The sequence below is a fragment of the Streptomyces sp. NPDC104381 genome (genome assembly GCF_055583745.1).
The window spans coordinates 282,431-339,598 of the sequence record NZ_JBVJNK010000008.1 but is presented as its reverse complement, the minus strand read 5'-3'; the positions used below and the strand labels follow the sequence as shown (position 1 = coordinate 339,598).

55 protein-coding genes and 1 pseudogene (2 of these 56 only partly in view) are annotated in these 57,168 nt (G+C 71.3%); 39 read left to right on the top strand and 17 right to left on the bottom strand.

Annotated elements, in window-relative coordinates; translation table 11 throughout:
- Both ACZ607_RS28255 and ACZ607_RS28250 read left to right on the top strand, forming a co-directional pair.
- Window positions 1–596, top strand: the 3' portion of a protein-coding gene (locus ACZ607_RS28255; protein WP_469739046.1) for an HAD family hydrolase. Its footprint begins 103 nt before the window's first position; the window shows 596 of its 699 coding nt (coding positions 104–699); its start codon lies beyond the left edge, outside the window; its stop codon occupies window positions 594–596.
- Between the two features lie 317 nt (window positions 597–913).
- Window positions 914–2,506, top strand: a complete 1,593-nt coding sequence (locus ACZ607_RS28250; RefSeq protein ID WP_469739044.1) for an ABC transporter substrate-binding protein — start codon at window positions 914–916, stop codon at window positions 2,504–2,506.
- 70 nt (window positions 2,507–2,576) lie between these two features.
- On the opposite strand, the gene ACZ607_RS28245 is transcribed toward ACZ607_RS28250, so the two are convergent.
- Window positions 2,577–3,248, bottom strand: a complete 672-nt coding sequence (locus ACZ607_RS28245) for a response regulator (RefSeq protein WP_469739042.1) — start codon at window positions 3,246–3,248, stop codon at window positions 2,577–2,579.
- A gap of 9 nt (window positions 3,249–3,257) precedes the next feature.
- Window positions 3,258–4,103 carry a RecB family exonuclease gene (locus tag ACZ607_RS28240; protein WP_382986656.1) on the bottom strand — a complete coding sequence of 282 codons (846 nt, stop codon included), beginning with the start codon at window positions 4,101–4,103 and terminating at the stop codon, window positions 3,258–3,260.
- A 170-nt stretch (window positions 4,104–4,273) separates the two neighbouring features.
- Between ACZ607_RS28240 and ACZ607_RS28235 the strand changes: the two genes are divergently transcribed.
- The 3 genes from ACZ607_RS28235 to ACZ607_RS28225 all read left to right on the top strand — a co-directional run bounded on the left by ACZ607_RS28235 (window position 4,274) and on the right by ACZ607_RS28225 (window position 7,265).
- Window positions 4,274–5,524, top strand: coding sequence for a site-2 protease family protein (locus ACZ607_RS28235; RefSeq protein ID WP_469739380.1), 1,251 nt, complete (start codon window positions 4,274–4,276; stop codon window positions 5,522–5,524).
- A 42-nt stretch (window positions 5,525–5,566) separates the two neighbouring features.
- Window positions 5,567–6,475: a tRNA (adenine-N1)-methyltransferase gene (locus ACZ607_RS28230; RefSeq protein ID WP_469739040.1), complete on the top strand. Its 909-nt coding sequence runs from the start codon at window positions 5,567–5,569 to the stop codon at window positions 6,473–6,475.
- Between the two features lie 199 nt (window positions 6,476–6,674).
- Window positions 6,675–7,265 (top strand): hypothetical protein, encoded by a 591-nt coding sequence (locus ACZ607_RS28225; protein WP_469739038.1) that lies wholly within the window; start codon window positions 6,675–6,677, stop codon window positions 7,263–7,265.
- 28 nt (window positions 7,266–7,293) lie between these two features.
- On the opposite strand, the gene ACZ607_RS28220 is transcribed toward ACZ607_RS28225, so the two are convergent.
- Window positions 7,294–7,605 carry a ferredoxin gene (locus tag ACZ607_RS28220; RefSeq protein ID WP_469739036.1) on the bottom strand — a complete coding sequence of 104 codons (312 nt, stop codon included), beginning with the start codon at window positions 7,603–7,605 and terminating at the stop codon, window positions 7,294–7,296.
- Window positions 7,606–7,846: 241 nt separating this feature from the next.
- Here ACZ607_RS28220 and arc point away from each other — a divergent pair, with 241 nt between their 5' ends.
- The 6 genes and pseudogenes from arc (at window position 7,847) to prcA (ending at window position 13,693) form a co-directional block, all read left to right on the top strand.
- Window positions 7,847–9,613 (top strand): proteasome ATPase, encoded by a 1,767-nt coding sequence (arc, locus tag ACZ607_RS28215; protein WP_469739034.1) that lies wholly within the window; start codon window positions 7,847–7,849, stop codon window positions 9,611–9,613.
- 228 nt (window positions 9,614–9,841) lie between these two features.
- Window positions 9,842–11,353 (top strand): depupylase/deamidase Dop, encoded by a 1,512-nt coding sequence (gene dop / locus ACZ607_RS28210; RefSeq protein WP_360369458.1) that lies wholly within the window; start codon window positions 9,842–9,844, stop codon window positions 11,351–11,353.
- Window positions 11,354–11,473: 120 nt separating this feature from the next.
- Window positions 11,474–11,692, top strand: coding sequence for a ubiquitin-like protein Pup (locus ACZ607_RS28205; protein ID WP_124279613.1), 219 nt, complete (start codon window positions 11,474–11,476; stop codon window positions 11,690–11,692).
- Window positions 11,693–11,808: 116 nt separating this feature from the next.
- Window positions 11,809–11,986 (top strand): annotated as a pseudogene (locus ACZ607_RS28200) (endonuclease domain-containing protein); the annotation flags it as partial.
- A complete protein-coding gene (gene prcB, locus ACZ607_RS28195) occupies window positions 11,938–12,783 on the top strand; it encodes a proteasome subunit beta (protein ID WP_469739031.1) in 846 nt (281 codons plus the stop codon). The pseudogene ACZ607_RS28200 and the gene prcB, both read left to right, overlap by 49 nt.
- A 55-nt stretch (window positions 12,784–12,838) precedes the next feature.
- A complete protein-coding gene (gene prcA, locus ACZ607_RS28190) occupies window positions 12,839–13,693 on the top strand; it encodes a proteasome subunit alpha (RefSeq protein WP_469739029.1) in 855 nt (284 codons plus the stop codon).
- An 87-nt stretch (window positions 13,694–13,780) separates the two neighbouring features.
- On the opposite strand, the gene ACZ607_RS28185 is transcribed toward prcA, so the two are convergent.
- Window positions 13,781–14,809: a LacI family DNA-binding transcriptional regulator gene (locus ACZ607_RS28185; RefSeq protein ID WP_469739027.1), complete on the bottom strand. Its 1,029-nt coding sequence runs from the start codon at window positions 14,807–14,809 to the stop codon at window positions 13,781–13,783.
- 143 nt (window positions 14,810–14,952) lie between these two features.
- Between ACZ607_RS28185 and ACZ607_RS28180 the strand changes: the two genes are divergently transcribed.
- From ACZ607_RS28180 to ACZ607_RS28125, 12 genes are all read left to right on the top strand, one after another.
- Window positions 14,953–16,212 (top strand): MFS transporter, encoded by a 1,260-nt coding sequence (locus ACZ607_RS28180; protein ID WP_469739025.1) that lies wholly within the window; start codon window positions 14,953–14,955, stop codon window positions 16,210–16,212.
- Window positions 16,213–16,465: 253 nt separating this feature from the next.
- On the top strand, window positions 16,466–17,827 hold the full coding sequence (gene pafA, locus ACZ607_RS28175) for a Pup--protein ligase (protein ID WP_469739023.1): 1,362 nt from the start codon (window positions 16,466–16,468) through the stop codon (window positions 17,825–17,827).
- Window positions 17,828–17,948: 121 nt separating this feature from the next.
- Window positions 17,949–18,881, top strand: a complete 933-nt coding sequence (locus ACZ607_RS28170) for an FKBP-type peptidyl-prolyl cis-trans isomerase (RefSeq protein WP_469739021.1) — start codon at window positions 17,949–17,951, stop codon at window positions 18,879–18,881.
- Between the two features lie 43 nt (window positions 18,882–18,924).
- The gene (locus tag ACZ607_RS28165; protein ID WP_124279619.1) at window positions 18,925–19,299 is read left to right on the top strand and encodes an FKBP-type peptidyl-prolyl cis-trans isomerase; all 375 of its coding nucleotides are present in this window, start codon (window positions 18,925–18,927) and stop codon (window positions 19,297–19,299) included.
- A 115-nt stretch (window positions 19,300–19,414) separates the two neighbouring features.
- A complete protein-coding gene (locus tag ACZ607_RS28160) occupies window positions 19,415–20,368 on the top strand; it encodes a helix-turn-helix transcriptional regulator (RefSeq protein WP_469739019.1) in 954 nt (317 codons plus the stop codon).
- Between the two features lie 15 nt (window positions 20,369–20,383).
- Entirely contained in the window at window positions 20,384–21,340 is a 957-nt protein-coding gene (locus ACZ607_RS28155) for a helix-turn-helix transcriptional regulator (RefSeq protein WP_469739017.1), read from the top strand.
- A 37-nt stretch (window positions 21,341–21,377) separates the two neighbouring features.
- Window positions 21,378–21,653: a hypothetical protein gene (locus ACZ607_RS28150; RefSeq protein WP_469739015.1), complete on the top strand. Its 276-nt coding sequence runs from the start codon at window positions 21,378–21,380 to the stop codon at window positions 21,651–21,653.
- A gap of 23 nt (window positions 21,654–21,676) precedes the next feature.
- Window positions 21,677–21,892 carry a hypothetical protein gene (locus ACZ607_RS28145; protein ID WP_469739013.1) on the top strand — a complete coding sequence of 72 codons (216 nt, stop codon included), beginning with the start codon at window positions 21,677–21,679 and terminating at the stop codon, window positions 21,890–21,892.
- 196 nt (window positions 21,893–22,088) lie between these two features.
- A complete protein-coding gene (gene tatA, locus ACZ607_RS28140; protein WP_099178047.1) occupies window positions 22,089–22,382 on the top strand; it encodes a Sec-independent protein translocase subunit TatA in 294 nt (97 codons plus the stop codon).
- 49 nt (window positions 22,383–22,431) lie between these two features.
- Complete coding sequence (gene tatC / locus ACZ607_RS28135; protein ID WP_469739011.1) at window positions 22,432–23,394, top strand: twin-arginine translocase subunit TatC; 963 nt, start codon at window positions 22,432–22,434, stop codon at window positions 23,392–23,394.
- An 18-nt stretch (window positions 23,395–23,412) separates the two neighbouring features.
- Entirely contained in the window at window positions 23,413–24,303 is an 891-nt protein-coding gene (locus ACZ607_RS28130; protein ID WP_469739009.1) for a diacylglycerol kinase, read from the top strand.
- A gap of 49 nt (window positions 24,304–24,352) precedes the next feature.
- Entirely contained in the window at window positions 24,353–27,181 is a 2,829-nt protein-coding gene (locus ACZ607_RS28125; protein WP_469739007.1) for a DEAD/DEAH box helicase, read from the top strand.
- A 133-nt stretch (window positions 27,182–27,314) separates the two neighbouring features.
- Here ACZ607_RS28125 and ACZ607_RS28120 read toward each other — a convergent pair whose 3' ends face one another.
- The 3 genes from ACZ607_RS28120 to ACZ607_RS28110 form a co-directional block, all read right to left on the bottom strand.
- Entirely contained in the window at window positions 27,315–27,809 is a 495-nt protein-coding gene (locus ACZ607_RS28120) for an SPW repeat protein (protein WP_469739378.1), read from the bottom strand.
- A 251-nt stretch (window positions 27,810–28,060) separates the two neighbouring features.
- Complete coding sequence (locus ACZ607_RS28115; protein ID WP_469739005.1) at window positions 28,061–28,705, bottom strand: fasciclin domain-containing protein; 645 nt, start codon at window positions 28,703–28,705, stop codon at window positions 28,061–28,063.
- 81 nt (window positions 28,706–28,786) lie between these two features.
- Window positions 28,787–30,322 carry a molybdopterin-dependent oxidoreductase gene (locus tag ACZ607_RS28110; RefSeq protein WP_469739375.1) on the bottom strand — a complete coding sequence of 512 codons (1,536 nt, stop codon included), beginning with the start codon at window positions 30,320–30,322 and terminating at the stop codon, window positions 28,787–28,789.
- 251 nt (window positions 30,323–30,573) lie between these two features.
- Between ACZ607_RS28110 and ACZ607_RS28105 the strand changes: the two genes are divergently transcribed.
- From ACZ607_RS28105 to ACZ607_RS28080, 6 genes are all read left to right on the top strand, one after another.
- Window positions 30,574–31,845, top strand: a complete 1,272-nt coding sequence (locus ACZ607_RS28105; RefSeq protein WP_469739003.1) for an NAD(P)/FAD-dependent oxidoreductase — start codon at window positions 30,574–30,576, stop codon at window positions 31,843–31,845.
- Complete coding sequence (locus tag ACZ607_RS28100; protein ID WP_469739373.1) at window positions 31,839–32,564, top strand: DUF1365 domain-containing protein; 726 nt, start codon at window positions 31,839–31,841, stop codon at window positions 32,562–32,564. Before ACZ607_RS28105 ends, ACZ607_RS28100 begins: the two co-directional genes overlap by 7 nt.
- Before the next feature lie 59 nt (window positions 32,565–32,623).
- Window positions 32,624–33,886, top strand: coding sequence for a class I SAM-dependent methyltransferase (locus tag ACZ607_RS28095; protein WP_469739371.1), 1,263 nt, complete (start codon window positions 32,624–32,626; stop codon window positions 33,884–33,886).
- Complete coding sequence (locus ACZ607_RS28090; RefSeq protein ID WP_469739001.1) at window positions 33,883–35,256, top strand: class I SAM-dependent methyltransferase; 1,374 nt, start codon at window positions 33,883–33,885, stop codon at window positions 35,254–35,256. Before ACZ607_RS28095 ends, ACZ607_RS28090 begins: the two co-directional genes overlap by 4 nt.
- A complete protein-coding gene (locus ACZ607_RS28085; RefSeq protein WP_469738999.1) occupies window positions 35,253–36,056 on the top strand; it encodes a DUF1295 domain-containing protein in 804 nt (267 codons plus the stop codon). Before ACZ607_RS28090 ends, ACZ607_RS28085 begins: the two co-directional genes overlap by 4 nt.
- Window positions 36,057–36,160: 104 nt before the next feature.
- The gene (locus tag ACZ607_RS28080; protein ID WP_469738997.1) at window positions 36,161–36,670 is read left to right on the top strand and encodes a GNAT family N-acetyltransferase; all 510 of its coding nucleotides are present in this window, start codon (window positions 36,161–36,163) and stop codon (window positions 36,668–36,670) included.
- 64 nt (window positions 36,671–36,734) lie between these two features.
- On the opposite strand, the gene ACZ607_RS28075 is transcribed toward ACZ607_RS28080, so the two are convergent.
- From ACZ607_RS28075 to ACZ607_RS28060, 4 genes are all read right to left on the bottom strand, one after another.
- The gene (locus ACZ607_RS28075) at window positions 36,735–37,490 is read right to left on the bottom strand and encodes an anti-sigma factor (RefSeq protein WP_469738995.1); all 756 of its coding nucleotides are present in this window, start codon (window positions 37,488–37,490) and stop codon (window positions 36,735–36,737) included.
- Window positions 37,487–38,071 carry a sigma-70 family RNA polymerase sigma factor gene (locus ACZ607_RS28070; RefSeq protein ID WP_469738993.1) on the bottom strand — a complete coding sequence of 195 codons (585 nt, stop codon included), beginning with the start codon at window positions 38,069–38,071 and terminating at the stop codon, window positions 37,487–37,489. The genes ACZ607_RS28075 and ACZ607_RS28070 overlap by 4 nt, the downstream gene beginning before the upstream one ends.
- 78 nt (window positions 38,072–38,149) lie before the next feature.
- A complete protein-coding gene (locus ACZ607_RS28065; protein WP_469738991.1) occupies window positions 38,150–38,620 on the bottom strand; it encodes an ABA4-like family protein in 471 nt (156 codons plus the stop codon).
- Window positions 38,617–39,579: a hypothetical protein gene (locus tag ACZ607_RS28060; RefSeq protein WP_469738989.1), complete on the bottom strand. Its 963-nt coding sequence runs from the start codon at window positions 39,577–39,579 to the stop codon at window positions 38,617–38,619. The genes ACZ607_RS28065 and ACZ607_RS28060 overlap by 4 nt, the downstream gene beginning before the upstream one ends.
- A gap of 106 nt (window positions 39,580–39,685) precedes the next feature.
- Between ACZ607_RS28060 and ACZ607_RS28055 the strand changes: the two genes are divergently transcribed.
- Entirely contained in the window at window positions 39,686–40,381 is a 696-nt protein-coding gene (locus ACZ607_RS28055) for a MerR family transcriptional regulator (protein ID WP_469738987.1), read from the top strand.
- 154 nt (window positions 40,382–40,535) lie between these two features.
- On the opposite strand, the gene ACZ607_RS28050 is transcribed toward ACZ607_RS28055, so the two are convergent.
- Window positions 40,536–41,378, bottom strand: a complete 843-nt coding sequence (locus ACZ607_RS28050) for a siderophore-interacting protein (RefSeq protein ID WP_469738985.1) — start codon at window positions 41,376–41,378, stop codon at window positions 40,536–40,538.
- A 64-nt stretch (window positions 41,379–41,442) separates the two neighbouring features.
- Entirely contained in the window at window positions 41,443–42,351 is a 909-nt protein-coding gene (locus ACZ607_RS28045; RefSeq protein ID WP_469739368.1) for a 5'-3' exonuclease, read from the bottom strand.
- A gap of 273 nt (window positions 42,352–42,624) precedes the next feature.
- On the opposite strand from ACZ607_RS28045, the gene ACZ607_RS28040 reads away from it, so the two are divergent.
- The 4 genes from ACZ607_RS28040 (at window position 42,625) to ACZ607_RS28025 (ending at window position 47,811) form a co-directional block, all read left to right on the top strand.
- The gene (locus tag ACZ607_RS28040; protein ID WP_469738983.1) at window positions 42,625–43,728 is read left to right on the top strand and encodes a quaternary amine ABC transporter ATP-binding protein; all 1,104 of its coding nucleotides are present in this window, start codon (window positions 42,625–42,627) and stop codon (window positions 43,726–43,728) included.
- Window positions 43,721–46,351 (top strand): ABC transporter permease/substrate binding protein, encoded by a 2,631-nt coding sequence (locus ACZ607_RS28035; RefSeq protein WP_469738981.1) that lies wholly within the window; start codon window positions 43,721–43,723, stop codon window positions 46,349–46,351. Before ACZ607_RS28040 ends, ACZ607_RS28035 begins: the two co-directional genes overlap by 8 nt.
- 198 nt (window positions 46,352–46,549) lie before the next feature.
- Entirely contained in the window at window positions 46,550–47,095 is a 546-nt protein-coding gene (locus ACZ607_RS28030; RefSeq protein WP_124279640.1) for a helix-turn-helix domain-containing protein, read from the top strand.
- A gap of 11 nt (window positions 47,096–47,106) precedes the next feature.
- Window positions 47,107–47,811, top strand: a complete 705-nt coding sequence (locus ACZ607_RS28025) for a helical backbone metal receptor (RefSeq protein WP_469738979.1) — start codon at window positions 47,107–47,109, stop codon at window positions 47,809–47,811.
- Here ACZ607_RS28025 and ACZ607_RS28020 read toward each other — a convergent pair.
- The gene (locus ACZ607_RS28020) at window positions 47,750–48,904 is read right to left on the bottom strand and encodes a TDT family transporter (protein ID WP_469738977.1); all 1,155 of its coding nucleotides are present in this window, start codon (window positions 48,902–48,904) and stop codon (window positions 47,750–47,752) included. The two genes, ACZ607_RS28025 and ACZ607_RS28020, sit on opposite strands and share 62 nt — an antisense overlap.
- Window positions 48,905–48,974: 70 nt before the next feature.
- Between ACZ607_RS28020 and ACZ607_RS28015 the strand changes: the two genes are divergently transcribed.
- Window positions 48,975–49,901 (top strand): LysR family transcriptional regulator, encoded by a 927-nt coding sequence (locus ACZ607_RS28015; protein WP_469738975.1) that lies wholly within the window; start codon window positions 48,975–48,977, stop codon window positions 49,899–49,901.
- 155 nt (window positions 49,902–50,056) lie between these two features.
- Here the strand turns inward: ACZ607_RS28015 and ACZ607_RS28010 are convergent, their stop codons facing one another.
- Both ACZ607_RS28010 and ACZ607_RS28005 read right to left on the bottom strand, forming a co-directional pair.
- Window positions 50,057–50,770, bottom strand: a complete 714-nt coding sequence (locus ACZ607_RS28010; RefSeq protein WP_469738973.1) for a gamma-glutamyl-gamma-aminobutyrate hydrolase family protein — start codon at window positions 50,768–50,770, stop codon at window positions 50,057–50,059.
- Between the two features lie 112 nt (window positions 50,771–50,882).
- Entirely contained in the window at window positions 50,883–51,623 is a 741-nt protein-coding gene (locus ACZ607_RS28005; RefSeq protein ID WP_469738971.1) for a FadR/GntR family transcriptional regulator, read from the bottom strand.
- Window positions 51,624–51,708: 85 nt separating this feature from the next.
- On the opposite strand from ACZ607_RS28005, the gene ACZ607_RS28000 reads away from it, so the two are divergent.
- From ACZ607_RS28000 to ACZ607_RS27990, 3 genes are read left to right on the top strand one after another with little or no spacing between them, the layout of a single operon-like run.
- Window positions 51,709–53,070, top strand: a complete 1,362-nt coding sequence (locus tag ACZ607_RS28000; protein WP_469738969.1) for a glutamine synthetase family protein — start codon at window positions 51,709–51,711, stop codon at window positions 53,068–53,070.
- 8 nt (window positions 53,071–53,078) lie between these two features.
- Window positions 53,079–54,443, top strand: a complete 1,365-nt coding sequence (locus ACZ607_RS27995) for an aldehyde dehydrogenase family protein (RefSeq protein WP_469738967.1) — start codon at window positions 53,079–53,081, stop codon at window positions 54,441–54,443.
- Window positions 54,444–54,449: 6 nt separating this feature from the next.
- Window positions 54,450–55,241: a 3-oxoacyl-ACP reductase gene (locus tag ACZ607_RS27990; RefSeq protein WP_469738965.1), complete on the top strand. Its 792-nt coding sequence runs from the start codon at window positions 54,450–54,452 to the stop codon at window positions 55,239–55,241.
- A gap of 83 nt (window positions 55,242–55,324) precedes the next feature.
- Here ACZ607_RS27990 and ACZ607_RS27985 read toward each other — a convergent pair whose 3' ends face one another.
- Window positions 55,325–56,527, bottom strand: a complete 1,203-nt coding sequence (locus tag ACZ607_RS27985; protein ID WP_469738963.1) for an amino acid deaminase/aldolase — start codon at window positions 56,525–56,527, stop codon at window positions 55,325–55,327.
- A 605-nt stretch (window positions 56,528–57,132) separates the two neighbouring features.
- On the opposite strand from ACZ607_RS27985, the gene ACZ607_RS27980 reads away from it, so the two are divergent.
- Window positions 57,133–57,168, top strand: partial view of a hypothetical protein gene (locus ACZ607_RS27980; protein ID WP_469739366.1) — the 5' end (the start) only. The gene runs 828 nt beyond the window's last position; 36 of the gene's 864 nt are visible here — the first part of the coding sequence; the start codon lies at window positions 57,133–57,135; its stop codon lies beyond the right edge, outside the window.

Sequence of the window (57,168 nt, the reverse complement as noted above, 5' to 3'; positions counted from 1 at the left end):
TCTGGTGGGACGTGGAGGTCGAGGTCTTCGCCGATCTCGGTCACCGGCTGGAGACGGACTGGCGCGAGGTGGTCGTCGGCGGCCCGATGACCCGCAGCGCCGGCTATCTCATCGAGGTCACCGGCGCCGACATCGCGCTGGAGGAGCTCACCGTGCTGCTCAACGACCGCTTCGAGAAGCGCATCGGACGAGGTGTGCCGCTGATGCCCGGCGCCGCCCGGCTCCTCGCCGAGCTGTCCGCGCACGAGGTGCCCACCGCGCTGGTCTCCGCCTCGCACCGGCGCATCATCGACCGCGTCCTGGACTCGGTGGGCCGTCACCACTTCGCCCTCACGGTCGCGGGGGACGAGGTGACCCGTACGAAGCCCCACCCCGAGCCCTACCTCGCTGCGGCGGCCGGCTTCGGGGCGGACCCCTGGCGCTGCGCCGTCATCGAGGACACCGCCACGGGTGTCGCGGCGGCCGAGGCGGCGGGCTGCCGGGTCGTGGCCGTGCCGTCCGTGGCGCCGATCGCCCCCGCGCCGGGCAGGGCGGTCGTCTCCTCCCTGGAGCAGGTGGACCTCGCCTTCCTGCGCGGCCTGGTCGTCGATGAGTGACAGCTGATGCACCGAGGGTGTTCCGGCGGCACCCCGTGAATCAGGTCCATGTCAATACGGTCGCCCGGCCGGAGGCGTGACGTTCGTCACTCGACGTGACGATCGGGGGTTCCCGGGGCGGGTCCCCGTGTCCGTTTCGGGACCCCCTTACGTCCGTATTCCTGAAGCCGTGTACGAAACATTCCCGAGCGTGACGTGGACAACCCGTCATCGCCGATCACCCAGTGCATACGCGGCTGTTCGGCACCGGTCAAGCCCTTCTGCGACGCCTACTAATCTCGGTTTTCTCACATGCCGGAATGAGGGAGAACGTCCAGATGAACCGCAAGACGCTGGTGCTGCCGGCCGTGGTCGGCCTGCTCGCACCCGTGCTGGCCGCGTGCGGCGGGTCGGACGACGGGGGCGATGCCATCGTTGTCGGGACCACGGACCAGTTCATCGCCTCGAAGGACAACCCGGCCCCCCTCGACCCCGCCATCGGCTACGAGGCGGGCGTCTGGAACGTGCTGCGCCAGACCGTGCAGACCCTGACCCACATCCCGCGCGGTGGTGGCGCACCGGTGCCCGAGGCCGCCCAGAGCTGCTCCTTCACCGACACGGAGAACGAGAGCTACCGCTGCACGCTGCGCGACGGGCTCACCTTCGCCGACGGCACCCCCGTCACCCCGGAGGACGTGAAGTACTCCATCCAGCGGGTCCTCGACATCAAGGACGAGAGCGGCCCGGTCGGCCTCCTCGCCAACATCGACACGATCGAGACCAAGGGCGAGAACCAGGTGGTCTTCCACCTGAGCACCTCGGACGCGACGTTCCCCTACAAGCTGGCCACGCCCTCCGCCGGCATCGTCCAGAAGGACAAGTACCCGGCGAACAGCGCCCGCGAGGGCTTCCAGGTCGACGGCTCCGGCCCGTACACCATGAAGCCCGAGGTCAAGAACAACCAGATCGTCAAGGTGGTCTTCACCAGGAACCCGAAGTACAAGGGCGACCTGAAGATCAGCAACGAGAAGGTCGAGCTGGACCTCTTCCCCGACGCGGCGGCCATGGGCAAGGCGCTCGACGCCAAGAAGATCGACATGATGACCCGCACCATGTCGCCCGAGCAGGCCCAGAAGATGATCGCCGAGCCGGTGGACGGCTTCAAGCTCACCGAGATGCCCGGCCTCGCCATCAGCTACCTCGCCTTCAACACCGACGACCCGACGGTGAAGAACAAGGCCGTACGCCAGGCGATGGCACAGATCGTCGACCGCGGTGCCGTCGCCAGCAAGGTGTACGGCAGCACGGCCGAGCCGCTCTACTCGCTGATCCCGTCCGGCATCACCAGCCACACCAACTCCTTCTTCAACAAGTACGGGGAGCCCAGCGCCTCCGAGGCCGCGAAGATCCTGGAGAAGGCGGGCATCAGCACCCCGGTGAAGTTCACGCTGAACTACACGACCGACCACTACGGCCCCGCCACCAAGGCCGAGTTCGAGCTCCTGGCGAAGCAGCTCAACGACTCGAAGCTCTTCGACGTGGACATCAAGGGCACTCCGTGGGACAAGTACCGCCCGGCCCAGAAGAAGGGCGAGTACGCGGTCTACGGCATGGGCTGGTTCCCGGACTTCCCCGACGCGGACAACTACACGGCGCCGTTCCTCGACAAGAACAACTTCCTCAACTCGCCGTACGAGTCGACCGTCGCGCAGTCCACGCTCATCCCGCAGTCCCGCCGTGAGGCCGACCGCAGCGCCGCGACGCCGACCTTCGAGAAGCTCCAGGACATCGTTGCCAACGACGTCCCCGTGATCCCCGTCTGGCAGGGCAAGCAGTACGTCGCCTCGGTCGACGAGCTGACCGGTGTGGAATGGGCCGTCAACTCCTCCGCCGACCTCCAGCTCTGGGAGCTCGCACGCGGCGACGCCTGACACGGCAGCACGCGAAGGGGGTGCGGACCCGGCCACCGGCCGGGTCCGCACCCCCTTCGCACGCCCGGGCCTACTGGGCGCCGGGACGCACCAGCCCGCTCTCGTACGCGTAGACGGCGGCCTGCACCCGGTCGCGCAGGCCCAGCTTCGTCAGCACATGACCCACATGCGTCTTGACCGTCGTCTCGCTCACGAACAGGTCGGCCGCGATCTCCGCGTTGGACAGCCCGCGCGCCACCAGCTTCAGCACCTCGACCTCACGCTCGGTGAGGGTGTGCAGGGCGTCCGGAACGGGGTCCTCGCCCGACGGCAGATGGTCGGCGTACTTGTCGAGCAGCCGGCGCGTGATGCTCGGCGCCAGCATCGCCTCGCCCGCGGCCACCACCCGGATGGCCTGCACCAGCTCATGGGCCGGCGCGTCCTTCAGCAGGAAGCCGCTGGCACCGGCGCGCAGCGCCTCCACCACGTACTCGTCGAGATCGAACGTCGTCAGCACCAGGACCTTCGCCGGGCCGTCCCGCCCGGGACCCGTGATCTGACGGGTCGCCTCGACCCCGTCCATCCGCGGCATCCGGATGTCCATCAGCACGACATCGGGCTGGAGCGCCCGCACCTGCTCGATGGCCTGCAAGCCGTCACCGGCCTCACCGACCACCGCCAGGTCGCCCTCCGCCTCCAGGATCATCCGGAAACCGGTGCGCAGCAGTGGTTGATCATCGACGAGCAGGACGCGGATGGCCACGTAATCTCCTTAAGGGCCTTCGAGGGCCACGGGCTGACCGGCCTCGGACCGGGCCGGCTCCATTCTGCCCTGCACAGCCTCCACCGATTCGGGCGGGCGCACGGACAGCGGATAGACCGGGGGAGTCCCACCGAATTCCGGGCAGACCGCCCGGTGGTCGCACCAGCCGCAGAGCTTCGTCGGCCTCGGCCGCCACTCACCCGTCTCGGTGGCCAGCCGGATCGCCTCCCAGAGCGCCAGCAGCTTGCGCTCCACCCGCTCCAGATCGGCCGGAACCGGGTCGTACGTCAGGACGTCACCACTGCCCAGGTAGACCAGCTGGAGCCGGCGGGGCACCACGTTCTTCAGGCGCCACACCACCAGGGCGTAGAACTTCATCTGGAAGAGCGCGCCCTCCGCGTACTCCGGCCGCGGCGCCTTGCCCGTCTTGTAGTCCACGATGCGCACGTCACCCGTCGGGGCCACATCGACGCGGTCGATCACGCCGCGCAACCTCAGCCCCGACTCCAGCTCCGTCTCGACGAACAGCTCCCGCTCGGCCGGCTCCAGGCGCGTCGGGTCCTCCAGCGAGAACCACCGCTCCACGAGCCGCTCCGCCTCGCCCAGCCACCCCGCGAGCCGCTCCCCGCCGGGGTCCCCCTCGAAGAGCTCCGTCAGCTCCGGCTTCGACTCCAGCAGCCGGTCCCACTGCCCCGGGATCAGCGCCTTGGCCCTCGGCGCCGTACGGTCCACCGCCGGGGCGTCGAACAGGCGCTCAAGCACCGCATGCACCAGCGTGCCCCGGGTAGCAGCCTCACTGGGCTTCTCGGGGAGCTTGTCGATGACCCGGAAGCGGTACAGCAGGGGGCACTGCATGAAATCGTTCGCGCGCGACGGCGACAGGGACGAGGGTGGCTGAGGCGGGCGCGGTACGGACGTCATGTCGCAGACCCTACGGCCCGCCACCGACATCCAGCGGCATACCATCGACGACAGAGCTCGCAACCAGCATGATCGTGGCAGAAGCCACCGACCGGAGGGACCCCGTGGACGAGAGCGGCGACAGCGGGCGCCCGCAGCCCGGAGCAGGGGGCACCGGCCCCGGCACCGGACCGGACAAGGGAAAACCGCGACGCCCGGCGGAGCCCGGCGGCGGCCTCCTCATGGGGCGCCCCTTCGGCGTACCCGTGTACGTGGCGCCCAGCTGGTTCGTCGTCGCCGCCCTGATCACCTGGGTCTTCGGAGGACAGCTCGACCGCGTCCTGCCCGACCTCGGCGGCCTCCGCTACCTGGTCGCCCTCTTCTTCGCGATCGCCTTCTACGCCTCCGTGCTCGTCCACGAGCTCGCCCACACCATCGCCGCCCTGCGCTACAAGCTGCCGGTGCGCCGCATCCAGCTCCAGTTCTTCGGCGGGGTGTCCGAGATCGAGAAGGAGTCCGAGACCCCCGGCCGCGAGTTCGTCCTCGCCTTCGTGGGACCGCTGCTCTCCCTCGTCCTCGGCGGCCTCTTCTACATCCCGCTCCAGTTCGTCGAGGCGGGCACCGTCCCGGGCGTGCTCCTCGCCGGACTGATGATCTCCAACCTCATCGTCGCCGCCTTCAACCTGCTGCCCGGCCTGCCCCTGGACGGAGGGCGCATGCTCCGCGCCGTCGTCTGGAAGATCACCGGCAAGCCGATGAGCGGCACCGTCGCCGCCGCGTGGGTCGGCCGGGGCCTGGCGGTCACCGTGCTCATCGGTCTGCCGCTCCTCACCCACACCGGCGCACTCGGCAACGACACCAGCGCGATCAGCGGTGTGGAGACCGTCACCGACGCACTGCTCGCCGCGATCCTCTGCGCCATCATCTGGACCGGCGCCGGCAACAGCCTGCGCATGGCCCGCCTGCGCGAACACCTCCCCGACCTGCGGGCCCGCACCCTCACCCGGCGGGCCGTGCCCGTGGAGTCCGCCACCCCCCTCTCCGAGGCGCTCCGCCGGGCCAACGAAGCGGGCGCCCGCGCCCTGGTCGTCGTCGACGGACAGGGCAGCCCCAAGGGCGTCGTCCGGGAGGCGGCCATCGTCGGCGTCCCCGAACACCGCCGGCCCTGGGTCGCCGTCAGCGGCCTCGCCCAGGACATCACCGACGGGATGAAGGTCCCCGCCGAACTCGCCGGCGAAGCCCTGCTGGACCGGCTGAAGGCCACCCCGGCCACCGAGTACCTGGTGGTCGAGGAGACCGGCGAGATCTACGGCGTCCTCTCCACCGCCGACGTCGAGCGCGCCTTCGTCAAGGCCATGGCCCGCCCCTCCGCCTGACGCCCCGGAAAGCGGCCCCCGAAATACCGGTAGGCTGGCCACATGTCCGAACCGACCGGTGCCGCCCGCCGTCGCGGCCCATTCAAAGTCGGGGACCAGGTCCAGCTCACCGACCCCAAGGGACGCCACCACACCTTCACGCTCGAAGCCGGAAAGAACTTCCACACCCACAAGGGTTCTTTCCCGCACGACGAGCTGATCGGTGCTCCCGAGGGCAGTGTTGTCCGTACCACGGGAAACGTCGCCTACCTCGCGCTGCGCCCCCTGCTCCCCGACTACGTCCTGTCCATGCCCCGCGGTGCCGCCGTGGTCTACCCGAAGGACGCGGGCCAGATCCTCGCCTTCGGCGACATCTTCCCCGGCGCCCGCGTCGTCGAAGCCGGCGTCGGCTCGGGTGCGCTCAGCACCTTCCTGCTGCGCGCCATCGGCGAGCAGGGCATGCTGCACTCCTACGAGCGCCGCGAGGACTTCGCCGAGATCGCCCAGCAGAACGTCGAGCGCTACTTCGGCTCGCCGCACCCCGCCTGGACGCTGACCGTCGGAGACCTCCAGGACAACCTCTCGGACACCGACGTCGACCGCGTGGTCCTCGACATGCTCGCCCCCTGGGAGTGCCTGGAGGCCGTGTCCAAGGCCCTGGTGCCCGGCGGCATCCTCTGCGCCTACGTCGCGACCACGACCCAGCTCTCGCGGACCGTCGAATCCATCCGCGAGATCGGCTGCTTCGCGGAACCGCAGCCCTGGGAGTCGATGATCCGCAACTGGCACGTCGAGGGCCTGGCCGTCCGCCCCGACCACCGGATGATCGGCCACACCGGCTTCCTCGTCACCGCCCGCCGCCTCGCGGACGGCGTCGAGCCGCCGCTGCGCCGCCGCCGCCCCTCCAAGGGCGCCTACGGCGAGGACTACGACGGACCCGGCGGCCGGAGCGGCTCCGCCACCCGCGACTGACCCGATACGACGCACAGGCGCCGCCGCCGAGTTCCCGGACCGACCCGGGAGCCCGGCGGCGGCGCCTTTTCACAGGCCGTGACGACCCCGCCGTTCCCCTCCGGTGTGAGGTGTGGCACGATGCTGGCCACCCCCACCCGCCGACCACACCTCGGCACCGCCTACCCAGGCCCCCCAGGAACCACAGGAGACATACCGCGTGCAGACCTCCGCGCTCCCGGACCTCGCGCACACCGACGCCAAGCCGGTGCACTGGCTCGCCACGGCGACCGCGATGGCCGCGGTCGTCGCCCTCGCCGGCCTGCTCCAGCCCGACGCGGCCACCGCGACGGCCTCCGCGTCCGAGCACGGCGTCACCACGCAGCACGGGAGCGCCGCCGCGAAGGCGCCCGACGCGAACGGCGTCGCCTTCCCCCTCGACTGCGGCCCCGCGGGACACACCGTCGCCGACAGCGCCCCGGGAGACCTCGACGGCGACGGCGGCCCCGAGACGGTGGCCGTCGTGCACTGCGCCGCCGGATCGGGCACCCCGCCCAGCGGCATCTACGTCGTGACACAGCCGAGCGGGGCCGCACCCCGGGTCGTGGCGACCCTGGTGGACCCCGCTCAGAAACTCAACGTCACCGACTTCACCGTCCGTGACGGCCGGGTGTCGGCGACCCTGCTCGGCTACTCCTCGACCGACGTACCGCGCTGCTGCCCGGACGAGCTGGAGAACGCCTCCTGGCAGTGGAAGGGCAACGCGTTCATCAAGTCCACCGGCGCCGGCAGCACCGCACGGGGCGTCTGAGCCGTACGCCGCGCCGCCGTCCCCGCGGTCACTCCGCGTCGGGTCCGTAGACTTCCACGTTGTCCGAGACGCGTCGTACATGAATACAGTCGCCCGGGCATTCCTTGGCCGAGTCCACGACGTCCTGGAGGAGCGGCAGCGGCACCGGTGTGGTGGCGCCCTTGTCCTGGAGGAGCTCGTCCTCGTCGCTCTTGACGTACGCCAGACCGTCGATGTCCAGCTCGAACACCTCCGGTGCGTACTGCACGCAGATGCCGTCGCCCGTACAGAGATCCTGGTCGATCCAGACCTCGAGATCCTGCGTGTCGCCGTCGCCCGGAGCGTCCTGCTGCACGGTCATGTGTCCTGCCGTTCCCTGCGTATCTGCACCAATTGAAGCCAGCCCTGACGGGTGTTGAACGCTTCGACGATACAACCGGCTGCTTTCCGGTGCCGAAGGGTGGGTATTCCCTTGGCGTGAGGGAGAGCGCAAGGGTGAAGATCGGACAGACTCCCGGGTCTTTGTGATCTAGGGGTTTCAATCATCACCCACCCAGGTAGGGTCAGGAAGCGTCCAGCTCCCCTTGGAGGAGGTGAGGACCGTGGCAGCCCACGACGACGACATCAACCGCGGCATCCGGCCCGGGCGGGGGTCAGAAGACCCAGCCGGCCAGGTCGCCTATCTCGAGCAGGAAATCGCCGTCCTGCGACGTAAGCTCGCCGACTCTCCGCGTCATACGAGGATTCTCGAAGAGCGGATCGTCGAGTTGCAGACCAACCTGGCGGGCGTGTCCGCGCAGAACGAGCGGCTCGCCAACACGCTCCGGGAGGCCCGCGACCAGATCGTGGCCCTCAAGGAGGAGGTCGACCGGCTCGCGCAGCCGCCGGCCGGTTTCGGTGTCTTCCTGCAGGCGAACGAGGACGACACCTGCGACATCTTCACCGGGGGCCGCAAGCTCCGGGTGAACGTCAGCCCCAGCGTCGAGCTCGAAGGCCTCCGTCGAGGCCAGGAAGTGATGCTCAACGAGGCGCTCAACGTGGTCGAGGCCATGGAATTCGAGCGGGCCGGGGACATCGTCACCCTCAAGGAGATCCTCGAGGACGGCGAGCGCGCCCTGGTCATCGGGCACACCGACGAGGAACGGGTGGTGAGGCTCGCCGAGCCCCTCCTGGACATCACCATCCGCCCCGGCGACGCCCTCCTGCTCGAACCCAGGTCCGGCTACGTCTACGAAGTGGTCCCCAAGAGCGAGGTCGAGGAACTCGTCCTCGAAGAGGTCCCGGACATCGACTACGAGAAGATCGGCGGCCTGGGCGACCAGATCGAACTGATCCGCGACGCGGTCGAGCTCCCGTACCTCCACCCGGACCTCTTCAAGGAGCACGAACTCCGTCCGCCGAAGGGCATCCTGCTCTACGGCCCGCCCGGCTGCGGCAAGACGCTCATCGCCAAGGCCGTGGCCAACTCACTGGCCAAGAAGGTCGCCGAGGTCACCGGTCAGCCCGCGGGGAAGAGCTACTTCCTCAATATCAAGGGCCCCGAGCTCCTCAACAAGTACGTCGGTGAGACCGAGCGGCACATCCGCCTCGTCTTCCAGCGTGCCCGGGAGAAGGCGAGCGAGGGCACCCCCGTCATCGTCTTCTTCGACGAGATGGAATCCCTCTTCCGCACCCGTGGTTCCGGTGTCAGCTCGGACGTGGAGAACACCATCGTCCCCCAGCTGCTCGCCGAGATCGACGGTGTGGAGGGCCTGGAGAACGTCATCGTCATCGGTGCCTCCAACCGTGAGGACATGATCGACCCCGCGATCCTGCGGCCCGGCCGTCTCGATGTGAAGATCAAGATCGAGCGTCCGGACGCGGAGGCCGCGAAGGACATCTTCGCGAAGTACCTCACGCCCTCGCTGCCGCTGCACTCGGACGACCTGTCCGAGCACACCGGCTCGAAGGAGGCGGCCGCCCACGCGATGATCCAGTCCGTCGTGGAGCGGATGTACACGGAATCCGAGGAGAACCGCTTCCTCGAGGTCACCTACGCGAACGGCGACAAGGAAGTCCTGTACTTCAAGGACTTCAACTCCGGAGCGATGATTCAGAACATCGTGGACCGGGCAAAGAAAATGGCCATCAAGGCATTCCTCGAGCAGGGCCAGAAGGGCCTGCGCGTCTCCCATCTCCTCCAGGCATGCGTGGACGAGTTCAAGGAGAACGAGGACCTGCCCAACACCACCAACCCGGACGACTGGGCCAGGATTTCCGGAAAGAAGGGCGAGCGGATCGTGTTCATCCGCACACTCGTCACCGGAAAGCAGGGCGCAGACACCGGTCGCTCCATCGACACGGTGGCAAATACCGGACAGTACCTGTAAAACGCAGACCGGCTGCGGATGCCCGGCAGGGTATCCGCAGCCGGGCCGTTTTCCCGGCAGCTCCGGCCACACCCGAACAATGACGCAATTGATCTCCCCACCGGCGCAGAGGCGCTCTAGGCTCTGCCGTACCGCCGAGTCGCGCAGTGCGGGGACGGGCACCGCGGACCAGCAGCGGTACTTGAGCGCCGCTCCCGGAGGGGAGCGACGCCGGGCAAGGAGGGCCGCATGACCGTACGGCGAGTGATGGGCATCGAGACGGAGTACGGGATCTCCGTTCCCGGTCAACCCAACGCCAATGCCATGCTCACCTCGTCCCAGATCGTCAACGCCTACGCGGCGGCGATGCACCGGGCGCGGCGCGCCCGCTGGGACTTCGAGGAGGAGAACCCGCTGCGCGACGCGCGAGGCTTCGACCTCGCCCGTGAGACCGCTGACTCCAGCCAGCTCACCGACGAGGACATCGGCCTGGCCAATGTCATCCTCACCAACGGCGCGCGGCTGTACGTCGACCACGCGCACCCCGAGTACAGCTCACCCGAGATCACCAATCCGCTGGACGCGGTGCTCTGGGACAAGGCCGGCGAGCGGGTGATGGCCGAAGCGGCCGAACGGGCCGCCGCGATCCCCGGGGCCCAGCCGATCCACCTGTACAAGAACAACACCGACAACAAGGGCGCGTCCTACGGCACGCACGAGAACTACCTGATGAAGCGGGAGACCCCCTTCTCGGACATCGTGCGCCATCTGACCCCGTTCTTCGTCTCCCGCCAGGTCGTCACCGGCGCCGGCCGCGTCGGCATCGGCCAGGACGGCCACGAGCACGGATTCCAGATCAGTCAGCGTGCCGACTACTTCGAGGTCGAGGTCGGCCTGGAGACCACCCTCAAGCGCCCCATCATCAACACCCGCGACGAACCGCACTCCGACGCCGAGAAGTACCGCAGGCTGCACGTGATCATCGGCGACGCGAACCTCTCCGAGATCTCGACCTATCTGAAGCTCGGCACCACCTCCCTGGTCCTGGCCATGATCGAGGACGGCTTCATCAACGTCGACCTGGCGGTCGACCAGCCGGTCCGCACACTGCACCAGGTCTCGCACGACCCCACACTCAAGCAGCTGGTCACCCTCCGTAGCGGCCGGACACTCACCGCTGTGCAGCTCCAGATGGAGTACTTCGAGCTGGGCCGCAAGTACGTCGAGGAGCGGTACGGGGCGGACGCGGACGAGCAGACCAAGGATGTCCTGGCCCGCTGGGAGGACACCCTGAACCGCCTGGAGAACGATCCGATGAGCCTGTCGGGCGAGCTGGACTGGATCGCCAAGCGGGAGCTCATGGAGGGCTACCGGCGCCGTGACGGCCTGGACTGGGACGCCCCGCGCCTGCACCTGGTGGACCTCCAGTACGCCGACGTACGGGCCGACAAGGGCCTGTACAACCGGCTGGCGGCCCGCGGGAAGATCAAGCGCCTGCTCGACGAGAGCGACGTCGAGCGGGCCCGTACGAAGCCGCCCGAGGACACCAGGGCCTATTTCCGGGGCCGCTGCCTGGAGCAGTACGCGGACGACGTCGCCGCGGCCTCCTGGGACTCGGTCATCTTCGATCTGCCCGACCGTGACTCGCTGCAACGGGTCCCCACGATGGAACCGCTGCGGGGTACACGCGCCCACGTCAAGGAGCTCCTGGACCGCTGCCGCACCGCGGATGAGCTGGTCCGGACGCTGACGGGGGGCTGAAAGGCGTCCCGGCTGGGAATCAATCAGATGACCTCCGGACGTTGAGGAAAGTACCGGGCCAATGTCGGACCCCGTAGGTAGGGTCTGATCAAGTGCTTCGAACCGAGCGGGGTGAGCTAGATGGCGACCAAGGACACCGGCGGCGGACAGCAGAAGGCGACACGTTCCACCGAGGAGACCGAGGAGCAGACTCAGGACGCGCAGGCGTCCGAGGACCTCAAGGAGCGGCAGGAAAAGCTGGGCGAGGACGTCGACGACGTCCTGGACGAGATCGACGACGTACTCGAGTCCAATGCCGAGGACTTCGTTCGATCGTTCGTTCAAAAGGGTGGCGAGTAGCACCCGGAGAACCAATCCGGACAGTCCGCCTACGCGCTCGTGCCACGACCGGCGCCTTCCGTGGGATGCCCTCACCCGTACAGGGCATCCCACGGAAGCGCATCTGCACCCGGGATCATGTTGATCACCGTCACGGGGCGGGTAGTGTCCGTGGCGTACTGCTTCAACTGCAATTCGGCCATCGGCAAGTTGGGGGATGATCCTGACTCCTTGCGCAGGGCCATCGCATACCTGGAGGGAAACGCGTGGAAGCCAACACTCGTAGCACCGGGCGTCTACCAGCTGCCTTCCTGACGCCGGGTTCGTCCTCGTTCATGGACTTCCTGTCCGACCACTCACCCGAGATCCTTCCCGGCAACCGCAGCCTGCCGCCGTTGCAGGGCGCCGTCGAGGCGCCGCACGGCACCACGATCGTCGCGGCCTCGTTCCCCGGTGGAGTGGTCCTCGCCGGTGACCGGCGGGCGACCATGGGGAACATGATCGCGCAGCGCGACATCGAGAAGGTGTTCCCGGCCGACGAGTACTCCGCGGTGGGGATCGCCGGCACGGCGGGTCTCGCCGTGGAGATGGTGAAGCTGTTCCAGCTGGAGCTGGAGCACTTCGAGAAGGTCGAGGGTGCCACGCTCTCGCTGGAGGGCAAGGCCAACCGGCTCTCCACCATGATCCGCAGCAATCTGGCGATGGCCATGCAGGGCCTGGCGGTCGTCCCGCTGTTCGCCGGGTACGACGTCGACCGCGAGAAGGGCCGGATCTTCTCGTACGACGTGACCGGCGGGCGCTCGGAGGAGCGCGGCTACGCGGCCACCGGCTCCGGCTCCGTCTTCGCACGCGGGTCGATGAAGAAGCTGTACCGCGACGACCTGACGGAGGAGCAGACACTCACCCTGGTCGTGCAGGCGCTGTACGACGCGGCCGACGACGACTCGGCGACCGGTGGCCCGGACGTGGCCCGCCGGATCTATCCGATCGTCACCGTCATCACCGACGAGGGCTTCCGCAGGCTGGACGACGCGGATTCCTCGGAGATCGCGCGCGCGATCCTGGAGCGCCGGCTCGAGCAGCCCGACGGCCCCCGCGCCGCGCTGCTCTGACCGGCCCGATGCTTCTCCGATGCACTCGTCACTGACAGAAAGGGACGGATAGCCGGTGTCGACGCCGTTCTATGTCTCACCTCAGCAGGCCATGGCCGACCGGGCGGAATACGCCCGGAAGGGCATCGCCCGTGGTCGCAGCCTGGTTGTGCTGCAGTACGCCGACGGCATTGTGTTCGTCGGCGAGAACCCGTCCCGCGCGCTGCACAAGTTCAGCGAGATCTACGACCGGATCGGCTTCGCCGCCGCCGGCAAGTACAACGAGTACGAGAACCTCCGCATCGGCGGCGTCCGCTACGCCGATCTGCGGGGATACACCTACGACCGCGACGACGTGACGGCCCGTGGGCTGGCCAACGTCTACGCGCAGACGCTCGGCACCATCTTCTCCAGCGCGGCCGAGAAGCCGTACGAGGTGGAGCTGGTGGTCGCCGAGGTCGGCGCCGGGCCCGAGGGCGACCAGATCTACCGGCTGCCGCACGACGGCTCGATCGTGGACGAGCACGGCTCGGTCGCGGTCGGCGGGAACGCCGAGCAGATCAGCAGCTTCCTCGACCAGCGCCACCGCGACGGGATGTCGCTCGCCGAGGCGCTGAAGCTGGCCGTGCAGGCGCTCTCGCGTGAGGCCAACGGCAACGAGCGGGAGATCCCCGCCGAGCGGCTGGAGGTCGCGGTCCTGGACCGCACGAGGCCGCAGCAGCGCAAGTTCAAGCGGATCGTCGGCCGGCAGCTGACCAGGCTGCTGGACGCGGACGGCGCCGGGGCCACCCCGACGGACGCCCCGTCCGACACGGAGGAGCCCGAAGGCGGCAGCACCCCGGCCGCCGACACCCCGTCGAAGGACACCGGCACGCCCGCGAAGGGCACCGACGCCGAGGCGGGCGGCGCGGACGAGGACCCGAAGGAGTAGCCGGCTCCCGGAATCCCGGACGGAGCCCTCCGGCCACCGCACGCGCGGCGGCCGGAGGGCTCCGTCATGCGATGGGCGAGGGCTCCGTCATGCGGTGGGCGGGGGTGCGGTCGAGCCCCGGACCACCAGGTGGACGGGGAGGTCGTGGTGGACCGCGGGGCGGCCCTCCAGGACGGCCAGCAGCGAGCTCATGCCCCGCTCGCCCACCTGCTCGGCCGGCAGGCGCACGGTCGTCAGCTCCGGCTCCACCGCCGTGGCGAGCGCCAGGTCGTCGTACCCGGTCACCGAGATGTCGTCCGGCACCCGCAGCCCCCGTCTGCGCACCGCCTTGCAGGCGCCGGCGGCCAGGATGTCGTCGTCGCAGACGATGGCCGTGGGCAGGGGGCCGGGGGAGGCCAGAGCGGCCTCGGCGGCCTCGCGCCCGGCCCGTACGTCGAGGGGGGCGGTCACCGTACGCAGGGCGGCGCCCGGAACCTCCCGTACCGCTTCCTCCAGTGCCCGGGCGCGCACCGCGAAGGTCCAGGTGTCCACGGCCGAGGCCAGGTGCACGATCCGGCGGTGGCCGAGGCCCAGCAGATGGTCCGTCACCTGGCGCATGCCGTCCGCGATGGCGAGGTTCACGTGCGCCGCGGCGCCCTGGTCCCCGGGGTCGCTGTCCAGCATCACCAGCGGCAGGTCCGCACCGCGCAGCGCCCCCAGCGCGTCCGCCGCCATCGAGGAGGCGATCACCCCGTCCAGCGCCGCGCGTGCCGGGTCGAACGGGTCCCTGGCGGGGCCGGTGCCGTCGGGTGACGGGTAGAGGACCACCCCGAAGTCGTGCTCGGCGGCGACGGCCGCGGCGCCCGTGTACACCCGGGCGAAGAACTCGTTGGTGAGCGCGGGGACGACGAGGAGAGCGGTGCGGGTGCGGCCCAGGCGGAGGCTGCGGGCCGCGAGGTTCGGCCGGTAGCCCAAATCCCGGGCGAGGTCGCGGACCCGTTCGGCGGTCGCCGCCGACACCCGGCCGCGCCATTTGTCACCGAGCACGAGCGAGACCGTCGCCTGCGAGACGCCCGCGGCCCGCGCCACGTCACGGCTGGTGGGCCGGGGTGGGGCGGGCTGCCGCGTGCTGCTCACTCGTGCCTCCGTGCTCGGGTCCGTCGCCGGGTGCCGTGGGATCGCGGCGGGATGGACTCCCGGGCTGCCCACATGGTACGTATGGGCGTCGACGTTATACGTAAAACCCCGGGGTGCGGCACCGCCGGGGGAGAGGGGCGGACATGGCCGCGGGCTATCTGGACATCCTCCGGACGCGGCACGCCGCCCGGCTGCTGGCGGGCACCCTGGTGGGGCGGCTGCCGAACGGCACCGCCCACATCGCGATCGTCCTGTTCACCCGCGCGGAGGGCGGCAGCTACACCCTGGCCGGTGCCCTCGCGGCGGCGTACGGACTGGCGACGGCGGTGGGACAGCCGCTGCTCGGCCGCGCCGTGGACCTGTACGGCCAGCCGCGCGTCCAGCTCCCCGCGGCGGTGGTCTCCGCGCTCGGCATGGCGGTGTTCGCCCTGACCGGCCTCGGCCCGCTCCCGGCGGCGTACGCGGCGGTGATCGTGGCGGGGGTGTTCACGCCCCCGCTGGAGGGCGGTCTACGCGCCCTGTGGCCGTCGGTCCTGGGCCGGGAGGACCGGGTGCACCGCGCGTACGCCATGGACGCGGTGGCCCAGGAGGTCATGTTCACCGTGGGACCGCTCCTCGTGACCGTCCTGGTGTCCCTCTGGTCGCCGGCCGCCGCCCTCCTGGTCATCAACGCCATCGGCGTCCTGGGGGCCCTGTCCGTCGTCCTGTCCGAACCCTCCAGGCTGTGGCGCTCGGCGCCCCGCGAGGCGCACTGGCTCGGCGCCCTGCGCTCACCGGGGCTGCTCGCCCTGCTGGGCGCCTTCTTCTTCGTCGGGCTCGCGCTCGGCTCGATCACGGTGGCCGGGGTCGCGTACGCCGACGACCACGGCCAGGAGTCCGTGTACGGCTGGCTGATGGCCGCGCTCGGCCTCGGCGCGCTGATCGGCGGCGCGGCGTACGGGGCCCGGCAGTGGGCCGGGGCGCCCGAACGCCGGCTGCGGGTCATCGTGGCGCTGCTGGCGCTGGGTTATCTGCCGCTGATGCTGACGCCGGGGGTGCCCGCCATGACCGCGCTGGCGGCGGTCGCCGGTGTCTTCCTGGCCCCCGCCATCGCCTGCTCGTTCATCGTCGTCGACCGGCACGCGCCGCAGGGCACCGTGACCGAGGCGTTCTCCTGGCTCGTGACGACGTTCGGGGTGGGCGCGGCGGCCGGAACGGCGGTGGCGGGCCCGGCCGTCGAGCTCGGCGGGACGGCCTGGAGCTTCGCCGTCGCCGGGGCCGGCGGGGTCGCCGCCCTGCTCGTCCTGCTGTGCACCGGAAGGGTCCTCGCGGTCCCCGGGCACGGCGCTGTCGCCGCCCGAGGACCGGAGGGCGACCGGAGCGGTGCCGTCGAACCCGGCCTGAGCACGGGCCCCCAGGCCTGACCGGACGACCTCGCCGCGGGCCGACCGCGGCCTGACCGCCGCCTCCGGCGCATCCGGGTCCCCGGGGGCCGGGCGCCGCGACATCCCGTCCGCGGGGGCCGGTGGAGTGGTGGCGCCGCCCGTCCCGTCGGCCGCCGGAAAGGTCCTCGCAGCTCCCGGGCGTACGCCCGCAGTTGTGGCCGGTTCGGAAAATGATCGAAACGGTGCTGCCGAACCCGGTTTCAGCTCAGGCCGTAAGGCGTAATGTTCAGTCATGGACCGCCGCATTTTCGGGCTGGAGAACGAGTACGGCGTCACGTGCACGTTCAGGGGACAGCGCCGACTGTCACCTGACGAAGTGGCGCGCTACCTCTTCCGCCGTGTTGTGTCATGGGGCCGCAGCAGCAATGTCTTCCTGCGGAACGGCGCCCGCCTCTACCTCGACGTGGGATCGCATCCGGAATACGCGACACCCGAATGCGACAACGTGACCGAACTGGTCACGCACGACAAGGCGGGCGAGCGCATTCTCGAAGGACTGCTCGTCGACGCCGAGCGCCGCCTGCACGAGGAGGGAATCGCGGGCGACGTCTATCTCTTCAAGAACAACACCGACTCGGCTGGAAACTCCTACGGGTGCCACGAGAACTACCTCGTGGCCCGGCACGGAGAATTCTCCCGGCTCGCGGACATCCTCATTCCGTTCCTCGTCACCCGTCAGCTGATCTGCGGTGCGGGCAAGGTGCTGCAGACGCCGCGCGGAGCCGTCTACTGCGTGAGCCAGCGGGCCGAGCACATCTGGGAGGGCGTCAGCTCCGCGACGACGCGCTCCCGCCCGATCATCAACACCCGGGACGAACCGCACGCCGACGCGGAGCGGTACCGCCGCCTCCACGTCATCGTCGGTGACTCCAACATGTCCGAGACGACCATGCTGCTCAAGGTCGGCGCCACCGACCTCGTGCTGCGCATGATCGAGGCGGGCACCGTGATGCGCGACCTGACCCTGGAGAACCCGATCCGGGCCATCCGCGAGGTCAGCCACGACATCACGGGCCGGCGCAAGGTGCGCCTGGCCAGCGGCCGCGAGGCCTCGGCCATCGAGGTCCAGCGCGAGTACTACGAGAAGGCCGTCGACTTCGTCGAGCGCCGGGGCATCCGCACCGGCACCGTCGACCAGGTCCTCGAGCTGTGGGGCCGCACGCTGGACGCCATCGAGGCCGAGGACCTCGACCGGATCGACACCGAGATCGACTGGGTCATGAAGTACAAGCTCATCGAGCGGTACCGGGCCAAGAACAACATGACCATGTCGAATCCGAGGGTCGCCCAGATAGACCTCGCCTACCACGACATCCACCGCCGGCGCGGGCTCTACTACCTCCTGGAGCGCAAGGGCCAGGCCGCCCGCATCTGCAACGACCTGAAGATCTTCGAGGGCAAATCGGTGCCCCCGCAGACGACCAGGGCGCGGCTGCGCGGCGACTTCATCCGCAGGGCCCAGGAGCAGCGGCGGGACTTCACCGTCGACTGGGTCCACCTCAAGCTCAACGACCAGGCGCAGCGCACCGTGCTGTGCAAGGACCCCTTCCGTTCCGTCGACGACCGGGTGGAGAAGTTGATCGCGGGCATGTGACCCGGGACAGGAATGTCCCGCCCCGTATGCGACCGGGCCCCGTACGTTCCTCGTACGGGGCCCTTCCGTCCGCCTAGAGTGTCGGGGACCATTCACGTGCCGTCTGAGATCTGAGGAACCAGTGCGCCGACTTGCCGGCCTTCTCGTCGTCCCCCTACTGCTGCTGTCCACCGCGGCATGCGGCGACGACAAGGCCTCCGACTCCGTCTCCAAGAGCGGATTTCCCGCGATCACCGCGGGATCGAAGTTCGGGGAGAAGCCCACTCTGGCGAAGGGTGAGGGCGATCCACCCAAGGAGCTGAAGACCGACGTCATCAGTGAGGGTGACGGCGCGACGCTCAAGAACGGCGACGCGATCCAGGTCAACTACCTCGGACAGGCCTGGGACTCGACCAAGCCGTTCGACAACAGCTTCGACCGCAAGCAGCCCTTCGACCTGACGCTCGGCGCGGGCATGGTCATCCAGGGCTGGGACAAGGGGCTCGTCGGCAAGAAGGTCGGCAGCCGCGTCGAACTGGTCATTCCGCCGGACCTCGGGTACGGCGCGCAGGGCCAGGGCGACATCAAGCCCAACGCCACCCTCGTCTTCGTCGTCGACATCGTGAAGGCGACCAAGATCCCGGCCTCCGCCGAGGGGTCGGAGGTCGCCCAGGACAACATCGACCTGCCGAAGGTCGGTACGAAGACCGACGGCAAGGCGCCGACCGTCACGATCCCCAAGAGCGACCCGCCGAAGAAGCTGGTCTCCAACTACGTGCTGGAGTCCAAGGGTGACGTCGTCAAGGAGACCGACAGCGTCGTCGTGAACTACGTGGGTCTGCTCTGGAAGGGCAGCAAGGCCTTCGACAGCACCTACCAGACGGGCAAGACGCAGACGTTCCCGCTGGCCCAGGTCACCCTCAAGGGTCTGAAGAACGGTCTGGTCGGCAAGAAGGTCGGCAGCCGTGTGCTGCTCGTCATCCCGCCGGACCAGGGCTTCGGCGACGAGGCCCAGCAGTCCATCCCCGCGAAGTCCACTCTCGTGTTCGCCGTGGACATCCTGGCAAAGATGTAAGACTGTCCCGGTTGACCAGTTCATCAGTAAGAGGAGCAGTTCAGTGAGCATCGACAAGCCCGAGATCGACTTCCCGGGTGGCGAGCCGCCGGCCGACCTTGAGATCAAGGAGATCTGGGAGGGCGACGGACCGGTGGCCCAGGCGGGCCAGACCGTCTCCGTGCACTACGTCGGTGTGGCCTTCTCCACCGGCGAGGAGTTCGACGCCTCGTGGAACCGCGGCACCCCGCTGCAGTTCCAGCTCGGTGCCGGCCAGGTCATCGCGGGCTGGGACCAGGGCGTCCAGGGCATGAAGGTCGGCGGCCGTCGCCAGCTGACCATCCCCGCGCACCTCGCCTACGGCGACCGTGGCGCGGGCGGTGGCGCCATCGCCCCCGGCGAGACGCTGATCTTCGTCTGCGACCTCGTGGGCGTCTGATCCGTCCGTCTACAGCAGTCGGGGCCCGTGCCGCAAGGCACGGGCCCTCGCTTTGGTCCGGACACCCCGGGGCGGTACGGTCGACGGTCGGAGAGCACGTCGAGAAAGGGCGTCGATGGCGATTGCCAAGGCCGAACGGCTGATGAACCTGGCACTGTGTCTGCTGGGTACCCGGCGCCCGCTCAGCAAGCGTGAGCTCCGCGGGTCCATCGAGGCCTACCTGGAGGCGGGCTCCGACGAATCCTTCAACCGGATGTTCGAGCGCGACAAGGACGATCTCCGCGAACTCGGCCTGATCATCGAGACCGTGGAGAATCTGGACGGCGACACCGGATATCTGGCGCGCCGCGACAGCAACCGGCTGCCCCCCATCACCCTGGACGCCGAGGAGGCCGCGGCCCTCGGGCTCGCCGCCAAGGTCTGGCAGCAGGCCCGGCTCGCCGGTGCCGCCAGCGGCGCCCTGCAGAAGCTGCGGGCCGCCGGGATGCCGGAGGCCGAGGACGCCTACGAGGTGCACAGCGCCCTCGAACCCCGTATCCCGGTCCACGAGGCCGCCTTCGAGCCGCTGATGCTCGCCTGCCGGGACCGCCGCCCGGTCACCTTCGACTACCGCAAGGGCAACGCCGCCCGCCCCGAGCAGCGCCAGGTCGAGCCCTGGACGCTGGAGTGCTGGCGCGGCCACTGGTACCTGGCCGGCTGGGACCGCGACCGGGGGGCCGAGCGGGTCTTCCGGCTGTCCCGGATCTCGGGCCGGGTCCGCTCCCGGGCCGGTGCCTTCTCGGCCCCCGTCCCGGACGCCGTGACCGTCCGGGAGACCGTGGAGAGCTGGGCGGGGGAGACCGCCACCAGGACCGCCCGCATCAGGCTGCGCGCCGGCTCGGGCTACCCGCTGCGCGCCCGCGCGATATCCGTACGGGAACAGGGCGACGGCTGGGACGAGTTGGAGATCCCGTACGGGCACGGGCTGGACGCCTGGCTCGTGGAGTTCGGGCCCGATGTGATCGTGAGCGAACCCGCCGATCTGCGGGCCGATGTGATGGACCGGCTGCGCGCCGTGGCCAAGGACTGAGGGGGACCCGTACTCGTGGCCACGAACGCGATCGACCAGACCCGGCGGATGCTCTCCCTCGTCACGTATCTGCGTGAGCGCCCCGGCGCGCACGTCCAGGACGTCGCCCGGGCCTTCGGGATCACCGAGGACGAGCTGATCTCCGACCTCGACGTGCTGCCCATGTGCGGGACCAGCTTCCGCGGCGGCGATCTGCTCGACATCGACACCGACGGCGACCGGATCTGGTGGCACAACCCGGACGACGTCGCGGAACCGCTGCGGCTGGCCGCCGACGAGGCGACCGCGCTGCTCGTCGCGGCCCGTGCCGTCGCCACGCTCCCGGGTCTGCGGGAGGGCGACCGGCAGGCGCTGGTGCGGGCGACCGCCAAGCTGGAGACCGCGGCCGGTGAGGTGGGCGCCGCCAGTTCACGGCTCTCCGTGACCTTCGAGTCCGAGGGCGGTGTCTTCGCCGACGTCGACCGGGCGATCTCCGAGCGGCGCCGCCTCTGGCTGCGCTACTACTCGCCCGCGCGCGACGAGCTGACCGAGCGCGAGGTGGACCCGATCCGGCTGTTCGCCGTCGGCCACACCTATATGGAGGGCTGGTGCCGGCTCACCGAGGCGCGGCGTACGTTCCGGCTCGACCGGGTCGCGGAGATCCGTATCCTCGACGCCCCGTCCGCCCCGCCGGAGCTGGAGCTGCGTGATCTCTCGGAGGGGCTGGTCCAGCCCGCGGCCGAGGACCCGGAGGTCGTGATCGAGGTCGGCCCCGGCGGCCGCTGGGTCGCCGAGTACTACCCGCACGACAGCGCGGAGGAACTGCCCGACGGCGGTCTGCGGATCACGCTCCGCACCCCCGACCCGGCCTCCCTGCGCAGGCTCGCCCTGCGGCTGGGCGGCGAGGGACGCATCACCTCGCCCCCCGACCTGGCCGAGAGCGCCCGGCAGGCGGCGCGTGACGCACTGGCCGCCTACGACGGCGCGCTCTGAGCGGCGGCCCCCGGTGCACCGAGGAGACGAAGGCCGTATGACCGTGATATCGAGCACGCAGACCGGGCCGGTTCCGGTCCCGGTGCCCGACGCCGTACGCTTCCGGGCCGCCTGTCCGGACTGCCGTGAGCGGTTCGAGCTCATGGCGGGCGCGCTGCGGCTGGCCATAGGCGCCAGCCGCCGTACGACCTTCTACTCCTTCACGTGTCCCGCCTGCGGGTCCGCGGTCCGCAAGCCGGCCGGGGAGCGCATCGTCGAGCTCCTCAGCGGCGGCGGGGTGCGGACACTGCGCCTGCACACCGCCCTGCGGTGACGAGAGACATCGAGGACCCGTCCATGTTCTGGCCCATGCTCGCCATCGCCCTGGGATTCGCCGGCCTCGCCGTGCTCGGCGTGCTGGCCGTCAAGGTCTTCGTCGAGGCCCAGCGGCTCGCCGGACAGGTGGCCGCGACCACGCGGCGGATCAACCGAGCGGCCGAGGACCTCGAACGAGCGGCCACCACCCTCTCCGACACCGGAGAGGCCCTGCGACAGCCGGGCGCGGCCTCCTGATTCACCGGTTCGGGGGGTACGCTTCTGGAGCGGCCCAGGCAGGGAGGTGTGGGCCGCAAGCGGGAGTACGCACAGGCATTGCCTCACGTTTACCCCTGCGGGTTACGATCGCTGCCAGCGCGAAGGTCGGACATCTGTCCGGTCGAACGGGTAGCGAGCCCACCCCCCGGACGCCTCAGTGAGAAGGAAGTCGCACATGATCGGCAATCTGAAGCCCCTCGAGATCGTTCTGATCATCGTTGTCATCCTGCTGCTCTTCGGTGCCAAGAAGCTTCCCGACATGGCGCGTTCGCTCGGCAAGTCGGCCCGCATCCTCAAGAGCGAGGCCAAGGCCATGAAGAAGGACGACGCGGATCCCGCCGCGCCCACCACGGAGACCGTGGCCGACACCACCCCGCCGGCGGCGACCGCCCGCACCATCCAGGCCGCTCCGGGAGACGTCACCAGCTCCCGCCCGGTCAACGAGGCCAAGCCCACCACCCAGAGCTGACGGCTGATCCGCACCACCGGACGCTGTTGCACGAGACGAGGGAAGTGGGTTGCTCAAGTCTGCCCGCAAGCAGGAGAAGGACGACGAGGGGCGGATGCCCCTCCTCGATCACCTGCGTGAGCTGCGCAACCGCCTGCTGAAGTCGGTCCTGGCGATCGTCGTCGCCGTGATCGCGGCGGCGTTCTTCCAGAAGGAAATCTTCGAGTTCCTGATGAAGCCGATCCTGGACTCGGTCGGCTGCAAGAACGGCGCCGTGACCATGATCAACGGTCGGCCCTGCGCGGAGATGACCACCAACGGTCTGCTGTCGCCGTTCACCATCGCGCTGAAGGTGTCCCTGATGGCCGGCGTGCTGGTGGCCACCCCGGTGTGGCTGTACCAGCTGTGGGGATTCGTCGCCCCCGGCCTGCACAAGCAGGAGAAGCGCTACTCGATCGCGTTCGTCGCGGCCGGGGTGCCGCTCTTCGTCGCCGGCGCCTACCTGGCGTACGCCATCCTGCCGCAGACCGCGCAGATCATGCTGGGCTTCACCCCCGACAACGTGAAGAACCTGCTGCCGCTGGACGACTTCCTGGACCTGATCACCCGCATGGTGATCGTCTTCGGGCTCGCCTTCGAGCTGCCGCTCCTGCTCATCCTGCTCAACCTGACCGGCGTCCTGACCGGCGCCCGCATGCTGCGCTGGTGGCGCGGGATGATCGTCGGGCTGACCGCCTTCGCGGCCATCGCGACCCCGGGCGGCGAGCCCATCTCGATGCTGCTGCTGGCGGGTCCGCTCGCCGTGCTGTACTTCGTGGCCGTCGGGTTCTCGCTGCTCAACGACAAGCGCAAGCGCCGCGCCGACCCGGATGCCGAGCTCGACGACGACGAGGCCTCCAGCCTGGACCTCACGCCCGAGACGGTGGGCGCCGTGGACCCGGTGTCCTCCCGGCCCGCGCTGCCGGAGCAGGCGAACGGTGACGCGGACGGCGGCCGGTCGCACCGGCTCAACGGTTACGACGACATCACCTGACCTTGTAGGGTCCCGCGGGTGACCAGCGAGATCACCCTCTTCGTCAATCCCACCGCGGGGAGCGGCCAAGGCGCGCGTGCCGCGCAGCCGGCCGCTTCCGCTCTGCGGGACGCCGGCTTCTCCGTACGGACGGTTCTCGGCGAGGACGCCGACGACGCGCTGCGACGCGCCCGGGAGGCCGTGGCGTACGGGACCGGGGCGCTGATAGCCGTGGGCGGGGACGGCATGATGTCCCTCGCCCTGCAGGCCGTCGCCGGGACCTCGACGCCGCTCGGCGCCGTGGCCGTCGGCACCGGCAACGACTTCGCCCGCGCCCTCGGGCTGCCGATCCGCGATCCGGCCGCCGCCGGACGGCTGGCCGCCGAGGCGCTCAAGGCCGGTACGGCGCGCGCGATCGACCTGGGCCGGACGGAGGAGCGCTGGTTCGGCTCCGTCCTGGCGTCCGGCTTCGACTCGCGGGTCAACGACCGGGGGAACCGGATGCGCTGGGTCGGAGGCCGCTTCAAGTACGACCTGGCGATCCTGGCCGAGCTGGCCGCCTTCAGGCCCATCCCGTACCGGATCCGGCTGGACGGCGGCCTGGTCACCGAGATCGAGGCGACGCTGATCGCCGTGGGCAACGGGACCACGTACGGCGGCGGCATGCGGATCTGCGCCGACGCGCTCATGGACGACGGGCTCTTCGACGTGACCGTGGTCGGCGACTGCAGCCGGGCCACCCTGCTCAAGGTCTTCCCGAAGGTCTACAAGGGCACCCACCTCGGGCACCCCAAGGTCACCGTGCACCGGGTGTCCTCGATAGAGCTGGCCGCGGCCGGTGTCACGGCGTACGCGGACGGTGAACCGCTGGGCGCGCTGCCGCTCACCGCGACCTGTGTGCCCGGCGCGGTCCGGGTGCTTGCACCGTGAAATAAAGATCGGGCTGACTGTCATACGGGGCGGGTAGGCTCGTATCAAGATGACAGAGGACCTCTCACCAGCTGAGCGATATCAGGCTTCTCGGGTTCGTGCGGCCGAGCGGGCCACGGCCCTCGGGCCCTTCCGAGAGATGTACGAATTCGGACTGGACCCGTTCCAGATCGAGGCCTGCCAGGCACTGGAGGCCGGCAAGGGGGTGCTGGTCGCGGCCCCCACCGGGTCGGGCAAGACCATCGTCGGTGAATTCGCCGTACACCTGGCCCTGGAGCAGGGGCGCAAGTGCTTCTACACCACGCCCATCAAGGCCCTGTCCAACCAGAAGTTCACCGATCTCGTCCGGCGCTACGGCGCGGACAAGGTCGGTCTGCTGACCGGTGACAACAGCGTCAACGCGGACGCACCCGTGGTCGTCATGACGACCGAGGTCCTGCGCAACATGCTGTACGCGGGTTCCCAGGCGCTCACCGGCCTCGGCTACGTGGTCATGGACGAGGTGCACTACCTCTCCGACCGCTTCCGGGGTGCCGTGTGGGAGGAAGTGATCATCCACCTGCCGGAGTCCGTGACCCTGGTGTCGCTGTCGGCGACCGTGTCCAACGCCGAGGAGTTCGGCGACTGGCTGGACACCGTTCGTGGTGACACCCAGGTGATCGTCTCCGAGCACCGCCCGGTGCCGCTGTGGCAGCACGTCATGGCCGGGCGCCGGATGTACGACCTCTTCGAGGAGGAGACCGACCACGGCGGCCGGGGCACCGGCCGGCGCGAGGTCAACCCGGATCTCGTCCGGCTCGCCCGGATGGAGAACCAGCGCGGGTACAACCCGCGCGAGCGCCGGCGCGGGAAGATGGTGCGCGAGGCGGACCGGGAGCGCGAGCGGCGCCAGCGCAGCCGGATCTGGACCCCGGCCAGGCCCGAGGTCATCGACCGGCTGGACGCCGAGGGGCTGCTGCCCGCCATCACGTTCATCTTCAGCCGGGCCGGCTGCGAGGCGGCCGTCCAGCAGTGCCTGCAGGCAGGTCTGCGGCTCAACGACGAGGACAAGCGCCAGCTGGTGCGGGAGATCGTCGAGGAGCGGACGGCGTCCATTCCCCCCGAGGACCTCCATGTCCTCGGGTACTACGAGTGGCTCGAGGGCCTGGAGCGCGGCATCGCGGCGCACCACGCCGGGATGCTGCCGACCTTCAAGGAGGTCGTGGAGGAGCTGTTCGTCCGCGGCCTGGTCAAGGCCGTCTTCGCGACGGAGACGCTGGCGCTCGGCATCAACATGCCCGCGCGTTCCGTGGTGCTGGAGAAGCTCGTCAAGTGGAACGGCGAGCAGCACGCCGACATCACCCCCGGCGAGTACACCCAGCTGACCGGGCGGGCCGGGCGCCGTGGCATCGACGTCGAGGGCCACGCGGTCGTCCTGTGGCAGCGGGGGATGGACCCGGGCGCGCTCGCCGGGCTCGCCGGGACGCGTACGTATCCGCTGCGCTCCAGCTTCCGGCCCTCGTACAACATGGCCGTCAACCTCGTCCAGCAGTTCGGCCGGCACCGCTCGCGCGAGCTGCTGGAGACCTCCTTCGCGCAGTTCCAGGCGGACCGGTCGGTCGTCGGGATCTCCCGGCAGGTCCAGCGCAACGAGGAGGGCCTCGCGGGCTACAAGGAGGGCATGACCTGCCACCTCGGGGACTTCGAGGAGTACGCGCGGCTGCGCCGCGACCTCAAGGACCGCGAGACGGAGCTGGCCAAGCAGGGCGCGGCCCAGCGGCGTGCCGCCGCCGCCTCGTCCCTGGAGAAGCTGAAGCCCGGTGACGTCATCCACGTCCCCACCGGCAAGTTCGCCGGCCTCGCCCTGGTGCTGGATCCGGGGCTGCCCGCCGGGCGCACCAACGGCCATCGCGGTCTCGAGTACCACGACGGGCCGCGTCCTCTGGTGCTGACCGCCGAGCGGCAGGTCAAGCGGCTGGCGCATATCGACTTCCCGGTGCCGGTCGAGGCGCTGGAGCGGATGCGGGTGCCCAAGTCGTTCAACCCGCGCTCACCGCAGTCCCGCCGCGACCTGGCCTCCGCGCTGAGGAGCAAGGCGGGGCACATCGACCCGGGGCGCCACCGCAAGCAGCGGTCAGCCGCGGCCGACGACCGGGAGATCGCCCGGCTGCGCACGGAGCTGCGCGCGCACCCCTGCCACGGGTGCGACGAGCGTGAGGACCACGCGCGGTGGGCCGAGCGGTACCACCGGCTCCAGCGCGACACACGGCAGCTGGAGAACCGGATCGAGGGCCGGACGAACACCATCGCCCGCACCTTCGACCGGATCGTCGCGCTCCTGACCGAGATGGATTACCTGCGGGGCAACGAGGTCACCGACAACGGGCGGCGGCTCGCCCGGCTCTACGGGGAGCTCGACCTGCTGGCCAGCGAGTGTCTGCGGGACGGCGTCTGGGAGGGGCTCAACCCGGCCGAACTCGCCGCGTGCGTCTCGGCGCTGGTCTACGAGGCACGCCAGGCGGACGACGCGGTCGCGCCCAAGCTGCCCTCGGGGCCCGCGAAGACCGCGATGGGCGAGATGATCCGTATCTGGGGCCGTCTCGACGCCCTGGAGGAGGACTTCAAGATCAGCCAGACGGAAGGGGTCGGCCAGCGCGAGCCCGACCTCGGCTTCGCCTGGGCGGTCTACATGTGGGCCTCCGGGCGGACGCTGGACGAGGTCCTGCGCGAGGCGGAGATGCCGGCCGGCGACTTCGTACGGTGGTGCAAGCAGGTCATCGACGTGCTCGGCCAGATCGCGGCCGCCGCGCCCCGGGACGGGAGCTCGGTCGCGAAGAGCGCCCACAAGGCCGTCGACGCGGTGCTGCGGGGTGTGGTGGCGTACAGCTCGGTGGGGTGAGCGGTCCCTCGCTCCACGGGCGAGCCGCCGGTGAGCCACGGGCGAGGATGCCGGTGCGCCACGGGCGAGGATGTAAGGACGAGTGGCCACGGGCGGCTGTACGCGCCGGTGGCCACTCGTGTGCGTTCTCCCGTCAGGTCTTCTTCCTGTTCTTCATCGAAAGTCCCGCACAGGCTGCCCCCAGCACAACCGCCAGACCACCGACGATCACGTTGTTGAGGATGACGCCCATGTCAGGGCTCTGACCCACGACCCACGTCGACACGATGAGCCAGGCGCCCAGTGCGACGATGGCGATGCTCATCCCGGTCATCCGCTCCGGCATGGCGGTGAAGCAGAGTGCCAGCACGGCTATCGCGAGGCCGATGACGAGGTTGTGCGTCACCAGCGAGGGCTGGTTCGCGGTGAAGTGGAGCACCCAGGGCGAGACGGCGCAGTACAGACCGAGCAGGAACACCGGTGCGTCCGCACCGGCCGTGGTGCGGCGTGCGCCGCCGCCCATCACGCGGTCGTGGCGCGCTCGCATTTCTTCGGCGTCGGGGTGTCCGGAGATGTCCCTTCCGGTGTGACCGGAAACGTCCTGGGTTTTTCCGGACACATCCCTTCCGGTGTGCGAGATGTTACTCATGAGGATGTTCTCCTTCGCACTTGTCGGAGCGACCGCATTGGGGGGTGCGGTCATCAGCTCTCCACACCAGTGTGCTCTTACATGTCCCTTATGTGTAGTTTTTTCGCAGGTCAGATACTGCGATTCCGTCGAGGCCGCGCGGACGCGGTGCCGTCGCGGCGCGAGCCCCGCGGTCCACGCAGCTCCGGGGGGAGAGCGCGGACCACGGGGCTCGCGTGGTCAGGCCGCCGGCGGGCCGGCGGGCCGTCGGATCAGGAGGCCGGCATCAGGACGGTGTCCACGATGTAGACCGTCGCGTTGGCCGTCGGGACGTTGCCGCAGACGACCTTCGAGGAGTCGTTCACGGTGTAGGACATCTCCGAACCCGACGTCGTCAGCTTGGTCTTGGCCAGGGTGTCGAAGGAGCCCTTCTCCAGCTGCTTCGGGGTCAGCTTCTCGCCCACGACGTGCGCGGTGAGCACCTTGGTCAGCTCGGCCTTGTTCGCGAGCAGCTTGTCCAGGTCGGCCTTCGGGATCTTGGCGAAGGCGTCGTTGGTCGGGGCGAACACCGTGATGTTCTCGGCGCTGTTGAGGGTGTCGACGAGACCGGCCTGCTTGACGGCCGACACCAGCGTGGACAGCGCCGGGTTGTTCGACGCGGCCGTGGCGACCGGGTCCTGGGCCATGCCCGCGAACGAGCCCGCGCCCTCCTTCGGGACCGTCGCACAGCCCGGGCCGAACGGCTCGTCCATGGGCTGGGTCTCCTTGGACGGCGTGCTCGACGCGGACTTGTCCGCACCCGAGCCGGAGCCGGACGCGGAGCTGTCGGAGTCGCTGGAGCAGGCGGTCAGGGCGAGCGGCAGCATGGCCGCGGCGGAGACGGTGACGGCGATACGGCGGAAGTGACGGCTGTTCATGAGGTTCTCCTGAGTGGTGCGTTGATTCATGAGTCGGTCGGTACGTCGGTTTCGAGGGATGGGGAGTGCGCGCCCCGGTCGTCAGGTCACGTCGACCACCACCGAGTGCCACCCGGTCGCACCGTCGGGCACGGTGCCGACCCGCTTGTCGGTCTGTGTGGCGCCGGTACGGTCCGTCGCACGGACCTCGAGGGTGTGGTGGCCGGTCGTGGCCGGCCACTCCCACACCCACTGGCGCCAGGTGTCACGGCCCGCCTCGGCGGCCAGCCGCGCGGTGTGCCACTCGCCGCCGTCGACCCGGACCTCGACCCGGGCGATGCCCCGGTGCTGGGCCCAGGCGACACCCGCGACGGGTACGGTCCCCGACTTCGGGGCGGCGAACGGGCGGGGCGTGTCGATGCGTGACTGGGTCTTGATCGGAGCCTCGCGGGACCAGTCGCGCTTGACCCAGTAGGCGTCGTACGCGTCGAACGTCGTGAGCTCGATGTCCTGGATCCACTTGCACGCCGAGACATAGCCGTAGAGGCCGGGGACGACCATCCGGACCGGGAAGCCGTGGTCGAACGGCAGGGGTTCGCCGTTCATGCCCACCGCGAGCAGTGCGTCACGGCCGTCCATGACCTCCTCGACCGGGGTGCCGATCGTCATCCCGTCCACGGAACGCGCCACGATCTGGTCCGCGGGCCCGCCCTTCGACGGGGGCTTCACCCCGGCCTCGGCCAGCAGTGCGGCCAGGCGTACGCCGATCCACCGGGCCGTGCCCACATAGGGGCCGCCCACCTGGTTGGAGACGCAGGTCAGCGTGATGTCGCGCTCGACGAGCTCGCGCCCCAGGAGGTCCTGGAAGCCGAGCGTGACGGGTCGCGTCACCCCCTTGCCGTGGATCCGCAGCCGCCACCGGTCGGCGTCGACACGCGGGACCACCAGAGCGGTGTCCACCCGGTAGAAGTCCTTGTTCGGGGTGGTGAACGAACTCAGGCCCCGGATGCCCAGATCCGCTCCGCTCGGTATCGCGGGTGCGGGGGAGGCGGGCGCCGGCAGGGTGATGTCACCACGTGAGGCGGAGACCCCGGCCAGCTGGGACGCCTGGAGCCGACGGCCCAGGAGCCCCGCACCGGCCGAGGCCGCCGCGGCGGCGGTCGCCGCGATCACGAATCCGCGGCGGTCGAAGGCACCCTGCTCCCCGTCGCCCGTCTCCCCAGCCGCGGGAGGCGGACCGGTGACGGGAGCCAGCCGGCCGGCCAGGAGATACAGCACTCCCGCGGCCACCAGCGCGCCCACGACCGACGGCAGCGCGTCGGTCGGACGGCCCTCGGGCCGCCCGGCCGCCGACACCGCGCCGACCACCCCGAAGACCAGGACGGCCGCAGCACCGGCCCACCGGTGCCGCAGCGCCAGGACCCCCACCACCATGGCGAAGAGCGCCAGGAGGACGAGGATCCCGAGCTGCAGCACCAGCTTGTCGTCCGTACCGAAGTTCCGTACGGCGAAGTCCTTCACGGCCGGGGGAGTGCGGTCGATGACCGCCCCGCCCACAGCCGTGACCGGACCCGCCTCGGGACGTACGGCGGCGGCGACCAGTTCGGCGACGCACAGAGCGGTGAACCCGGCGATCAGACCGCCGAGCGCGGCGAACGTGGCGCGCGCCCACCGGGAGCGCCGGGCCCCTGGGGCCCCTTGCTTCTGCGAAACGTCTCGGTCTGTTCTCACACCGGGGGTTCGGTGCCGATCGCCCGGCGGATTGGTCGTTCACCCGGTCGAAGGAATTTTGATCATCGGCCAATCCGCGGTGTCCGCTGCCTCGAATGACCTCTGAGGGGCGCTCCCGCAGCGCCCCGGCCAGGCATGCGACACCGGAGGGAACCCGAATGACAGGGGAGCGGCGGCGAACAGCCGTAGTGGGCAGCGGGGTGGCGGGACTGACCGCCGCGCACGTCCTGGGGAAAGCGCACGACGTGACGCTCCTGGAGGCGGACGAGCGCGTCGGCGGGCACGCGCACACCCACGACCTGAGCACGTCGGACGGCCGGACACACCGCGTCGACTCGGGGTTCATCGTGCACAACCGGCGGACGTACCCGCACCTCCTGCGGCTCTTCGACGAACTGGAGGTGGACACCCAGGAGTCGGAGATGAGCATGTCCGTGCGCTGCGAGGGGTGCGGACTGGAGTACGCGGGGGCCCGGGGCGCCGCCGGGCTGCTCGCCCGCCCCCGCTCCGTACTCCGCGGCCCCTACCTGCGGATGCTGACCGAGGTGCCCCGCTTCCACCGGGCCGCCAGGGCGCTGCTCGCCCTGCCCGCGGGCACGGCGGAGATGACCCTGGGAGAGTTCGCGGCGCGCGGCCGGTTCTCCCCGTACTTCTCCGCGCACTTCCTGACGCCGATGGTCTCCGCCGTGTGGTCCTGCGACCCGGTGACCGCGCTGCGCTACCCGGCCCGGTACCTCTTCAGGTTCCTGGAGCACCACGGGATGCTCACGATCGGCGACTCGCCGGTCTGGCGGACCGTCACCGGGGGCTCACGCGCGTACGTCGACCGCGTCGTGAAGCAGGTGCACTCCGTGCGTACGGGCACCCCGGTGCGCGCGGTTCGGCGGCACGGCACGGGCGTGGAGATCGTCACCGAGGACGGGACGACCCGGGAGTACGACGCGGTGGTCGTCGCCACCCACCCCGACCAGGCGCTCCGGCTGCTCGCCGACCCCACCGACGAGGAGCGGCGCATCCTCGGCGCATTCCGTTACTCCCGCAACGCCACCCTGCTGCACACCGACACCACGCTGCTGCCGCGCAGCCGGGGCGCCGCGGCGTCCTGGAACTATCTGATGCCGTCCTGCGCCGCCGACGCCGACCGGGTCACCGTCAGCTACGACATGAACCGCCTGCAACGCCTGGACGCCCCCGAGCGGTTCGTCGTCACCCTGAACGGAGCCGACCGCGTCGCCCCCGACAGCGTCCGGGCCCGCATGGTGTACGAACACCCCGTCTTCACCCCGGAGTCCGTCGCCGCGCAGGCCGGGCTGCCGGCCCTGTCGGGGCCGGTGACCGCCTTCGCGGGCGCGTATCACGGCTGGGGCTTCCACGAGGACGGCTGCCGCTCGGGCGTGCGCGCCGCCGAAGCGCTGGGGGTGACCTGGTGAACGCCCTCTACCCGTGCGCCATCACCCACGTACGGACCGCGCCCCGCAGGTACGCCCTGCGGCACCGCACCTATCTGTGGCTCGTCGACCCGGACCGCCCGCCGCGGCTGCCGGCCCTCCTGCGCCCGCTGGCCGGGTTCGACGCCCGCGACCACTTCGGCGGCACGGCCCCCACCGTCCGGGCCGGACTCGAACGGTTCCTCCGGGCCCGTGGCGTCGACCTCGCCGGCGGACGCGTCACCATGCTCACCCAGGCCCGGGTCCTCGGCCACGTCTTCAACCCGCTGACCGTCTACTGGTGCCACCGTCCCGACGGCACCCCGCTCTGTGTGGTCGCCGAGGTGCACAACACGTACGGGGAACGCCACTGCTATCTGCTGCACCCCGACGAGGCGGGCCGTGCGGCGACCGGCAAGGAGTTCTACGTCTCGCCGTTCTTCCCGGTGGACGGCGGCTACCGGATGCGGCTGCCCGAACCGGGGCCGCGCCTCGACCTGACGGTCCACCTGGAGCGTGCGGGCGCCCGCCCGTTCACCGCGACCGTACGCGGCACCCGGCGCCCCGGCACGCCCGGCCAGCTGCTCCGGCTGTTCCTGCGCCACCCCTTCTCCACCGTGGTGGTGTCCGCCGCCATCCGGCTGCACGGCATCCGGCTGTTCCTCCGCCGGCTGCCCGTACAGCCACGTCCCCGTCATCGCACCCAGGAAGGCATGCAGTGAAGGTGCCCACCTCTCCCGTCCCGTCCCGTTCCCCCGCCGACACCCCCGCCGGCATCGGCATCCCGGCCCAGGCCGGCCCCGTGGACGCTCCCCGGGCGACCGTCGATCCGGGCCGCTGGCCCGACGTCGCCTCCCCGCCGCGGGCCTCCCGGGCGAGGACCGCCCTGGCCGAACGGCTCGTACGGCGCGCGCTCGCCCGGCTCCCGCTGCGCGCGCGGCTCGCCGGCCGCGAGAGCGTCGGCCTGGGCGGGCCCCTCATGGAGATCCGCGAACCGGACGCCTTCTTCGGGCGGATCGGCGCGAGCGGCCTCATCGGCTTCGGCGAGTCGTACATGGCGGGTGAGTGGGACTCTCCCGACCTCGTCGGCGTCCTCACCGTCCTCGCGGGGAACGCCGCCGGCCTCGTGCCCGCCCCGCTGCAGAAGCTGCGGCGCCTGTGGGCCCTGCGGCAGCCCGCCGCGCAGGCCAACACCCCCGAGGGCGCCCGCGACAACATCAGCCACCACTACGACCTGTCCAACGACCTCTTCGCCCTCTTCCTGGACGACACCCTCACGTACTCCTCCGCCGTCTTCCGCGGACTCCCGGCCGAGCAGGACCTGCTGCCCGCCGCCCAGCACCGCAAGATCGACCGGCTGCTCGACCTGGCCGGCGTGGGCCGCGGCACCGAGCTGCTGGAGATCGGCACCGGCTGGGGCGAACTCGCCGTACGGGCCGCCGCCCGGGGCGCCAGGGTCACCACCCTCACCCTCTCCCGGGAGCAGCGGGAGCTGGCCCGGGGCCGGATCCGCGAAGCGGGCCTCCAGGACCGGGTCGACGTACGGCTCAGCGACTACCGGGACGTCACCGGGGAGTACGACGCGGTCGTCAGCGTCGAGATGATCGAGGCGGTCGGGGAGGAGTTCTGGCCGGAGTACTTCCGGACCCTGGAACGCTGCCTGGTCCCCGGCGGGAGGATCGCTCTCCAGGCGATCACGATGCCGGACGACCGGATGCTGGCCAGCCGCCACACCTACACCTGGATCCAGAAGTACGTCTTCCCCGGCGGACTGCTGCCCTCCACCGAGGCGATGGACCGCGTGACGACACGTCACACCTCCCTGCGGACGGAGCGGCGCGACAGCTTCGGAGCCCACTACGCCGAGACCCTGCGGCTGTGGCGCGAACGATTCACCGAACGGGCCGCCGAGGTCGACGCGCTCGGCTTCGACGCGGTCTTCCGCCGCATGTGGACCTTCTACCTCGCCTACTCCGAGGCCGGATTCCGGTCCGGCTACCTCGATGTGCAGCAGATTCTCCTGACCCGTGAGGACACCGCGTGAACACCACGACCGACACCGGCATCCCGGCGAACGGGGCGGCGCAGCGGATCGCGCCGGTCATCGAGCGGTTCCTCGGCGGCCCCCCACCGGTCCGGATCAGGATGTGGGACGGCAGCGAGACCGGGCCCGGGAACGCCCCCACGGTGCACGTCCGCTCCCGCCGGGCGCTGCGCAGGCTGCTGTGGCAGCCCGGCGAACTCGGCCTCGCCGAGGCCTACATCACCGGTGACCTCGACGTCGTCGGCGATCTCGCGGACGGCCTGCGCGCGCTGCGCGGATCCTCGGGGGACCCGGGGCCGCGGCTGCCCCGCCCCCGGGCCGCCGACCGTCTCCGGGCCGCCGGCACCGCGCTGCGCCTCGGGGCGATCGGTCCACGCCCTCCGACCCCCGAGGCCCGCGCCGGGCTCCGGGGCGCGCTGCACAGCAAGGCCCGCGACCGGGCCGCCATCAGCCACCACTACGACCTCTCCAACGCCTTCTACTCCCTGCTGCTCGACGAGACCATGGCCTACTCGTGCGGCTACTGGACGGGCACCGCCCCCGGTTACGGGCCCGCCGACGCGCAGCGCGACAAGCTGGAGCTGATCTGCCGCAAGCTCGGGCTGACGGCCGGCGCGCGGCTGCTCGACATCGGCTGCGGCTGGGGCTCCCTGACCCTTTACGCGGCGGCCCGGCACGGCGTCCGGGTCACCGCCGTCACGCTCGCCGCGGAACAAGCCGCGTACGTACGCGGGCAGGTGGAGGCGCGCGGCCTGGAGGACCTCGTCGAGGTGCACCGCTGCGACTACCGGGACGTCGCCGGCCTGCCCGGCTTCCAGGGCGGGTACGACGCCGTGTCCACCGTCGAGATGGGGGAGCACGTCGGCGACGCCCAGTACCCGGCCTTCACCGCGCTGCTCCACTCCGTGCTGCGGCCGCGGGGGCGCGCCCTGGTGCAGCAGATGTCCCGTGGCTCGACCGCGCCCGGGGGCGGGGCGTTCATCGAGTCGTACATCGCACCCGACATGCACATGCGTCCGCTCGGCGAGACCGTGGGTCTGCTGGAGGGCGCCGGACTGGAGGTCCGTGACGTCGAGTCGATGCGCGAGCACTACGTCCTGACCGTCCGGGCCTGGCACCGCACCCTGGAGGAGCGCTGGGCGGAGTTCGTGGCCCTGGTGGGCGAGGAGACCGCCCGGGTGTGGCGGCTCTACCTGGTGGGCGGCGCCCTCGCCTTCGAGGAGCGGCGCATGGGCGTCGACCAGATCCTCTCGGTGCGGCCCGACACGGACGGTTCGGCGGGGCTGCCCGCCACCCGGCACGGCTGGTACACGGGCACCGGGCGGGTGCCCGTCCAGGCCACCGCTCCGGACCGGGCGGACGCCCCGTGAGCGGCTTCGGATGGGCCGGCTTCGCCCGGGACCTGCCGGTGGCGTTCGGCGTCGCCCTCGGCGTCATGCTCGTGACGTTCCTGGTCGCCCTGCGCAAGGGCGTGCACCGGATCGTCGACGTCGCCTGGGGGCTCGGCTTCGCGGCCGTCGCCCTCGTCCTGTACGCGACGACGGGCGGCGAGGGGGACGACGGGCGCCGGATCCTGGTGACCGTGCTCACCGCCGTCTGGGGTCTGCGGCTGGCCGTGCACATCGGCCGCCGGGGCCGTGGCCACGGGGAGGACCCCCGCTACGAGGCCCTGCTCGCCAAGGCGCCCGGCAACCCCGCCCTGTACGCCCTGCGCACGGTGTACCTCCTCCAGGGCGCGCTCGTATGGCTGATCTCCCTGCCGGTGCAGGCGGCCTTCCACCTCACGGGACCGCTCGGCGGGTGGGCCTGGGCGGGGACCGCGCTGTGGGCGGTGGGGCTCGGCTTCGAGGCGCTGGGGGACAGCCAGCTGGCACGGTTCAAGGCCGACCCCGCGAACAAGGGGCGGATCATGGACCGGGGCCTGTGGTCCTGGACCCGGCACCCCAACTACTTCGGTGACTTCTGCGTCTGGTGGGGTCTCTTCCTCATCGTCTGTACGGACCCGGCGGTCGCCGCGGCCACGCTCGTCTCGCCTCTCGTGATGAGCTTCCTGCTGACCAGGGGCAGCGGAAAGGCCCTGCTGGAGCGGCACATGGCCGGACGGCCGGGGTACGCGGAGTACCGGGCACGCACCAGTGGCTTCTTCCCGTGGCCGCCTCGCCGTAGCTGAAGCCGGAGCTGGGAGCCGGAGTCGGAGGTCCGCCCCGGCGGCGCCGGGCGAGCCGCGCCGAAAAGGCGTTGCCGCGGTGTCGCCGGGGTCGGCATGCTCCAGGCGTGACCACCCAGGGCGACACCACCGGAACCACCGTCAACATCCCGGTCCACGTGCGCGATCTGCTGCCTCAGGACCTGCCGGCGTGCGCCTGGTCGGGCTCGGCCACCCACCTGCGCCATGTGGAGCAGGAGCTCGTGCGCGCCGCGGCGGGCGAGGTCGACTACCTGGCCGTCTGCACCCCTGCGGATGTGCCGGTGGCGATCGGCGGCGTGGACTACGAGGTCTCCGAGGACGCCGGAACGCTGTGGCAGCTCGCCGTGCTCCCGGCCCTGCAGTCCACCGGCCTGGGAACGCTGCTGGTCCGGGCCGCCGAACGACGGATCCGGGACCGGGGGCTGCACCGGGCGGAACTCGCGGTCGAGGAGGACAACCCCCGGGCCCGCGCCCTGTACGAGCGCCTGGGCTATGTCGCGTACGGCCGCGAACCGGACGCCTGGGACGAGGAAGGGCCCGACGGATCGGTCCGCCGCCGCGAGACGATGTGCGTCCTCATGGGAAGGAACCTCTGAGCCATCGCCCGGGCGCGGACACACGGGTGGGCGCGCCCCCGGGGAGGGGCGCGCCCACCGTCGCTCAGGCGTCCTTGAACTCCATCAGGGCCACCGGGGCCGAGGTCGGCTGTGCCGAACCGCCCGCCGGTTCGACCGTGATGCCCATGCCGGACGCCCGGTCCACGGGGCCGTCGAGCAGCACGGTGTCGTCCGTGGCGGACGGGTCCATCAGTCCCGCCGACCGCATGGTGCCGCCGTCGTCGAACCAGAGCTGGTACACCTTGCCGCCGGGCGGCCGTGCCATGTCCGAGGCCAGGAACACGGCCCGGTTCACGCTCTGCGAGACCACCACCGTGCCCCGTGCGCCGTTCCCGAGATCCGCGGCGCTGGTCGCGGCGTCAGGCGCGGTCAGCACGCGCGCCACCTGCTCGTTGTGCTGCGTGGCCCGGGCGGCCTCCTGCCGGGCGTCCCGCGCGACCTGGTTCTGCCACACCGCGACCCCGCCGAAGGCGGCAGCGGCGGCGACACAGGCGGCGAGCGCGTACGTCGACCAGCGGCTGGCCCGGCCCGGGGAGCTTTCGGCGCGGGCACTGCGGCCCGAGGCCGGCGCCTCCTGCCGTACGGTCGTGATGTCCCGCAGCACCCGCTCCCTGAGGGCGGGCGGCGGAACTTCGGACACGGCGAGCCCGAGCCTGGCGGCTGTGGCCGACAGCTCCCGTACCTCCTGGGCACATGCCTCGCAGGCCCCCAGATGCCGTTCGAAGGCGAAACGCTCGTCCTCCGGCAGCGCGTGCAGCGCGTAGGCGCCGGTCAGTGTGTGCAGCTCGGCCGTGCTCATGCGTTCACCCCCAGGCAGTCGCGCAGCCGGATGAGCCCGTCGCGAAGCCGTGTCTTGATGGTCCCCAGTGGTACGGACAGCAGCTCGCCCACCTCGCGGTAGGTCAGCCCCCGGTAGTACGCCAGCGTCACCGACTCCCGCTGGAGCTCGGAGAGCGTCCGCAGACAGCGCCTGACCTGCTCCCTCTCCAGCCGGCTCTCGACCTGCTCGGACACCTGGTCGAAGTCCGGGGTCCGGTCGAGCAGCGCTGCCTTGTGCTCCCGCGCGGCGGTCGCCTCGGCCGAGCGGACCCGGTCCACGGCGCGGTGGTGGGCCAGCGTCAGCACCCAGTTCATGGCACTGCCCCGGGACGGCTGGTAGCGGGGTGCGGTGCGCCACACCTCGACCAGGACCTCCTGGGCCACCTCCTCGGACTGGGCCGGGTCACGCAGCACGCTGCGCACCAGGCCCAGGACCGGCCCGCTGACCTGGTCGTAGACCTGCGTGAAGGCGTCCTGGTCGCCACGGGCGACCTGGACGAGCAACTCCTGCAGGCCGGGCCCCGACGAGGGGACCCCACTGATGTGTACGGCTTCTCTCACGCGGACTGTCCTCCCGGAGCACGCATCGGTTTCCTGGATGATTCGGAGCCGACGGCCCGGAGGATTGGTCGCACCTCTTTACGGTTTCGCCGGTCCGCCCACCCTCTCGTACGTGCCCCCGGCCGCCCCCGACCGGGCCCGCGCGGCCGCGCGTACGACGAGGAAGACCAGCAGGCCCAGCGGTGAGAGCAGGATCGTCAGCACCAGGAGCGGACCCGTCACCAGCGGTGACACCCCCAGCCGGCGCGACTCCAGGAACATCCACTGCCCGAGCAGCAGGTCCCAGGCGATGATCTGCGCCCAGACCGCCCCGGCGCCGTTCGCGAGGGCCACCAGGTCGCGGAAGGTGTCGATGTCGGGGCTGCTCACCGCGGCCCACAGCTCCGGGAACACCGGCGCGGCCATCACCGCCCAGAGCGTGAGCACCGGAAGGACGGTCAGCGGGGAGGCGGCCACACGGGCGGTGGCGCGCAGGCGCGGCGCGAAGATCATGAGCAGCCAGAAGGGGGCGGCCGCCATGAACGTGATCTCGAAGAGGGCTCCGGTCATGACACGAACTCCGTTTCCGGCGCACCGGCCGACGAGGTGGGGGCGGACGGCCGGAGCGCGACGAGGGTTCCGGCAGCCGTCGCGCCGGCGATCAGCGCGGCGGCGGTGAGTGTCGCGCCGTCGGGGTGCACCAGCGGCTCGCCGCGCAGGGCCTGCCAGGTCACCAGGGCGACGACCGCCGCGTACGCACCGGAGGCGACCAGCACCAGACGCAGCCGCACACGCGGGTCGCGCAGCCGGGCGAAGCGCGGCGCGAGGAGGACCAGGGCGATCACGAACAGGGGGAGCACCTGCAGGGCGTGCATGCCGATGAAGTGCGGGACGCGCAGGTCTCCGCCCGTCGTCGACCAGCCCGTCAGCGGCATCGAGGGCCCGCCGTCCGGGACGCCGACCGCGTGGGCACCGACCACGTCCGCGGTGTCGAGGCCGCCGGCCGCCCGCTGCCCGGCGGAGGGCTGCGTCATCAGGAAGCCGATGGCCGCGCCGGCCAGGGCGATCAGCACGCCGGAGCGCACGGCCCAGCCGGCGGCGCGGTCCGCGATCCGTGACCGGAGCAGGAGCAGCGCGATGACGAGCGTGCCGGTCCACAGGACGACCACGGTGACGGCCATCACGTCGTACAGCATCGAGTCGAACGGGGTGGCGTGGTTGAAGTGGCTCCGCTTCCCCCTGATCACCTGGCCGGTGATGACGACCATCTCCCCGGCGCACGCCAGGGCGACCACGGTTCCGGCCCACCGGCCGAGGCGCCGTCCCCGGGTCAGGAGCGTCAGCATCCACGCCAGCGCCAGCGCGTACACCACGAACGAGAGGGCGAACTTGAACGGCTTGGCCCAGATCGGCGCGCCCGCGAGGACCCGGTCGTCGACCAGGACCCCCACCGCCGCGACGACGGACATCACGACCATCGAGGCGGCGAAGAGGACTAAGGGCCGGTGCCATGTGCGCCAGGACTGCATGAGAACCCCCCGGTGAAGTTATGGATAGTGGAACTGTCCACTATCCGATAGGGGAACTATCTATGATGAGGGTCGGACAGGCAAGCCTTTGGAGGGTGAACGCACGGTGCGCATCGGTGAACTGAGCCGGAGGTCCGGGGTCCCGGTACCGACGATCAAGTACTACGTACGGGAGGGGCTGCTGCCCGCCGGCACGCTCACCAGCCCGAACCAGGCGCGCTACGACGACGGGCACGAGCGCAGGCTGCGGCTGATCCGGGCCCTCCTGGACGTCGGAGGGCTGTCGTTGTCCGCCATCGCGGAGATCCTGGAGGCGGTCGACGATCCCGAGCAGCCGGTGCACAAGGTGCTCGGCGAGGCGGCCAACCGCATCTCACCCGAGACGTCCGAAGCCCCCGGGCAGGCCGAGGACTCCGAGGAGGCGGGGCCCGAGTCGGCCGAGGCCCGCGAGGAGGTGGCCGCGCTGCTGGCGCGGCGCGGCTGGCACGTGGGCGCGGACAATCCCGCGGCGCGGTCCCTGGCGGGGGTGCTGGCCGCCCTGCACCGGGTGGGGCACGGCGCGTTCGTCGAACTGCTCGACGTCTACGCCGACGCGGCCGAGCCGGTCGCGCGCGCCGACCTCGACTACGTCCGGAGGCGGGTGGCGCGCGAGGACCTGGTGGAGAGCGTGGTCGTCGGCACGGTGCTCGGGGAGGCCATGTTCGGCGCCCTGCGCAGGCTCGTCCACGTGGACGCCTCCGCCCGCGCCTACGGGGACGCCTACGGGGACGGAGAGGAGGCCGGGCGGAGGGCCCGCACGTGAGGGGTACGCGGAAACCCGGCCGCCGTCCAGGACGGTGACCGGGTTTCAGATGTGCGCGCGGGGGTGGTGTGCGGGCCGGGTGTGCCGGTTCGCGCGAACCGGTTCCCGCCCGGCTCCGCCGCCTCCTCCTCCGCGTGGGCCGGGGGAGGGCGCGCTACGCGGCGTTCTCCTGCTCGCGCTCCACCTGCTCGTTCCACTCGCGCTTGACCGCACGCCACGCGTCGTCGTTCTGGCCGAGACGCCAGTAGCCCGAGATCGACAGCTGCGGGAGGGGGATGCCCCGCTCCAGGCGGAGGTGGCGCCGGATCTCCTTCACGAAGCCCGCCTCCCCGTGGACGAAGGCCTGCACCTGGCCCTCGGGGAACTCCAGGGTGCTCACCGCGGCCACGAGCGCCTCGCCGACCGGGCGGTCACCGCGGTGCAGCCACGTCACCGACACGCCGTCCGGCGCCACGAGCTTCTGCTCCTCCGAGGCGTCCGGCACCTCCACGAAGGCGTGCACGAGCGCGCCCTCCGGCAGGTGCTCCAGCGACGCGGCGATCGCGGGAAGGGCGCTCTCGTCGCCCACCAGCAGATGCCAGTCGGCCGAGGCCTCCGGTACGTAACCGCCGCCGGGGCCCAGGAAGGTCACCTGGTCGCCGCGCCGCGCCCGCGCCGCCCAGGGGCCCGCCAGGCCCTCGTCGCCGTGCACCACGAAGTCGATCGCGAGCTCACGGGAGTCGGGGTCCCAGGAGCGCACGGTGTACGTCCGGGTGGTGGGCCACAGCTCGCGCGGATACTCCTCGCGGATCCTGGCCATGTCGAAGGGGTGGCTGTAGTCCGCGCCCTCCGGGGCGAAGCACAGCTTGACGTAGTGGTCCGTGTACTCCCCGAGCGCGAAGTCGGCCAGGCCCTCGCCACCGAGGATCACGCGCACCATGTGCGGAGTGATCTGCTCGGTGCGCAGAACCTGCGCCCCCTGCGCCTTCGGTGCCCGGCGTTGCGGCCGCTCTGCCACAAGGTTCTCCCTGCTCTGGAGATGGATGACGTCGTACAAACTTAGGTTTACCTAAGCTAGCACCTCATGCCTGGAGTGTGACGAGCAGGCGCTGGAGCGCGTTCCCCAGGCCCCAGCGTGCCGCCAGGGCTTCCAGCGCCGCCGGATCGCGCGGTTCGCGGGGGAGGGCGGGGGTGAAGTCGGGCAGCGGCACGTCGTCGGCGACCCGGACGACCTTCGGGGCCACCGCCACGTAGTCCCGGGCCTCGACCAGCCGCTTGCGCTGGGACGGGGTGAGCCGGGCGGCGGGATCGTCCACCGCGGCCATGATCCCGGCCAGGTCGCCGAAGGCGTCCAGCAGCTTCGCCGCCGTCTTCTCGCCGATGCCGGGCACCCCGGGCAGCCCGTCGCTCGGATCGCCGCGCAGCAGGGCCAGATCGACGTATCCGCGGCCGTCCACGCCGTACTTCTCACGCAGCCACGCCTCGTCCGTGACCTGGAGCGTGCCCACGCCCTTGAGGGGGTAGAGCACCCGCACCCCGCGGGCGTCGTCGACCAGCTGGTACAGATCGCGGTCCCCGGTCACGATGTCCACCGGTCCGGTGGCCCGCCCCGCCAGGGTGCCGATCACGTCGTCCGCCTCGTACGGGGCGACGCCCACCCGGGCGATCCCGAGCGCGTCCAGGACCGCCTCGATCACCGGGACCTGCGGGGAGAGGGTGTCGGGCACCTCCTCCTCGTCGGGGACGCCGTCGGCGGTCTCCGCGGCCACCCGGTGCGCCTTGTAGGTCGGGATGAGGTCGACCCGCCACTGCGGGCGCCAGTCCGCGTCCATGCAGGCGACCAGGTCGTCCGGCCGGTGGTCCTGCACCAGCCGGGCGATGAAGTCGAGCAGCCCGCGCACGGCGTTGACCGGGGTGCCGTCCGGTGCGCGCACCGAGTCCGGGACGCCGAAATAGGCGCGGAAGTAGAGGGAGGCGGTGTCGAGGAGCATCAGGCGTCGCGTCACACCCCGATGATGCCGCAACCGCCGCGGAGGGCGGGCGGCGGTGACGCGCGAGGCGCGCGGTTCCCGTGACAGCGGTTTCCTCGGAGTGATCTGAATCACACATGTGTTTGGTCAGCGTAAGCGGGGGCAGGCGCGGCACCGGAGCGGACCACGTCCATTTTTCAACAAGTGAGCGTGCTCTGCGGGCCGAATCCGCACCGCTCCACGGTCTGTCGAAGGGGGTGGCAGACCGTTTTCGGTTCAACGCGTGAGGTGTATGTGTCAAGGCTGCAAGCTGAGCACTTGTACAAAGTGTTCGGCAGACGACCCGATCAAGCCGTGCAGAAGCTCGAGGGCGGCACGCACCGCGACGAGCTGCGCGCCGACGGAACGACCGCAGCGGTGATCGACGCCTCGTTCACCGTGGAACCGGGCCAGATCTTCGTCGTCATGGGGCTCTCCGGTTCGGGGAAGTCCACATTGCTGCGGATGCTCAACGGGCTGCTGGAGCCCACCGCCGGACGGGTGCTGTTCGACGGGGAGGACCTGACCGCCCTGAGCCCCCGTGACCTGCGCAACGTCCGCTCCACCAAGATCAGCATGGTCTTCCAGCACTTCGCGCTCTTCCCCCACAGGAGCGTGCTGGAGAACGCGGCGTACGGCCTGGAGGTCCAGGGCGTCCCGCGTGCCGAGCGCCTCTCGCGCGCCGCCGAGGCCCTCGAGCTGACCGGCCTCGCCGGCTGGGAGGAGTCCTGGCCCGACGAGCTGTCCGGCGGCATGCAGCAGCGTGTGGGCCTGGCCCGCGCGCTCGCCACCGACGCCGACCTGCTGCTGATGGACGAGTCCTTCAGCGCGCTCGACCCGCTGATCCGGCGCGACATGCAGGACCAGCTCCTCGAACTGCAGAAGCGGCTGAAGAAGACGATCGTCTTCATCACCCACGACCTCAACGAGGCCATGCGCCTCGGCGACCGCATCGCCGTGATGCGGGACGGCGAGATCGTCCAGCAGGGCACCGCCGAGGACATCCTCGTACGGCCGTCCAACGACTACGTCGCCTCCTTCATCCAGGACGTCGACCGCTCCCGGGTGCTCACCGTCGGCTCGATCATGGAGGAGCCCGCCAAGGGCCGCTCCGACGCCGAGCTGAAGGCCGAGGCGCCCGCCACGGTGCCGGCCGAGACGCCCATCGCCGAGCTCTTCACCCCGTGCTCCACCAGCGGTGCGGCCGTGGCCGTCACCGATGAGGGCGGCAAGGTCATAGGCATCGTCCCGCGCACCAGGCTGCTCGCCGCGCTCGGCGAGGAACCGCAGGTCGACAGCGGCGCCGACGGCCAGGTCCCTGCCCCGCGCGAGGTCAAGAAGGTGATCGCCGGTGCCTAGGCTCTCCTTCGGCGCGTGGGTCGAGGACGCGGTCGACTGGCTCCAGTCGCACCTCACCTGGATCTTCGACTTCATCAAGACCGTCCTCGGCGGGATGTACGACGGCGTCAACGCCGTGCTGGGCGGCGGCGAGCCGTTGCTGATGGCCGGGATCTTCGCGGTCATCGCGTTCTGGCTGCGCGGGGTGATCCCCGCCGTGCTCACCTTCGTGGGCTTCGCGCTCATCGACTCCCTCGCCCTCTGGGACGAGGCGATGGCGACGCTCTCGCTGGTCGTCGTGGCCGCGGTCATCACCATCGTGATCGCCGTGCCCATGGGTATCTGGGCGGCGCGCAACAGCCGGGTCAGCGCCACGCTGCGGCCGGTGCTCGACGTCATGCAGACGATGCCGGCGTTCGTCTACCTGATCCCCGGCGTCATGTTCTTCGGCGTCGGCGTCACCCCCGGTGTGATCGCCACGATCGTCTTCGCGATGCCGCCCGGCGTCCGGATGACCGAGCTCGGCATCCGCCAGGTCGACGGCGAACTGGTCGAGGCCGCCGAGGCCTTCGGCACCACGCCCAAGCACACCCTCACCCGGGTGCAGCTGCCGCTCGCCCTGCCGACGATCATGGCCGGGATCAACCAGGTCATCATGCTGGCCCTGTCGATGGTCGTCATCGGCGGTATGGCCGGCGCCGGCGGCCTCGGCGAGAAGGTGTACGCCGCGATCACCCAGCTCCAGGTCGGCCTCGCCGCCGAGAGCGGGATCGCCGTCGTCATCCTCGCCATGTACCTGGACCGGATGACCGGCGCGCTCAACGAGCGGGTCTCCCCGCTCGGCCGCCGCGCCGCCGCCAAGGTCGCCGCCGGTGCGCGGAGGCTCAAGTTCACGCACTACAAGCCGGGGACCGCCGTCGCCATGATCGGTGTCGTCGTCCTCGCGCTCGTCGCGGGCGGCCTCAACATCGCCGGTTCCGACGACTCGAAGGCCGGCCAGGCCGACAGCGCGAACGTCGGCCAGGGCCAGAAGATCAACATGGGGTACATCCCCTGGGACGAGGGCATCGCCTCCACGTACCTGTGGAAGGAGATCCTGGAGCAGCGCGGTTTCGAGACCGGGATGACCCAGCTCGACGCCGGCCCGCTCTACTCCGGTGTCGCCCGCGGCGACATCGACTTCCAGACGGACTCCTGGCTGCCGACCACGCACAAGGACTACTGGGACAAGTACAGCGACCAGCTGGACGACCTGGGCTCCTGGTACGGGCCGACCTCGCTGGAGCTGACGGTTCCCTCGTACGTCAAGGGCATCGACTCGCTCGAGGACCTCAAGGGCCAGGGCAAGAAGTTCGACGGCAAGATCATCGGCATCGAGGCCAGTGCCGGGATGATGGGCACGCTCAACAAGAAGGTGCTCAAGGAGTACGGTCTGGAGGGCGAGTACAAGGTCGTCTCCTCCAGCACCTCGTCGATGCTGGCCGAGCTGAACGCCTCCATCAAGAAGAAGGAGCCCGTCGTGGTGACCCTGTGGTCGCCGCACTGGGCCTACGGCAAGCACGACCTGAAGAAGCTCAAGGACCCGAAGGGCGCCTGGGGCAAGGGCGAAGAGGTCCACACCGTCGCCCACAAGGGCTTCGCCAAGAAGTCGCCCACCGTCGCCAAGTGGCTCAAGGACTTCAAGCTCACCGAGAAGCAGCTCACGAGCCTGGAGAACGAGATCCAGAACGCGGGCCAGGGCAAGGAGCAGGACGGCGTCCGCACCTGGCTGAAGGCCAACCCCGGTCTCGTCGACAAGCTGGCCCCGGTGCCGGGCGGCGCGGGTGGCGCGAAGCAGGGCAAGGACGCGGGCAAGACCGTCAACATGGCGTACTTCCCGTGGGACGAGGCCATCGCCACCACGTACCTCTGGCAGAACATGCTGGAGGACCGGGGGTACAAGACCTCGGTCAAGCAGCTCGACCCGGGACCGCTCTACACGGGTCTCGCGCAGGGACAGCTCGACGTCCAGTTCGACTCCTGGCTGCCGACCACGCACAAGGAGTACTGGGACCGGTACAAGGAGAACCTCACCGATCTCGGCGGCTGGTACGGGCCGACCTCGCTGGAACTGACGGTCCCCTCGTACGTCAAGGGCATCGACTCGCTCGAGGACCTCAAGGGCCAGGGCAAGAAGTTCAACGGCAAGATCATCGGCATCGAGTCGAGCGCCGGGATGATGGGCATCCTCAACAAGAAGGTGCTCAAGGACTACGGCCTGGAGGGCGAGTACAAGGTCGTCTCCTCCAGCACCTCGTCGATGCTGGCCGAGCTCAGCGCCTCCATCAAGAAGAAGGAGCCGGTCGTGGTGACCCTGTGGTCGCCGCACCTGGCGTACGGCAAGTTCGACCTGAAGAAGCTCAAGGACCCGAAGGGTTCGTGGGGCAAGGGCGAGCAGATCCACACCGTCGCCAAGAAGGACTTCGCCAAGGACTTCCCGGAGCTGACCGGCTGGCTGAAGGACTTCAAGCTGAGCGACGCGCAGCTCGGCTCGCTCGAGGTGGAGATCGAGAAGGGCGGCAGCGGCCACGAGAAGGAGTCCGCCCGCCGCTGGATGGACGCCAACCCGGACGTGGTGGAGAAGCTGGCGCCCGTCGGCAGCTGACCCGCCCGTCGAGCACCCCGTCACGGTGAAGGGGACGGCCCCGGTAGCGAACCGGAGCCGTCCCCTTCAGGCTGGTCAGGAGGGGATCTCCGAAGGTTTCCCGTCCGCTTCCGTCCGCCGGCTCGCCCTCCGTCCCCCAAACGACATGCGTAGGGTGCTGGCAACCGGGAGGATGGCGATCCGGGGAGGGAGCCGGACATGGACGAGAAGGAAGCACTTCGAGTGGGTGCGGCGGTCCGCCGACGCCGCAGGACCCTGGGACTCACCCTGGCCGCGGTGGCCGGGCGCAGCGGACTGTCCGTACCGTTCCTCAGCCAGATCGAGAACGAACGGGCCAGACCCAGCCCCCGGTCCCTGCACCGGGTGGCCGAGGCGCTGGAGACCACGACCGAGCGGCTGCGGGCCGCGGCGGACTCGGCGCGCGCCGTGGACGTCGTACGGGCGGACGACGAGGACGGCGTACGCAGACTGGTGCGCGGACGGCACCAGCTCAGCGCGCTGGAGTTCATCGGCGAGCAGGACCTCGGGCGCGAGTTCCAGCACCGCAACGACGAGGTGATGTACGTCGTGGAGGGCGCCGTCGAGGTGGAGGCGGAGGGCCGGGCGCACCGGCTGGGCCGGGGCGACACGCTCTTCCTCTCCGGCGGGGTCAGACACCGGTGGCGGGCGACCGTCCCGGCCACCCGGCTGCTGGTCGTCTCCGTCGCCGAACACATCGACGCGACGTACGACTCGCGGCGCTGACCGGGGTGCCGATGCGCGTCGTCTCCCTCGTCCCGTCGCTCACCGAGGCCGTCGCCGTCACGGCGCCGGGTCTGCTCGTCGGCGTCACCGACTGGTGCACGCACCCCGCCGGGCTGACCGCCGCGCGTGTCGGCGGCACCAAGAACCCCGACACCGCTGCGGTGGCGGCCCTGCGCCCCGACCTCGTCCTCGCCAACGAGGAGGAGAACCGGGAGCCCGACCTGGCCGCGCTCCGGGACGCCGGGCTGGACGTCCTGGTCACCGAGGTCCGCACCCTGGACCAGGCCTTCGCCGAGCTGGAACGGGTCCTCACCGCCTGCGGGCAGGCCCGGCCTCGCTGGCTGGAGGAGTCCCGGGCCGCCTGGGAGGCACTGCCGCCCGCGCCCTCACCCCGGCCGGCGATCGTCCCGGTCTGGCGCAGACCCTGGATGGTGCTGGGCCGCGACACCTTCGCCGGCGATCTGCTGGCGCGCCTCGGGGTGCACAACGTGTACGCGGGCCACCCCGAGCGCTACCCCCGCATCCCCCTGGACGAGCTGAACGCCTCCGGCGCCGAGCTGGTCGTCCTGCCCGACGAGCCGTACCGCTTCACCGCCACCGACGGGCCCGAGGCCTTCCCCGGGCTGCCCGCCGCCCTCGTCGACGGGCGTCACCTCACGTGGTACGGACCGTCACTGGCCGAAGCGGCCGGGGCCCTGCGAGCAGCGCTCCGCTGAACAGCCCGCCCAGCGTCCGTACGCCCGCGAACGCCCAGGCCGTCACCAGCAGCGCGTAGAGCGCCGCGGCCAGCCAGGTGAACGCGTCGAGCCCGGTGTGCCGGGCCAGTCCCGCCGCGCCCGTGACACACGTACCGACCGGGAAGGTGAACCCCCACCACGTCATCGTGAATCCCATGCCGCGCCGCATCGCGCGCACCACCATCGCGGCGGACAGGGCCAGCCACAGCAGGGCGAACCCCATCACCGGCACCCCGTACAGCACGGCGAACGCGCCGAAGGCCGAGGCGTACGGCGCCGCGGCCGCCCCCGGTGCCACATCGGCCAGCTGGTTCACGGCGGTCGTGGACTGGCCCAGCGGCCCGAGCACCAGGAACAGCGTGGGGGTCAGTGCGAGCGGCAGCGGACCGTGGTGGACCAGCCGTCCGAAGACCAGCGGGACCACCACCAGCGTCGCCAGCAGGGACAGCCCGAACATCGCGTAACAGGCCAGCAGCAGCGCCTCGCGCCCCTGGCCGGGCGCCAGCTCGGGCACCAGCAGGGGCCCGACCGCCGCGGAGACCATAGGGGCGACCAGGGGCAGCAGCCAGACCGGCGACGCGGTGCCCGGCGCGAGCCGGTGGCGTACGACCATGAGGTACGGGATCGCCACGGCGGCGGCGAGCCCCGCGACCGTGCCCGCCGTGAACAGCACCGTGTCGACGGCCACGGCGGCCGGATGCCCGATGACGTCCTGGCCCGCGACGAGGGTGCCCGCGCCCACGGCGAGCAGCGCCATGGACAGACAGCCGTGGAACGGGGCGACGGCGGGGTCCAGGAGGTCGGCGCGGGCCCGGTCCCGGTGCAGGACCCAGTGCCCGGCACGGGCCGTCAGCACGACGGCCAGCAGCACCGCGGACAGGCCCCACACCACGACACAGACGGTCCGCAGACCCGGCACGGCCACCGGCAGCGCGGCGCCCGCGGTCGCGACGATGGCGGTCCCCATCACCGTCGCGTACCAGTTGGGGCCGAGATGCCGCAGGGACGGGAGCCGGTGGGGAGGGGTGGCGGAGGCGGGCGCCCCGGTCTTGGTCTGCGGAAAGATGGCCATGCCACGATTCTCGACGGGCGGACCGCCGCCCACCAGGGAGCGCGCGGCTATGAGGTCATAGGCTGGGGTTATGACCAGTTCCGTGCCGCCGCGCTCCTCCCTGCCCCACCGGGTTCCCGACCTGGGGGCCATGGTGCTGCTCCTCGCGGTCGCGCGGCACGGGAGCCTGGGCCGCGCGGCGCGGGACGTCGGCATCAGCCAGCCCGCCGCCTCCAGCCGCATCCGCTCGATGGAGCGGCAGCTCGGTGTCGCGCTCCTGGACCGCTCACCGCGCGGATCCCGGCTCACCGACGCGGGCGCCCTCGTCACCGACTGGGCGCGCAGGGTCGTCGAGGCGGCCGAGGCGTTCGACGCGGGGGCCCAGGCGCTGCGGGACCGGCGGGACTCACGGCTGCGGGTCGCCGCGAGCATGACCATCGCGGAGTACCTGCTGCCGGGCTGGCTGATCGCGCTGCGCGCGGAGCGGCCGGACACCGCCGTGTCCCTGCTCGCGGGCAACTCCGCGGCGGTCGCCCTGCGGCTGCTGGCCGGTGAGGCGGATCTGGGCTTCGTCGAGGGGCTCTCGATACCGGAGGGGCTGGACGGCACCGTCATCGCGCACGACCGGCTGGTCGTGGTGGTCGCCCCCTCCCACCCGTGGGCGCGCCGGGCCACGCTGACCCCGGGGGAGCTCGCCGGGGCGCCCCTGATCCTGCGGGAGCACGGTTCGGGCACCCGGCAGGTCCTGGACGCGGCGCTCGCCGTGCACGGCGGACTGGCGCGCCCCCTGCTCGAACTCTCCTCGACCACCGCGGTGAAGGGGGCCGCGGAGAGCGGGGCCGGCCCCTGCGTGCTGAGCGAACTCGCGCTGGGCGAGGAGCTCTCCGCGCGGCGGCTGGTCAAGGTCCCGGTCTCGGGTGTCCGGCTGCGCCGTCAGCTGCGCGCGGTCTGGCCCGCCGGCCACCGGCCCACGGGCCCGGCGCGTGACCTCCTCTCGCTGACGGCCCGCGAGACCTGAGGGCGCAGCGGGACCGGGCGGCCGACCGCCCGCGAGACCTGACGGCCCGGGGGACCTTGCGGCGCGTCGGGGCCGGGCCGGGCGACCGGAGACCGACGGCCCGCGAGACCTGACGGCCCGTGCGGTGCGGGGGCCCGCTCCGGTTGGCCCCGGCCTCAGGTGGTGGGGACGGACGCCCCGGCCGTGGCCGCCGCCACCAGGGCCCGCATGATCCGCAGGTCGTCGCCCATCTCCGGGTGCCACTGGACCCCGAGCACCCACTGCGCGCCGGGCAGTTCGATCGCCTCGACCGTGCCGTCCGCCGCGTACGCCGAGGCCACCAGACCCGGCGCGAGCCGGTCCACGGCCTGGTGGTGGTACGTCGGCACGGACGCCTCCTCCGGCACCAGCGAGCCGTACAGCGTCCCCGGGACCGGCGTCACCGTGTGCTCGCCGAGGACCCCCGCCTTGCCGAACGGGCCCGCGTGACCGTCCAGATGCTGGGTCAGCGTGCCGCCCAGCGCCACGTTGAGCAGCTGCATGCCGCGGCAGATTCCCAGCACCGGGGTGCCGGCCTCCCGCGCAGCCCGCAGCAGGGCCACCTCCCAGGTGTCGCGCTCGTGCGCCGGCGGACCCGTCCTGAAGTCGCGCTCCGCGCCGTACAGCCCGGGGTCCACGTCGGCGCCGCCCGCGATCACGAGGCCGTCCACCCGGGCCACCGCGGCCCGCGCCCTGGCCGGGTCGTCGGGCGGAAGCAGCGCGGCGAGCCCGCCGGAACGCTGGACCAGGGCGGGATAGGCGGAGGGGAGCACCGCCGCGGGGAGTTCCCAGACGCCCCAGCGAGCCGCCGGCTCCAGATAGGTCGTGACGCCGATCAGCGGTTCGTGCATGGTGCGGTCCCTCCGGCGGCCGGTCTGCGGGCCGGCCCGGTGCAATGGTGTTACGTCATACCTTTGTTCGTACGGAGCCGTCACGCAAGAGCAGTGATCCGGAAGGGCGGGTTCAAGCCAGGAAGCCCCGGAGGAGCGCGGCCGTCCCCGCACAGTGCTCGCGCATCACCGCCCGCGCGCCCTCCTCGTCCCCGTCGAGCACCGCGGCGACGAGCGCCGTGTGCTGGTGCTGCGAGTGTTCGAGGTTCCGTACGAGCAGGGGGATGCAGTCCAGCAGGTCGTTGACGCGGGCGCGCACGGACGCGTACCGGGCCGCGAGGGAGGGCGAGCCGGAGAGCTCGGCGAGCGTCAGATGGAAAAGGGTGTCGATCCTGCGGTAGTCGGGCAGAGGTGCCTCGTGTGTCGCCGCCAGAGCCGTACGCAGCCGGTCCGCGCCCTCGTCGCCGAGGCCGCGCGCCGCGCAGAGCCCGGCCGCCCCCGACTCCAGGACCTCGCGGAAGAGCAGGACGTCCTCGATGTCGACGTCCGCCACCCGGCGGCGCAGCTCGTCACCGGCGTCCGGGCCCGGATCCCGGGGAAGCACGAACGTACCGCCGTGCCGGCCGCGTCTCGCCTCGATCAGGCCCTGGTCCTGAAGGACCCTCAGCACCTCGCGCAGCGTCACCCGGCTGATGCCGAGCAGCCCGGCCAGCTCGCGCTCCGCCGGGAGCCGCCCGCCGCCGGGCACCAGGCCGAGCCGGACCACCTGGAGGATCTGCTCCAGCGCCTCCTCGAAGCCGTTGCCCGCGCGCACCGGCCGCAGGGCGGCCAGCAGCCGCCCGGAGTGCCCGGGCTCCCCGGTCCCTTCCGCCACGTCCCGATTCCCTTCCCCCCAATGGTTTTCCCCCATACCTTAGGCCGACCGGCAAGCCTCCGGCCGACCGAACGAGGAGTATTCCGTGGCAGACCGCACACCCCCGCTGGGGACCGACGAGCTGCGCGTGCTGGTGGAGCGCGGTGAGGTCGACACCGTCGTCCTCGCCTTCACCGACATGCAGGGCAGACTGCAGGGAAAACGGTTCGCGGCGTCCTTCTTCCTCGACGAGGTGCTGGAACACGGCACCGAGGGCTGCAACTACCTGCTCGCCGTCGACACGGACATGAACACCGTCGACGGGTTCGCCATGTCGTCCTGGTCCAACGGTTACGGCGACTTCGCGATGCGCCCCGACCTCACGACCCTGCGCCGGATCCCCTGGCACGAGGGGACGGTCCTGGTCATGGCCGACCTCTCCTGGGAGGACGGCTCGCCGGTCGTCGCCGCGCCCCGCCAGATCCTCCGGCACCAGCTGGAGCGGCTCGCCGCCCACGGGCTGACCGCCCACGTCGGCACGGAACTCGAGTTCATCGTCTTCAAGGACACCTACGAGCAGGCCTGGGACCGCGGCTACCGCGGCCTCACCCCCGCCAACCAGTACAACGTCGACTACTCGGTCCTCGGCACCGGCCGCGTCGAACCGCTGCTGCGCCGCATCCGCAACGAGATGGCGGCCGCCGGGCTCACCGTCGAGTCCGCCAAGGGCGAGTGCAACCCCGGCCAGCACGAGATCGTCTTCCGCTACGACGAGGCCCTCGTCACCTGCGACCAGCACGCCGTCTACAAGACCGGCTCCAAGGAGATCGCCGCCCAGGAAGGCGTCGCGCTCACCTTCATGGCCAAGTTCAACGAGCGCGAGGGCAACTCCTGCCACATCCATCTCTCGCTCCAGGACGCCGGGGGCCGCAGCGTGATGGCGGGGGAGGGCGGCTCGATGTCCCCCGTGATGCGGCACTTCCTCGCCGGCCAGCTCGCCGCCCTGCGCGACTTCTCCCTGCTGTACGCGCCGAACATCAACTCCTACAAGCGGTTCCAGCCCGGTTCCTTCGCCCCGACCGCCGTCGCCTGGGGCCACGACAACCGCACCTGCGCCCTGCGCGTGGTCGGACACGGCCGCTCGATGCGCTTCGAGAACCGGCTGCCGGGCGGCGACGTCAACCCGTACCTGGCGGTCGCCGGACTCGTCGCCGCGGGCCTGCACGGCATCGAGAACGAGCTGGAACTCCCCGACCCCTGCGAGGGCAACGCCTACACCGCCGGATACGACCAGGTCCCCACCACGCTCCGCGAGGCCGCCGCCCTCTGGGAGGACAGCGAGGTGGCCCGGGAAGCCTTCGGCGACGACGTCGTCGCGCACTACCGCAACATGGCGCGCGTCGAACTGGAGGCCTTCGACGCCGCCGTGACCGACTGGGAGCTCCGCCGCTCCTTCGAACGCCTCTGAGGAGCCCCGTGATCCACGAGCACCGCGTCCTGAACCCGGCCACCGAAGAGCTCGTCGCCACCGTCCCCGCCACCACCGCCGACGAGGTCGCCGCCGCCGTCACCCGCGCCACGGCCGCCCAGCGCACCTGGGCCGCCCTGGCCCCCGCCGACCGCGCCCGGCTGCTGCGCCGCTTCGCCGTCCTCGTCGACGAACACGTCGAACCGCTCGCCCGGCTGGAGGTCACCGAAGCCGGACACACCCTGGGCAACGCCCGCTGGGAGGCCGCCAACGTCCGGGACCTCCTGGACTACGCCGCCGGGGGAGTGGAGCGCCTGACGGGACGCCAGATCCCCGTACCCGGCGGGATCGACGTCACCTTCCTCGAACCGCTGGGCGTCGTCGGGGTGATCGCCCCCTGGAACTTCCCCATGCCCATCGCCGCCTGGGGCGCCGCCCCCGCCCTCGCCGCGGGCAACGCCGTCCTCCTCAAACCGGCCGAGACCACCCCGCTCACCGCCCTCCGGCTGGCTCGGCTCGCCCTCGACGCCGGCCTCCCCGAACACCTCTTCCAGGTGCTGCCCGGCGCCGGCGACGTGGCGGGCCACGCCCTCGTCGAACACCCCGGCGTGGCCAAGATCGTCTTCACCGGGTCGACCCGCGTCGGCAAGCAGATCATGGCCGGATGCGCGGACCGGGTGAAGCGGCTGACCCTCGAACTCGGCGGCAAGAGCCCCAACATCGTCTTCGCCGACGCCGACATCGAGGCCGCGGCGGCCGCCGCACCCATGTCCTTCCTGGACAACGCCGGCCAGGACTGCTGCGCCCGCACCCGCATCCTGGTCCAGCGGTCCGCGTACGACCGCTTCCTGGAGCACCTCGTCCCCGCCGTCGCCTCCGTCGTCGTGGGTGACCCGTCGGACGAGGAGACGGAGATGGGTCCGCTGATCTCGCGGGCCCAGCTGGAGCGCGTACGGACACTCGTCCCGGGGGACGCGGACGGCATCCGGGGCAGCGCGCCCGGCGGCCCCGGCTTCTGGTTCCCCCCTACCGTCCTCACCGGGATCGCCCCGGACGCACCCGTCGCCACCGAGGAGGTCTTCGGCCCGGTCGCCGTCGTCCTGCCCTTCGAGGACGAGGACGACGCCGTACGGCTGGCCAACGCCACCGACCACGGGCTGGCCGGTTCGATCTGGACCCGTGACGTGGGCCGTGCCCTGCGGGTCTCCCAGGGGGTCCGGGCCGGGAACCTGTCCGTCAACTCCCACTCCGCCGTCCGCTACTGGACCCCGTTCGGCGGGTACCGGCAGTCCGGGCTCGGCCGCGAACTGGGGCCCGACGCCCTCGCGGCCTTCACCGAAACCAAGAACGTCTTCATCGGCACGGAGGCCTGAACAGACATGACGACCGACTCCGGGAACATCTGCCGCCGCCTGACCGGCCGCACCGCCGTCATCACCGGTGCCGGCAGCGGCATCGGCCTCGCCACCGCCCGCAGGCTCGCCTCGGAAGGGGCGAGCGTCGTCTGCGGCGACATCGACGCGAGCGCGGGGAAGGCCGCCGCGAAGGAGGTGGACGGAACCTTCGTGCCCGTCGACGTCACCGACCCCGACCAGGTCGAGGCGCTCTTCGCCACGGCGTACGCCACCTACGGATCCGTGGACATCGCCTTCAACAACGCCGGCATCTCCCCGCCCGACGACGACTCCATCCTCACGACCGGCATCGAGGCGTGGAAACGCGTCCAGGACGTCAACCTCACGTCCGTCTACCTCTGCTGCAAGGCCGCCCTCCCCTACATGCGGCGCCAGGGCCGCGGCTCGATCATCAACACCGCGTCCTTCGTGGCCCGCATGGGCGCGGCGACCTCCCAGATCTCGTACACCGCGTCCAAGGGCGGAGTCCTCGCCCTGTCCCGTGAACTCGGGGTGCAGTTCGCCCGCGAGGGGATCCGGGTCAACGCCCTGTGCCCCGGTCCGGTCAACACCCCGCTGCTCCAGGAGCTGTTCGCCAAGGACCCGGAGCGGGCGGCCCGCAGGCTCGTCCACATCCCGCTCGGCCGGTTCGCCGAGGCGACGGAGATCGCCGCAGCCGTCGCCTTCCTGGCGAGCGACGACTCCTCGTTCGTCAACGCCACCGACTTCCTCGTCGACGGCGGGATCTCGGGGGCGTACGTGACCCCGCTCGACTGAGGCTCCCCGGAGTGGTGGCACGACCCCGGTCGGCGCCACCACCGGCGGCGGTGTGGGCAGCACCGTGGGCGCCCTGACACGCCCTAGAGGAAGGTGCGGCCCTCACCGCGGTACGTCGGCACGGTCGCCGTGATCCGGTCGCCCTCGATCAGCCGCAGCTCGTCGAAGCGCTCGCACAGCTCACCCGCCTTGGCGTGCCGGAACCACACCTTGTCGCCGATCAGCAGATCGTCCGCGGGGGAGCCGAGCAGCGGGGTCTGGACCTCGCCCGGGCCCTCCTGCGGGTCGTAGCGCAGCCCCTCGGGCAGATACGGCACCGGCAGCCGGTCCGGACCCGCCGCCCCGGACGCCGGATAGCCGCCGCCGAGCACCGTCACCACGCCCACGCCGGGCCGCCGCACCACGGGCTGGGCGAACAGCGCCGCCGGACGGCCCCTGAACGAGGTGTAGTTGTCGAACAGCCTCGGTACGTAGAGCCCGGAACCCGCCGCGATCTCCGTCACCGCGGTCTCGGCCGCGGTGTGCTGCACACTGCCGGTGCCGCCGCCGTTCACGAACTCCAGGCCGGGCGCCACCGCGCGGACCGCCCGTACGACCTCCGCGCGCCGGGCCGCCAGCTCCTTGCGGGCCGTCGCCTGCATCAGCCGGATCGCGCGCGAGCGCAGCGGCCGCCCGGCCACCGAGTCGCCCACGCCCGCGACATGGCCCTCGTACGCCATCAGGCCCACCAGCCGGAACCCCGGCCTGCGGTCCACCGAGCGGGCCAGCTCGGCCAGTTGGGCGGGGGAGCGGAGCGGGGAGCGCAGGGCGCCGATCCTGACCCGGCCGCCGAGCAGCCGCAGCGAGGTGTCCAGCTCCAGGCAGACCCGGATCTCCTCGGTGCCGCCCGCGCGCGCCGCGTCGATCAGCTCCAGCTGGGCGTGATCGTCCACCATCACCGTCACGGCCGCCGCGAGCTTGGGATCGGCCGCCAACTCGGCGTACGCGGCACGGTCGGCCGACGGATAGGCCAGCAGTACGTCGTCGAAACCGGCGCGGGCCAGCCAGAGCGACTCCGCGAGCGTGAACGACATGATCCCCGCGAACCCCGGCCGTGCGAGCACCCGCTCCAGCAGGGCGCGGCAGCGCACCGATTTGCTCGCCACCCGGATCGGCTTCCCGCCGGCCCGGCGCACCAGGTCGTCGGCGTTGGCGTCGAAGGCCTCCAGGTCGACGACGGCCACCGGGGCGTCGAGATGGGCGGTGGCGCGGTCGTAGCGGCTCCGGTCAGCGGCGCGGGCAGTCATGGGCGCAGCTTGCCAGACGTCCGTACCACTGGGTAGGGGACGTTCGGTGCAGATCGTCACGCACCCTCCGTCCCGTTCCCACGGGGCGCCGTCCACCCCGTAGAGTGACCGTCACACGATCGACCGACGGGCCGGTGCGCAACGGTGGTCCGTGGGCGGTGCGGGGACGTGGACCAGGGGGACGGATGAGTACCGAAGCGCAGCGCGCTCCCGTGCCACCCCGTCCGACGACCCCGCCCGCCGTCCGGGGCAGCGCCGCCACACCACCGCCTCCACGCCCGGAGCCGGATCCGCGGAGTGCGCCCGGCGCGTCCGCCCCGCAGACCCCGAACGCCCCACAGACCTCGGGGGCCGTCCCCGCCCCGCAGACCCCGAGCGCTCCACGCGCCCCACAGGCCCCGGGGGCCGTCCCCGCCCCTCCGGCCACGGGCGCCGCCCAGGCGCCGCGCGCCCCCCGCCCGGAGGCCGCCCCGCCCGTGCCCGGTGGGCCTCCCGTGCCGCCCGTGGAGACCACCACCCGGCTCCGCCCCGTCCCGCCCGCGCCGCCCGCCAGCCCCGGGCCGCCGCCCCCGCCCGCCGCCACCCGGCGCAGGCCCGTCGGCGCGGTGGACCTCACCCCGCGCCCCGGCGCGACCCCGGCC

Bases quoted from the DNA above. Each gene is read 5' to 3' on its own strand.
- ACZ607_RS28250 (WP_469739044.1), top strand. From the start codon at position 914: ATGAACCGCAAGACGCTGGTGCTGCCGGCCGTGGTCGGCCTGCTCGCA.
- ACZ607_RS28240 (WP_382986656.1), bottom strand. From the start codon at position 4,103: ATGCAGTGCCCCCTGCTGTACCGCTTCCGGGTCATCGACAAGCTCCCC.
- ACZ607_RS28230 (WP_469739040.1), top strand. From the start codon at position 5,567: ATGTCCGAACCGACCGGTGCCGCCCGCCGTCGCGGCCCATTCAAAGTC.
- ACZ607_RS28220 (WP_469739036.1), bottom strand. From the start codon at position 7,605: ATGACCGTGCAGCAGGACGCTCCGGGCGACGGCGACACGCAGGATCTC.
- dop (WP_360369458.1), top strand. From the start codon at position 9,842: ATGACCGTACGGCGAGTGATGGGCATCGAGACGGAGTACGGGATCTCC.
- ACZ607_RS28205 (WP_124279613.1), top strand. From the start codon at position 11,474: ATGGCGACCAAGGACACCGGCGGCGGACAGCAGAAGGCGACACGTTCC.
- ACZ607_RS28180 (WP_469739025.1), top strand. From the start codon at position 14,953: ATGGCCGCGGGCTATCTGGACATCCTCCGGACGCGGCACGCCGCCCGG.
- pafA (WP_469739023.1), top strand. From the start codon at position 16,466: ATGGACCGCCGCATTTTCGGGCTGGAGAACGAGTACGGCGTCACGTGC.
- ACZ607_RS28160 (WP_469739019.1), top strand. From the start codon at position 19,415: ATGGCGATTGCCAAGGCCGAACGGCTGATGAACCTGGCACTGTGTCTG.
- ACZ607_RS28150 (WP_469739015.1), top strand. From the start codon at position 21,378: ATGACCGTGATATCGAGCACGCAGACCGGGCCGGTTCCGGTCCCGGTG.
- ACZ607_RS28145 (WP_469739013.1), top strand. From the start codon at position 21,677: ATGTTCTGGCCCATGCTCGCCATCGCCCTGGGATTCGCCGGCCTCGCC.
- tatA (WP_099178047.1), top strand. From the start codon at position 22,089: ATGATCGGCAATCTGAAGCCCCTCGAGATCGTTCTGATCATCGTTGTC.
- ACZ607_RS28125 (WP_469739007.1), top strand. From the start codon at position 24,353: ATGACAGAGGACCTCTCACCAGCTGAGCGATATCAGGCTTCTCGGGTT.
- ACZ607_RS28120 (WP_469739378.1), bottom strand. From the start codon at position 27,809: ATGAGTAACATCTCGCACACCGGAAGGGATGTGTCCGGAAAAACCCAG.
- ACZ607_RS28115 (WP_469739005.1), bottom strand. From the start codon at position 28,705: ATGAACAGCCGTCACTTCCGCCGTATCGCCGTCACCGTCTCCGCCGCG.
- ACZ607_RS28105 (WP_469739003.1), top strand. From the start codon at position 30,574: ATGACAGGGGAGCGGCGGCGAACAGCCGTAGTGGGCAGCGGGGTGGCG.
- ACZ607_RS28075 (WP_469738995.1), bottom strand. From the start codon at position 37,490: ATGAGCACGGCCGAGCTGCACACACTGACCGGCGCCTACGCGCTGCAC.
- ACZ607_RS28065 (WP_469738991.1), bottom strand. From the start codon at position 38,620: ATGACCGGAGCCCTCTTCGAGATCACGTTCATGGCGGCCGCCCCCTTC.
- ACZ607_RS28060 (WP_469738989.1), bottom strand. From the start codon at position 39,579: ATGCAGTCCTGGCGCACATGGCACCGGCCCTTAGTCCTCTTCGCCGCC.
- ACZ607_RS28045 (WP_469739368.1), bottom strand. From the start codon at position 42,351: ATGCTCCTCGACACCGCCTCCCTCTACTTCCGCGCCTATTTCGGCGTC.
- ACZ607_RS28030 (WP_124279640.1), top strand. From the start codon at position 46,550: ATGGACGAGAAGGAAGCACTTCGAGTGGGTGCGGCGGTCCGCCGACGC.
- ACZ607_RS28025 (WP_469738979.1), top strand. From the start codon at position 47,107: ATGCGCGTCGTCTCCCTCGTCCCGTCGCTCACCGAGGCCGTCGCCGTC.
- ACZ607_RS28020 (WP_469738977.1), bottom strand. From the start codon at position 48,904: ATGGCCATCTTTCCGCAGACCAAGACCGGGGCGCCCGCCTCCGCCACC.
- ACZ607_RS28015 (WP_469738975.1), top strand. From the start codon at position 48,975: ATGACCAGTTCCGTGCCGCCGCGCTCCTCCCTGCCCCACCGGGTTCCC.
- ACZ607_RS28010 (WP_469738973.1), bottom strand. From the start codon at position 50,770: ATGCACGAACCGCTGATCGGCGTCACGACCTATCTGGAGCCGGCGGCT.
- ACZ607_RS27990 (WP_469738965.1), top strand. From the start codon at position 54,450: ATGACGACCGACTCCGGGAACATCTGCCGCCGCCTGACCGGCCGCACC.
- ACZ607_RS27985 (WP_469738963.1), bottom strand. From the start codon at position 56,527: ATGACTGCCCGCGCCGCTGACCGGAGCCGCTACGACCGCGCCACCGCC.